48 protein-coding genes and 1 tRNA gene (1 of these 49 running past the window's edge) are annotated in these 57,671 nt (G+C 45.9%); 10 read left to right on the top strand and 39 right to left on the bottom strand.

The features are described 5' to 3' along the window. From MZO41_RS09080 to MZO41_RS09070, 3 genes are all read right to left on the bottom strand, one after another. Nucleotides 1-361: the 5' portion of a YihY/virulence factor BrkB family protein gene (locus tag MZO41_RS09080; protein ID WP_003643314.1), read on the bottom strand. It extends 569 nt beyond the left edge of the window; 361 of the gene's 930 nt are visible here — the first part of the coding sequence; its start codon is at nucleotides 359-361; its stop codon lies off the left edge, out of view. Between the two features lie 376 nt (nucleotides 362-737). Further along, a complete protein-coding gene (gene wecB / locus MZO41_RS09075) occupies nucleotides 738-1,856 on the bottom strand; it encodes a non-hydrolyzing UDP-N-acetylglucosamine 2-epimerase (RefSeq protein WP_003646267.1) in 1,119 nt (372 codons plus the stop codon). 188 nt (nucleotides 1,857-2,044) lie between these two features. Beyond that, the gene (locus MZO41_RS09070) at nucleotides 2,045-3,220 is read right to left on the bottom strand and encodes a serine hydrolase domain-containing protein (protein WP_011101277.1); all 1,176 of its coding nucleotides are present in this window, start codon (nucleotides 3,218-3,220) and stop codon (nucleotides 2,045-2,047) included. A gap of 258 nt (nucleotides 3,221-3,478) precedes the next feature. On the opposite strand from MZO41_RS09070, the gene gdhA reads away from it, so the two are divergent. Continuing rightward, the gene (gene gdhA / locus MZO41_RS09065; protein WP_171831422.1) at nucleotides 3,479-4,834 is read left to right on the top strand and encodes an NADP-specific glutamate dehydrogenase; all 1,356 of its coding nucleotides are present in this window, start codon (nucleotides 3,479-3,481) and stop codon (nucleotides 4,832-4,834) included. An 82-nt stretch (nucleotides 4,835-4,916) separates the two neighbouring features. Here gdhA and MZO41_RS09060 read toward each other — a convergent pair whose 3' ends face one another. Both MZO41_RS09060 and MZO41_RS09055 read right to left on the bottom strand, forming a co-directional pair. Next, nucleotides 4,917-5,480: a hypothetical protein gene (locus MZO41_RS09060; RefSeq protein ID WP_003646269.1), complete on the bottom strand. Its 564-nt coding sequence runs from the start codon at nucleotides 5,478-5,480 to the stop codon at nucleotides 4,917-4,919. Nucleotides 5,481-5,913: 433 nt separating this feature from the next. Continuing rightward, on the bottom strand, nucleotides 5,914-6,354 hold the full coding sequence (locus tag MZO41_RS09055; protein ID WP_003643305.1) for a hypothetical protein: 441 nt from the start codon (nucleotides 6,352-6,354) through the stop codon (nucleotides 5,914-5,916). A 199-nt stretch (nucleotides 6,355-6,553) separates the two neighbouring features. Here MZO41_RS09055 and MZO41_RS09050 point away from each other — a divergent pair, with 199 nt between their 5' ends. Continuing rightward, the gene (locus MZO41_RS09050) at nucleotides 6,554-6,754 is read left to right on the top strand and encodes a hypothetical protein (protein WP_003643304.1); all 201 of its coding nucleotides are present in this window, start codon (nucleotides 6,554-6,556) and stop codon (nucleotides 6,752-6,754) included. A 149-nt stretch (nucleotides 6,755-6,903) separates the two neighbouring features. On the opposite strand, the gene MZO41_RS09045 is transcribed toward MZO41_RS09050, so the two are convergent. Both MZO41_RS09045 and MZO41_RS09040 read right to left on the bottom strand, forming a co-directional pair. Further along, complete coding sequence (locus MZO41_RS09045; protein WP_058906905.1) at nucleotides 6,904-7,770, bottom strand: alpha/beta hydrolase; 867 nt, start codon at nucleotides 7,768-7,770, stop codon at nucleotides 6,904-6,906. Continuing rightward, complete coding sequence (locus MZO41_RS09040) at nucleotides 7,763-9,070, bottom strand: PTS sugar transporter subunit IIC (protein ID WP_013355368.1); 1,308 nt, start codon at nucleotides 9,068-9,070, stop codon at nucleotides 7,763-7,765. Before MZO41_RS09040 ends, MZO41_RS09045 begins: the two co-directional genes overlap by 8 nt. A 133-nt stretch (nucleotides 9,071-9,203) precedes the next feature. On the opposite strand from MZO41_RS09040, the gene MZO41_RS09035 reads away from it, so the two are divergent. After that, the gene (locus MZO41_RS09035; protein ID WP_003643301.1) at nucleotides 9,204-9,644 is read left to right on the top strand and encodes a universal stress protein; all 441 of its coding nucleotides are present in this window, start codon (nucleotides 9,204-9,206) and stop codon (nucleotides 9,642-9,644) included. A gap of 162 nt (nucleotides 9,645-9,806) precedes the next feature. Here the strand turns inward: MZO41_RS09035 and MZO41_RS09030 are convergent. The 4 genes from MZO41_RS09030 to MZO41_RS09015 all read right to left on the bottom strand — a co-directional run bounded on the left by MZO41_RS09030 (nucleotide 9,807) and on the right by MZO41_RS09015 (nucleotide 12,668). Beyond that, a tRNA-Arg gene (locus MZO41_RS09030) sits at nucleotides 9,807-9,879 on the bottom strand. 47 nt (nucleotides 9,880-9,926) lie between these two features. Next, nucleotides 9,927-11,261 carry a DEAD/DEAH box helicase gene (locus MZO41_RS09025; protein WP_003641354.1) on the bottom strand — a complete coding sequence of 445 codons (1,335 nt, stop codon included), beginning with the start codon at nucleotides 11,259-11,261 and terminating at the stop codon, nucleotides 9,927-9,929. Nucleotides 11,262-11,273: 12 nt separating this feature from the next. Next, nucleotides 11,274-12,281 carry a Gfo/Idh/MocA family protein gene (locus MZO41_RS09020; protein ID WP_252129675.1) on the bottom strand — a complete coding sequence of 336 codons (1,008 nt, stop codon included), beginning with the start codon at nucleotides 12,279-12,281 and terminating at the stop codon, nucleotides 11,274-11,276. 186 nt (nucleotides 12,282-12,467) lie between these two features. Then, nucleotides 12,468-12,668: a cold-shock protein gene (locus MZO41_RS09015; protein ID WP_003638174.1), complete on the bottom strand. Its 201-nt coding sequence runs from the start codon at nucleotides 12,666-12,668 to the stop codon at nucleotides 12,468-12,470. 343 nt (nucleotides 12,669-13,011) lie between these two features. Between MZO41_RS09015 and MZO41_RS09010 the strand changes: the two genes are divergently transcribed. Next, on the top strand, nucleotides 13,012-13,377 hold the full coding sequence (locus tag MZO41_RS09010; RefSeq protein WP_003641352.1) for a DUF4828 domain-containing protein: 366 nt from the start codon (nucleotides 13,012-13,014) through the stop codon (nucleotides 13,375-13,377). A 155-nt stretch (nucleotides 13,378-13,532) separates the two neighbouring features. On the opposite strand, the gene MZO41_RS09005 is transcribed toward MZO41_RS09010, so the two are convergent. From MZO41_RS09005 to MZO41_RS08920, 18 genes are all read right to left on the bottom strand, one after another. Further along, on the bottom strand, nucleotides 13,533-14,309 hold the full coding sequence (locus tag MZO41_RS09005; RefSeq protein WP_013355365.1) for a GH25 family lysozyme: 777 nt from the start codon (nucleotides 14,307-14,309) through the stop codon (nucleotides 13,533-13,535). Nucleotides 14,310-14,333: 24 nt separating this feature from the next. Next, complete coding sequence (locus tag MZO41_RS09000) at nucleotides 14,334-15,212, bottom strand: MurR/RpiR family transcriptional regulator (RefSeq protein ID WP_003644133.1); 879 nt, start codon at nucleotides 15,210-15,212, stop codon at nucleotides 14,334-14,336. A 124-nt stretch (nucleotides 15,213-15,336) separates the two neighbouring features. Next, complete coding sequence (locus tag MZO41_RS08995) at nucleotides 15,337-16,221, bottom strand: alpha/beta hydrolase (protein WP_003641349.1); 885 nt, start codon at nucleotides 16,219-16,221, stop codon at nucleotides 15,337-15,339. Next, entirely contained in the window at nucleotides 16,214-17,530 is a 1,317-nt protein-coding gene (locus MZO41_RS08990; protein ID WP_003644132.1) for a PTS transporter subunit EIIC, read from the bottom strand. The genes MZO41_RS08995 and MZO41_RS08990 overlap by 8 nt, the downstream gene beginning before the upstream one ends. 240 nt (nucleotides 17,531-17,770) lie before the next feature. Continuing rightward, entirely contained in the window at nucleotides 17,771-20,110 is a 2,340-nt protein-coding gene (locus tag MZO41_RS08985) for a cation-translocating P-type ATPase (protein WP_003646275.1), read from the bottom strand. 266 nt (nucleotides 20,111-20,376) lie between these two features. Next, nucleotides 20,377-20,955, bottom strand: coding sequence for a TetR/AcrR family transcriptional regulator (locus MZO41_RS08980; protein WP_003641346.1), 579 nt, complete (start codon nucleotides 20,953-20,955; stop codon nucleotides 20,377-20,379). Between the two features lie 453 nt (nucleotides 20,956-21,408). After that, entirely contained in the window at nucleotides 21,409-22,782 is a 1,374-nt protein-coding gene (gene rlmD, locus MZO41_RS08975) for a 23S rRNA (uracil(1939)-C(5))-methyltransferase RlmD (RefSeq protein WP_003644130.1), read from the bottom strand. 333 nt (nucleotides 22,783-23,115) lie between these two features. Next, on the bottom strand, nucleotides 23,116-24,138 hold the full coding sequence (locus MZO41_RS08970; protein WP_003641344.1) for a diacylglycerol kinase: 1,023 nt from the start codon (nucleotides 24,136-24,138) through the stop codon (nucleotides 23,116-23,118). Nucleotides 24,139-24,242: 104 nt separating this feature from the next. Beyond that, nucleotides 24,243-25,667, bottom strand: a complete 1,425-nt coding sequence (gatB, locus tag MZO41_RS08965) for an Asp-tRNA(Asn)/Glu-tRNA(Gln) amidotransferase subunit GatB (protein ID WP_003641343.1) — start codon at nucleotides 25,665-25,667, stop codon at nucleotides 24,243-24,245. Next, on the bottom strand, nucleotides 25,667-27,130 hold the full coding sequence (gene gatA, locus MZO41_RS08960; RefSeq protein WP_003644129.1) for an Asp-tRNA(Asn)/Glu-tRNA(Gln) amidotransferase subunit GatA: 1,464 nt from the start codon (nucleotides 27,128-27,130) through the stop codon (nucleotides 25,667-25,669). The genes gatB and gatA overlap by 1 nt, the downstream gene beginning before the upstream one ends. Beyond that, entirely contained in the window at nucleotides 27,130-27,450 is a 321-nt protein-coding gene (gene gatC / locus MZO41_RS08955) for an Asp-tRNA(Asn)/Glu-tRNA(Gln) amidotransferase subunit GatC (protein WP_003641341.1), read from the bottom strand. The genes gatA and gatC overlap by 1 nt, the downstream gene beginning before the upstream one ends. Nucleotides 27,451-27,490: 40 nt before the next feature. After that, nucleotides 27,491-28,666 carry a CamS family sex pheromone protein gene (locus tag MZO41_RS08950; RefSeq protein ID WP_003641340.1) on the bottom strand — a complete coding sequence of 392 codons (1,176 nt, stop codon included), beginning with the start codon at nucleotides 28,664-28,666 and terminating at the stop codon, nucleotides 27,491-27,493. Next, nucleotides 28,663-30,702 carry an NAD-dependent DNA ligase LigA gene (gene ligA / locus MZO41_RS08945; RefSeq protein ID WP_003641339.1) on the bottom strand — a complete coding sequence of 680 codons (2,040 nt, stop codon included), beginning with the start codon at nucleotides 30,700-30,702 and terminating at the stop codon, nucleotides 28,663-28,665. Before ligA ends, MZO41_RS08950 begins: the two co-directional genes overlap by 4 nt. 16 nt (nucleotides 30,703-30,718) lie before the next feature. Continuing rightward, a complete protein-coding gene (gene pcrA / locus MZO41_RS08940; protein ID WP_003644128.1) occupies nucleotides 30,719-32,986 on the bottom strand; it encodes a DNA helicase PcrA in 2,268 nt (755 codons plus the stop codon). Nucleotides 32,987-33,426: 440 nt separating this feature from the next. Then, nucleotides 33,427-34,596 carry a 5-(carboxyamino)imidazole ribonucleotide synthase gene (locus MZO41_RS08935; protein ID WP_003641337.1) on the bottom strand — a complete coding sequence of 390 codons (1,170 nt, stop codon included), beginning with the start codon at nucleotides 34,594-34,596 and terminating at the stop codon, nucleotides 33,427-33,429. A 112-nt stretch (nucleotides 34,597-34,708) separates the two neighbouring features. Next, nucleotides 34,709-35,257 carry a DUF2179 domain-containing protein gene (locus tag MZO41_RS08930; protein WP_003644127.1) on the bottom strand — a complete coding sequence of 183 codons (549 nt, stop codon included), beginning with the start codon at nucleotides 35,255-35,257 and terminating at the stop codon, nucleotides 34,709-34,711. Between the two features lie 22 nt (nucleotides 35,258-35,279). After that, nucleotides 35,280-35,867 (bottom strand): xanthine phosphoribosyltransferase, encoded by a 588-nt coding sequence (locus tag MZO41_RS08925; protein ID WP_003641335.1) that lies wholly within the window; start codon nucleotides 35,865-35,867, stop codon nucleotides 35,280-35,282. 50 nt (nucleotides 35,868-35,917) lie between these two features. Next, a complete protein-coding gene (locus MZO41_RS08920) occupies nucleotides 35,918-36,559 on the bottom strand; it encodes a glycoside hydrolase family 73 protein (protein ID WP_013355362.1) in 642 nt (213 codons plus the stop codon). A gap of 447 nt (nucleotides 36,560-37,006) precedes the next feature. On the opposite strand from MZO41_RS08920, the gene MZO41_RS08915 reads away from it, so the two are divergent. After that, a complete protein-coding gene (locus MZO41_RS08915) occupies nucleotides 37,007-37,981 on the top strand; it encodes a Gfo/Idh/MocA family protein (protein ID WP_003641333.1) in 975 nt (324 codons plus the stop codon). 212 nt (nucleotides 37,982-38,193) lie between these two features. Here MZO41_RS08915 and MZO41_RS08910 read toward each other — a convergent pair whose 3' ends face one another. Continuing rightward, nucleotides 38,194-39,108 (bottom strand): 1,4-dihydroxy-2-naphthoate polyprenyltransferase, encoded by a 915-nt coding sequence (locus tag MZO41_RS08910; protein WP_003641332.1) that lies wholly within the window; start codon nucleotides 39,106-39,108, stop codon nucleotides 38,194-38,196. Nucleotides 39,109-39,252: 144 nt separating this feature from the next. Here MZO41_RS08910 and MZO41_RS08905 point away from each other — a divergent pair, with 144 nt between their 5' ends. Both MZO41_RS08905 and MZO41_RS08900 read left to right on the top strand, forming a co-directional pair. Then, nucleotides 39,253-40,230 (top strand): polyprenyl synthetase family protein, encoded by a 978-nt coding sequence (locus tag MZO41_RS08905; protein WP_003644123.1) that lies wholly within the window; start codon nucleotides 39,253-39,255, stop codon nucleotides 40,228-40,230. Nucleotides 40,231-40,419: 189 nt separating this feature from the next. Then, nucleotides 40,420-41,397: a L,D-transpeptidase family protein gene (locus MZO41_RS08900; RefSeq protein WP_013355360.1), complete on the top strand. Its 978-nt coding sequence runs from the start codon at nucleotides 40,420-40,422 to the stop codon at nucleotides 41,395-41,397. A gap of 4 nt (nucleotides 41,398-41,401) precedes the next feature. Here MZO41_RS08900 and MZO41_RS08895 read toward each other — a convergent pair whose 3' ends face one another. The 5 genes from MZO41_RS08895 to MZO41_RS08875 form a co-directional block, all read right to left on the bottom strand. Beyond that, entirely contained in the window at nucleotides 41,402-41,506 is a 105-nt protein-coding gene (locus tag MZO41_RS08895) for a hypothetical protein (protein WP_003646280.1), read from the bottom strand. 96 nt (nucleotides 41,507-41,602) lie between these two features. Next, nucleotides 41,603-43,363 carry a thiol reductant ABC exporter subunit CydC gene (gene cydC, locus MZO41_RS08890; RefSeq protein WP_252129674.1) on the bottom strand — a complete coding sequence of 587 codons (1,761 nt, stop codon included), beginning with the start codon at nucleotides 43,361-43,363 and terminating at the stop codon, nucleotides 41,603-41,605. After that, complete coding sequence (gene cydD, locus MZO41_RS08885; RefSeq protein WP_003644120.1) at nucleotides 43,363-45,096, bottom strand: thiol reductant ABC exporter subunit CydD; 1,734 nt, start codon at nucleotides 45,094-45,096, stop codon at nucleotides 43,363-43,365. The genes cydC and cydD overlap by 1 nt, the downstream gene beginning before the upstream one ends. A 128-nt stretch (nucleotides 45,097-45,224) precedes the next feature. After that, nucleotides 45,225-46,220, bottom strand: coding sequence for a cytochrome d ubiquinol oxidase subunit II (cydB, locus tag MZO41_RS08880; RefSeq protein WP_003641325.1), 996 nt, complete (start codon nucleotides 46,218-46,220; stop codon nucleotides 45,225-45,227). Continuing rightward, the gene (locus MZO41_RS08875; protein ID WP_003641324.1) at nucleotides 46,213-47,652 is read right to left on the bottom strand and encodes a cytochrome ubiquinol oxidase subunit I; all 1,440 of its coding nucleotides are present in this window, start codon (nucleotides 47,650-47,652) and stop codon (nucleotides 46,213-46,215) included. Before MZO41_RS08875 ends, cydB begins: the two co-directional genes overlap by 8 nt. 424 nt (nucleotides 47,653-48,076) lie before the next feature. Here MZO41_RS08875 and MZO41_RS08870 point away from each other — a divergent pair, with 424 nt between their 5' ends. Together MZO41_RS08870 and MZO41_RS08865 are read left to right on the top strand one after the other, a co-directional pair. Next, entirely contained in the window at nucleotides 48,077-50,782 is a 2,706-nt protein-coding gene (locus tag MZO41_RS08870; protein WP_011101263.1) for a serine aminopeptidase domain-containing protein, read from the top strand. Nucleotides 50,783-50,853: 71 nt separating this feature from the next. After that, nucleotides 50,854-51,030, top strand: coding sequence for a hypothetical protein (locus MZO41_RS08865; RefSeq protein WP_003644118.1), 177 nt, complete (start codon nucleotides 50,854-50,856; stop codon nucleotides 51,028-51,030). A gap of 92 nt (nucleotides 51,031-51,122) precedes the next feature. Here the strand turns inward: MZO41_RS08865 and MZO41_RS08860 are convergent, their stop codons facing one another. The 4 genes from MZO41_RS08860 to MZO41_RS08845 all read right to left on the bottom strand — a co-directional run bounded on the left by MZO41_RS08860 (nucleotide 51,123) and on the right by MZO41_RS08845 (nucleotide 56,410). Then, nucleotides 51,123-51,704, bottom strand: coding sequence for an ECF transporter S component (locus MZO41_RS08860; protein WP_003644117.1), 582 nt, complete (start codon nucleotides 51,702-51,704; stop codon nucleotides 51,123-51,125). 120 nt (nucleotides 51,705-51,824) lie between these two features. Next, on the bottom strand, nucleotides 51,825-53,252 hold the full coding sequence (locus MZO41_RS08855; protein ID WP_003641320.1) for an amino acid permease: 1,428 nt from the start codon (nucleotides 53,250-53,252) through the stop codon (nucleotides 51,825-51,827). A 501-nt stretch (nucleotides 53,253-53,753) separates the two neighbouring features. Next, entirely contained in the window at nucleotides 53,754-54,725 is a 972-nt protein-coding gene (locus tag MZO41_RS08850; protein ID WP_003644116.1) for an AEC family transporter, read from the bottom strand. A 41-nt stretch (nucleotides 54,726-54,766) separates the two neighbouring features. Next, nucleotides 54,767-56,410: a malolactic enzyme gene (locus tag MZO41_RS08845; protein WP_003644115.1), complete on the bottom strand. Its 1,644-nt coding sequence runs from the start codon at nucleotides 56,408-56,410 to the stop codon at nucleotides 54,767-54,769. Nucleotides 56,411-56,584: 174 nt separating this feature from the next. Here MZO41_RS08845 and MZO41_RS08840 point away from each other — a divergent pair, with 174 nt between their 5' ends. Beyond that, nucleotides 56,585-57,487: a LysR family transcriptional regulator gene (locus MZO41_RS08840; RefSeq protein ID WP_003641317.1), complete on the top strand. Its 903-nt coding sequence runs from the start codon at nucleotides 56,585-56,587 to the stop codon at nucleotides 57,485-57,487. Nucleotides 57,488-57,671: the final 184 nt, after the last annotated feature.

Raw genomic sequence — 57,671 nt, 5'->3', positions numbered from 1 at the left:
CGTACGCCTCATTTAGACTCCTGCGAATTGCCGCAATGATTTTAGACGCCGACCAGACTGTCACCAAAATCCCAATTGACAAACTACTGCTGCTGCCACTAGACAGAAATGAAACTAAAATCGGCTTAAACGTCTGGTAGACATTACTAGGAATAACTTCCTGAGCGTACGCTAAAATCTGTCCAGACTTCAAATCAAACCGGGCTATGAGGTTTCCGGCAATCAAGATTATCGGGGCAATCGACATTAACGCGTAGTAGGCCAGCACAATCGCATTATTGCTGACATTGGCTTGTCCATACCGCCGAATAATAATTTCCAGGCTTTTCGTAATTTTAGGGTAACGGGCTTTTAAATTCATTCATTTATCCTCAACGCTCACTTATAGTATTTACAATTATACAATGGAATGCCGCGGGAAACACCTTTTATACTAGGATTAGTGCTTTCGGCGAATAGACTAGTCGGTCCAATCAGATCAATTGATGGCAATACCTGGCCGCTGACGAGTAAAATCCGCTTATCTCCCAGCCGTCAGCCACTTTGACAAAATCAAGTAGCTGCCTAGACGCTCAGTAGTACTGGGCCCATCCAAATTTTAACGCAAAAAAATAACCGGTATTGATACCCCCGCGGCATCCATATCCGGCTCTTTCACATCTTTACGGAAGAAATGAAAATTTTTATCACTATGTCAGTGCTTAATATTACACTGTTTATACAAAAATGTAAATAAATTAATGTGTACCAATTTTTTTCATAATCGCTTGTAAGATGTATTCCGCAGCATGACCATCGCCATAAGGATTTTTAGCGTCTGCCATCCGTTGGTACGCTGCGGAATCATCTAACAGGCTGGTCATTGCTGCCGCAACCTGCTGACCATCAGTGCCGACTAATCGTAACGTCCCCGCGGTGACCCCTTCCGGTCGTTCAGTAGTATCACGCAATACGAGCACCGGTTTATTCAGTGACGGGGCCTCTTCCTGCACCCCACCCGAATCCGTCATAATGAAGTAACTGCGCGCCGCCATGTTGTGAAAATCAAGCACGTCGAGCGGGTCAATGAGGTGAATGCGATCGGTATGGCCGAGGATACGTTTGGCGACTGTCTGCACTGCCGGACTCAAGTGTACTGGGTAGACCACTTCGACATCGGGATGCTGAGCAACCACTCGTTTGATGGCGACAAAGACCGCTTCCATCGGGGCGCCCTGATTCTCACGCCGATGCATCGTGAGTAAGATCATCCGGTGCCCAGGCTGAATCAAATCAAGCGCAGCGTGTTGATAGTCCATCGAAACCGTCTGTTTTAAGGCATCGATGGCCGTATTGCCCGTTACCGTGATGGCCGTATCCGGATGGTTTTCCTTTAATAGATTCTGCCGACTTAATTCGGTCGGTGCAAAGTACATGTCGGCCAGCACGTCGGTCAGCTGCCGATTCATCTCTTCAGGATATGGCGAGTACTTCTGCCATGTCCGCAACCCCGCTTCCACGTGTCCGACTGGGATTTGATGATAGAAAGCACTCACACTAGCTGCAAACGTCGTGGTTGTATCGCCATGCACCAGCACGATATCAGGCTTGACTGTATCCATAATTGCATCTAGCTTCGTCAGTACCCGGCTGGTGATACCAGCTAACGTCTGATTAGGCTTCATGATATTCAAATCATAGTCCGGCGTAATGTGAAAAATCGTGAGCACCTGGTCTAACATCTCGCGGTGTTGAGCCGTCACCACCGTTACCGGTTCAAATTGTGGCTGTTGCTGCAACTGCAACACGATGGGCGCCATCTTAATTGCTTCTGGCCGCGTGCCGAAAATCGTCATTACCTTAATTGGTTTTGTCATTAACTTTCACCTGCATCATTTAGTTTCTAATCTCATCATAGCGTTAGTTACGTCGTGGCGCCATCATTTCGAGTAAAAGTTTAGTTATTTTCAAGGATTCAGCCAAACGGACGGGTAAGCAAAAACACCACCTTGATTGCAGGCACACGTTCTCCCGCAATTAAGATGATGTTCAGCCCGTACCGTTTCTAAAAAGGTACCGTCTTCAATAAAATATCACGAATCTTATACGCTACCTGGTTGTCACCACCAAAAACACCCTGATTTTCAAATAAGACTAAGGCGACTTTGGCATTTCGCGACCCCATATAGTAGCTATGAAAATTATTGTCATTGCCACCCACTCGAATCAACTGGCCTGCCTGGTAATAAACGCCTGCCGAATATTTAATTTGAAAATTATCCGCAAGTGACTTTAAACCGGCTTCGCCAACTAGCTGGCCGCTTTGAAGCCCATACATAAATTTATAATAATCCCCCACACTCATATATAGACTACCACAGCCTAATTCACTAGATTGTAACGGCTTAGAAATGATGCCACTCTGACCAAACCCATTAGCCAAGCGATACGAAGTCGGGTTGATCACATTGCCCGGAATATCGTTATATTCATAGGTATGTTTTAATCCCAATGGCCGAATGATGTCATTAGTCAAAGCCGCCTGATAGGATTTATGCGTCACTTTGCGAATAACCCCTGCCAATAAGGTAAAGTTCGCGTTGGAATAGGCATAAGCATGATTATTCGTCGACCGTAAATGTTGCAGTGTAAAGTTCAGCCGCGCCGTCTCCGTTGGTAAAATCGTCTTTGGTGTTATCTCAGTCATCCGAATACCGGAACGATGGTCTAATAGTTCACGTATCGTAATCTGGTTGGCGTACGGAATTTCCGGGTAAAAGTGACTCAGCTTCGTTGTCAGACTCAGCTTACCTTGATTGATCAGTTTTTGAACCATCACGCCAGTCACAGCTTTTTGTAATGACGCTAATGGATAAGCCTCCGTCGCAGTATTGCGGACTTGATTGGCATCATCCGCATAACCATACGTTCGAACCCGGACCCCCGCCGGACCGTTCGTGGTCAGTAATAGTGTCCCCATAATATGATGACTTTTGATCAACTGATCGATTTGCTTGATTGCCTGGGCCTCAGTAAGCTGGCCGGGCTTCACTTTAGGCTTAGTCGTCGTTTGCTTTTTCGTCGCGGATTTGATTTTTGACGCTGCCTGCTGTACTTTAATTGTCTTTGGTGTCACTTGCTGTGCTCCTTGACCTAATTGCTGTGATCCCCACACACCCACGCCAATCAACCCCAGTAAGATTGGCAATAAACTTAATAACCAACGCCGTTTGTTCATCATGATCCCCCCTGTTCCTGATGAGTCGCCCGTCAAATCTGACTTGACTACTATTTAATTGCCCCAAGCATACGCCCTCACTTCTGACTTTGCATTAAAATGCGAATTATTGTTAGTCCGCCGAACCAAATCGCAAGCGCTATCAACAGCACGGTTTTACCACAATCACTAAAAATTCATCAAAATTTAGTTAATTTAACTCGTGCAATTTCCGAACGTGACCATTAAAATGAAGATTATAGTTAACTTATTCAAGGAAGGATGATCATATTGAGTCAAGCAACCGATTATGTCCAACATGTTTACCAAGTCATTGAACACCGTGATCCGAACCAAACCGAATTTTTAGAGGCCATCAACGACGTCTTCAAAACGATCACGCCAGTCCTCGAACAACATCCAGAATATATCGAAGCCAATGTTTTGGAACGTTTGACCGAACCAGAACGGATTATTCAATTCCGGGTTCCTTGGCTCGACGATGCTGGTCATGCACGAGTCAACCGTGGGTTCCGAGTACAATTTAACTCAGCAATCGGTCCTTACAAGGGCGGCTTACGGTTACACCCATCCGTTAATCTGAGTATCGTCAAATTCTTGGGCTTTGAACAGATCTTCAAAAATGCCCTGACCGGCCTACCAATTGGCGGTGGTAAAGGGGGCGCTGATTTCGACCCTAAGGGCAAATCAGACAACGAAATTATGCGCTTCTGTCAGAGTTTCATGACCGAACTGAGCAAGTACATTGGTCTCGATACTGACGTTCCTGCTGGTGATATCGGTGTTGGTGGCCGCGAAATCGGCTTTTTATACGGCCAATACAAGCGACTCCGGGGCGCTGACCGCGGCGTACTCACCGGTAAAGGATTGAACTATGGCGGTTCGTTAGCCCGGACTGAAGCTACCGGTTATGGTCTCGCCTACTATACCAACGAAATGCTCAAGGCCAACCAGCTTTCCTTCCCTGGTCAACGCGTTGCCATCTCTGGCGCTGGTAATGTCGCCATCTACGCGATTCAAAAAGTTGAAGAACTCGGCGGCAAGGTGATTACCTGCTCCGACTCAAACGGTTACGTTATTGACGAAAACGGTATCGACTTCAAGATCGTTAAGCAGATCAAAGAAGTTGAACGCGGTCGCATCAAGGACTACGCCGACCGTGTGGCCAGTGCCAGCTATTACGAAGGTTCCGTCTGGGATGCCCAAGTAGCCTATGATATCGCACTACCTTGCGCGACCCAAAACGAAATCAGCGGTGATCAAGCTAAAAACTTGATTGCCAATGGTGCCAAGGTCGTTGCCGAAGGAGCTAACATGCCAAGCAGTCCAGAAGCCATTGCGGCATACCAAGCTGCCAGCTTGCTATATGGTCCGGCCAAAGCTGCCAATGCTGGTGGCGTTGCCGTTTCCGCCCTTGAAATGAGCCAAAATAGTATGCGTTTGAGCTGGACTTTTGAAGAAGTCGATAATCGCCTCAAGCAAATCATGCAAGATATCTTTGCACACTCCGTTGCCGCTGCCGACGAATACCACGTTAGCGGTGATTACCTGAGTGGTGCTAACATTGCTGGCTTCACAAAAGTTGCTGACGCCATGTTAGCGCAAGGCTTAGTTTAAGCCAACTACATTTAATCGCATCAAAAAAACGGATTGTCATTATCGACGTCCGTTTTTCATTATTATTAATCATAAAATCAAGTTAAACCTTATCAGCCGGATAACCCGTGTGGGCAACCAGTTGCGCATAGGTTTCATGTAACGTCACGGCCGCGACCCGCCAGCCGACCTTCAAAAGCGGAATCAACCGCAGTGGGTCTTCTACCGGCACTTGATGTTCATGGGCGAACTTACAAATCGCCGGTAAAACTTCCATATCAGAATTAGCAAAATAATAATTACCGCTATCAGTCAGCACAAAGATCGTCGCCCGAAATGCGTGGCGTGGGTCGAGTCCTTCCGTTACGTGACACCGAATCGCACCGATCTGAATTCGCCGCACCGCACTCAGTGGCATTTCACCCAGATTGCGTCCTTCTGGTGACCACAAAACGACCTTTGTCGGGGTCAGTTCGACCATTGCGTACTTCTCGCTCGACGTCCCCGATAAGCGCCGTAACCAGTTACGTTCTGGTTTTGGCTTTGGATACTCCTGTCCCTGAATCTCAAAATGAAATGGAACCACGCACTTTTGCGCCCGCTCAATGGCCCGATAATGACCCGCAATTTGATGGTTCGTAAAAACAGATGCCATTGGTTTAAACATAACACTCACCCCTCTCACCGTCAGTATACGCTTTCATGTGACAATTTACAGTGATTTCATCACGACAGTTTTCATTTTTTGTCGCAGTGTTCGGCTGAAAATAAGATAAAAATAGCGGCCAAATTACAGCGTAACTTGGCCACCACGATACTTACCAGCTTGGCTCAAACTATGTGTCAATATTCACTGCCCCTATGTGTGCTGACCGACTTGCGGTCACCCCCGCTTTGAACCATTCCGATAAGCCTGGATCAAAGTAATAATTGCTGAAGTCACCAATCAGACCTTCTGACCTCGTCATTGCAACCGCAGTTGCCTAGTCAACTCTGACCATCATTATTATAGCACCTTTGTTAACGGTTACACAACGCTAGAACTCATTCCTTAAGTCATCAAAAAAAGCTTGCCAGTTTGACAAGCTCTTGGATTACGCTTATTCAGCATCATTGGGCTGGCTATCATCAAAGTCAGCTGGCATGATGGCAAAGTTGCTAGCTTCAGTTGACAATAATGCTGCATAGGCCCGGACTTTGGCAGACAACGCTGGAATGATGGCACCATTCAAATTGTTCAACATTTCTTGTTCGTCGTCTTCAATTGATTTGTTGTCAGATTGACGTTCAATAATTCCCACCATCTCACCACTTAGGCGTACAATCGCAAAAACGGTCGCGGATAAGTCGAACATTTCTTCTTTATAGGTCACTTGTAATTGAGCCTGCACAACGTCATCGCCAAACGTCTTCTTAACATCTGGATTGGCGGTCGTATAGCTGAATTGCCCCTGACCAGGATTGTCATCGTCTTCAGAACGATCATAAACGATTTGGAAATGTAAGTCTTGGATTGCTGAGTTTAAGATTTCAATATTCATTTAGCCAAACTCCCTTTTATATATTACTCCCACCATAAAGGAAAACTTGGCAAAATACAATCAAATTTGCCGGCTTTTTGTGAATAATCCGTTAATATGCCGTTAACGTTTTGTAAAGTCAGTAACGGACCTTAGGTTGACGCTGACTCGAATTACTTATACACTAAATAAGGATTTTAGTTAAGGGGGGCGTTCTATCATGTCGATCCACCGAGGATTACCAGTGCTCGTCATCCTGGCCGTCTGTGGCGGTTTACTGACCCTGCCGGCAACCAATGCACAAGCCTTGCGAGTTCGGGGAACCCGTGTCACAATGCGAGTCAAGCACCGGGCGAAGCCGTCGAAGCACCACTACTCGAAACGGTCAGCCCGCTCACACAACGCCAGGCATCATCATTAATTTATTGCAAATCTAACTAAAAAACGATTAGCGTCTCGTAACCGGGACGCTAATCGTTTTTGTCGTTCTATTCACTGCATGTATAACTTTCTTAACCAGATCGCTCACCAGTGTTGTCTTAACAGCAGTATCACTGCCACACAACGTAACTAATTTTGTACCCGTTGTGCGTTTTTTTGACGAACCTTGTCAGGCATCGTTTCAGCCAGTAAGTACTGTCGAATCAGGCTGACGATTTGCTTATTCTGTGGTAGATCAGAGTGCGCCGTATTCGCCCCCGTTACAGTAATCTCCGTAAAATGCTTGACCTGATCTTGAAAGATGTACTTACCGTAGTTAACGCTGTTATACGGCACCGTCCCATCACTGGTATAGTTTTCCGTCCCCGCAATCGAGTAAACGGTTAACGATTCCGGCAAACCAGTCCGATAACGGTAAAGTTCCTTGAACATGCTCGTCTTGGCGGTCGTACTTGTCGATTCCATATTGTACGGCGAGGCAATCGTCATTAACCGGTCAATATGAACCTTCGGACTTTCCTTTAGATAGCGCTCTAAAAAGAGGGTCCAAATGAGGCCACCATTGGAATGACCTAGCGCATAAAAGTGATTAAAGTGATACGTTTTGACCAACGCCTTGAATGCCGTATTCAACCAGACAGCTTGCTTATCAATATTAGCTTTACCATCACGATTATTCGCGAAGCCAATCACGATGAACGGCTCATTATCATTAGCAGCAATCGAACCACTATACTTAATTGTCCCATCCGTCTGAACTGTCAGCTTCAATACACTGTGTTTTTTCGGCGTTTCCTTCCCCAACTCGGTAATCAAACTATCAAACCGGTTCTGTGACGCACTCGATCCGGGGACCATAATAACTGGTGCCATCCGCGTCCGACCAGTGTTTTTCAGCGTCTTGATATTCGCTTTACTCCACGTGTAGGCCGGCCAACAGATCCCGACTAACAAACCGATTCCAAGAAGCCACCGCCACCAATATCGTTTAAGCATCCGCCTTCGCCTCCTCCTCAACCTGGTTTGCCAATAGGACAAATGGCAAGTAGATTGCTGTGGCTACCGCTATATTGATCAGACTAACGATGAAGGCCCGCCAGTCGCCACCAGTTCCCAGCCAACCGGTCAAGAAGCCCGGCATCGTTCTACCAACCGGATAAACGACCGGCGGCATCCATTGAAGCTTCAACGCGCACCACGTGATGACCATGCTAGCCAGTGGCGCTAATAGAAACGGAATCGCTAAAATCGGACTATAAGCAATCGGTAAGCCGACGAGCAACGGTTGGTTGATATTAAACAGTACTGGCAAGGCACTGGTCTTGGCCACCGTTCGATAATTACGGTTACGTGAACGCCACAAAATTGCAATCAATAACGCTAACGTCATTCCGGGACCACCTACGTTCGCAAACGCATCAAATAACGTATGGAGCGTTACTGGATTTGGCGCGCCCCACGCCGAACCGTGTTGCAACGCATATTCCAAATTTTGAACCGTACTCGTAGTACTGTTACCACTAAAGTCAACCGGACCGATAATCCCAATTAACCAGTATAAATTGCTGAGTGATGCCACGCCAATTATCGCTAGTAGCGACGCCCCCGGATTACTGAATGGTAAGGTGAAGACCGCGTAAAACAGGCCGTTTAATCCCCCTTTACTGACAAAACTAATACCATACCCGATGGCACTGAACACCAGCAAAGCAGCGACTATCGGTAACCAGTTCGCGTGTGCCCGCGCTAGCAAGTGCGTCTGGGTCTCGATCTCCTGGTGGATGTGTGGATACCGTGTCAAATGACTGAACAACCAACCAGTCAACAGGCCCACCAATAGTGCGAGGAAGATGCCCTGAGTTCCCAAATTATCTTCTAAAAACCGACTGCCAGCAGGCTGACCCTGGGTACTAAAAAAATTATAATTGATATTAAGCATGATAAAACTAATTGCCGCCGTCAATCCCGCTAACAAATTATCACGCTGAGCACTCCGCGCGACAAAATTAGCGGCTGAAAAAGCCGCAATCACGGCAAGAATGCCGTTGATACTCAGATTAAGCATCGTCGTGTAAGCTGCCAAATATTTAAAACCCGGCAGCCAATGACTGAGATAATAAATATGATTCAAAAAACCATTGCGCTGAAAGATTGCCTGGTTCATAAAACTAACGTACGCCCCAACTAATGCGAATGGAAAAAGCAGCGTTAACGTATCACGTAAGGCGCGCCAATAACGTTGCCGCTCAACGACCCGTTCAAAGGTCAATAGGCTGTTCTGTACATGCTTTAACATACCTAACCCCCAAAAGAAATTTACTGTCTATAATATACGCTAGTTCATCGACCCTGCCCACTAGGTGCGTTTAATTTTATTGCCCAACACTAATCCATTATAATTATCGTAAAGATAACTGGAGGTGGTTATAATGCCAAGCCGTTACACAAATATTTTAGTACCCGTTGACAGTTCCGATGCTGCACAAGCCGCTTTTACTGAAGCGGTCAACATTGCCCAGCGGCACCAAGCAAACCTGACTGCGCTCTACGTGGTGGATGACAGCGCCTACCACACCCCCGCACTCGACCCGGTTCTATCTGAATTACTAGACGCGGAAGCCGCTCACGCAAAGGATGCCATGCGGCAGCGACAACAATTCGTCGCCACCACGTCCGCACCGAATTTAAAAACTGAAATCAGCTACGGGATTCCAAAACACACCATTGAGGACTATGCCAAGCAACATCCCGAAATTGACTTGATCGTGCTCGGCGCCACTGGTACCAACTCGCCCCATCGCGTAGCCGTTGGTTCAACGACCAGCTACGTCGTGGATCACGCCCCTTGCAACGTCATCGTCATTCGTTAATCGCAACGCCCGCTACTAGTCATTTGGACTGGTAGCGGGCGTTTAGACTAATACAGTATTCATTTCGATTTCATATCATTTGTGGCTACTTAAACCCAAAGCACCGTTTCAAGGTAACGTCACTAAAACGCTGCCCTGAAACGGTGCTTTCTAATATTCAACTGACCCCACCCGGACTCGAACCGGGATCAACCGCTTAGGAGGCGGGTGCCCTATCCAGTTGTGCTATGAGGCCATTAACAATCCGTAAAATATCATCTCACGGATTGTGCATTTTGGCAATTACTGATTGCTAAAGCGATCACGATTTTTCTTGCGCATCCCTTTTTTCTTAGAATGCTTATTGTGACCTTTCTTCTTTTTAGGTGTTGCCGCAGCGGGCCGCTTCCGGCTCGTCTCCACTCGCTTAACCTCATCTGGGTGACCAGCACTCACGACCCGGTGCCGACCGTTAGCCGCGTTGCCAGCCGTTTCTGGATGGTCGAACGTTAACGGTGGAACAACTTTATCTGGTTTCGTATCAACAATATGATAATCGACCAAGTAACCCGGCTTGATTTCATAGTCAGTCGTCGCCATCAGCTTCTTAAAGTCGCGGACATCATGGTCGTCACCGAACGTCAAGACTAGTCCATCAGCACCCATGCGGCCTGTCCGACCACTCCGGTGAATATAAGTCGTGACATCTTTAGGTAGCTGATAGTTGATCACAGCTGGCAATTCAGGCACGTCTAGACCCCGAGCCGCCAAATCAGTGGTCAACAACAGCCCGACTTTGCCTTGCCGGAATAACCGCAACGCTTTTTCACGTTCAACCTGACGTTGATTACTGGTCAAGGCAACGTAACTCACGTGCTGGTGTCGTAATTCTAAGGCGACATGTTGGAGTTCCTGCATCTTATTGAAGAAAACGAGGGCCCGCATATGGTCAACACGACTAATCCGTTTCAGTAAGTCCACCCGGTGCCGATTACCCACTTGCATCGTCCGGTGCCGAACCACCCCCTGGGTCTGATCAATGGCCCGCACATCGATTTTTTCAACATGCTGACCAAACCAGCGTGGCAACTCATCTAAAATTTTAGTTTCGGTTGCTGAGAAGAAGCCTAATTGTAACGTTTCAGCAAATGTAGCGTCGAGAATTTCACGAATCTGATCCAAGGTTTCATCTGTCAGTAATTCATCGGCTTCGTCGACGATCATCATCTTCAAATGCCCAAGCTTGATCTTACCATCCGCAATCAGGTTAGTAATCCGCCCCGGCGTCCCAACAATTACTTCAGGATGCTTTTTGAGCTTTTCCATCTGCCGCTTAACGTTAGCCCCCCCCGTAATCGCGAGGACTTTGGCATCGATCAACTGGCCCCACTCGCGCACCACGTTGGTTGTTTGCATTGCGAGTTCTTGTGATGGCGCTAAGATCAGTGCCTGCGTACCTTCTCCGACCCGCAACGCTTCGAGCATTGGCCACGTAAACGCTAGGGTCTTACCAGACCCCGTTGGTGCGAGTCCTAACACCGATTGACCAGCTGCAAGTGGCTCGGCCACTGCCGTTTGAATCGGCGACAACTCGGTGAACCCCGCCGCCGCAAATTTAGTTTTAAATACGTCTAACATAGTGCCTCATTTCTATTTATCGGTATCAGGGGCTTCACCCGTAAAATATAGGTGCCCTGACTGCCGCAAATTAAATAATAGTTTATTAACATTTCGACTAAGTTGCCGCCAAGCTAAGTATTCCGTCTGGTGATTGCTTGGGTCATTGATAACGGTTGCGAAGTCGCGCGCCTCGGCCAGCATTGGATTGGTATCGGGTTGCGCCCCAATCGCATGATCCTGACCATCCTTATCTTGATAAGTGATTTGTCCAAGTTCAGCAGGATTATCCATCACAATAGCGTCGCGCAGACCGTTGATTTCAGATGGCAAGAACGAATTACTAGTCTTACCAACGTTCAAGGTCACCGTAAAGTCAGCGTAGCGTAAAATAGCCACACCCTTACCGTCAACGCCCGTTCGAATCAAGGTTGGGTAGTAAGCCACCTCTTCCGGCATGCCGAACCAGCCGACCGCATCGTAGGCCAGGTACACACCTAAATCCTGAAGCGCCCCACCGGCAAAGTTCAACGAGAAGATATTCGGTTCTTCACCAGCCAAGACGGCGTCATACCGTGACGAGTACTTCATGTAAGTCAACGTCGCACCCTGAACTAAGGATAACTTTTTAATCTGATCCTTGACGCGTTGGAAATTAACTTCGTGAATCTGGCGTGCTGCTTCAAATAATAGGACATCAGGGTGAGCCTTTAAAACGGCATCTAACTGTTCAAATTCTTGTTGGTTCGCCACGGCTGGCTTCTCGACGATGACGTGCTTACCATAGGCGATTGCTTGTTTAGCCTGGGCAAAATGCAGACTGTTTGGTGATGCAATGTAGACCGTATCAAAACTACCCCGACTGAAAAATGCATCTAAATCCGTAAAAGTCTCATCGGCATGATTCTTGGCGGCAAAAGCCTTCGCGGTCTCAGCATGGCGGGAATAAACACTCGTCAATTGCCATTCACCAGAGGCAGCGGGAGCATCAATAAATTGTTGTGTAATCCAATTCGTTCCGATAATTCCTAATTTTAACATCGATTTGACTCCTCTCAACGGCGCTAGTCAACCAGTCGTGATTGGTGGCGCTTACTCGTGCGTTTAGTTTATAATTCTATTTTACCAGTTTTCGCCGTTAAGTTGGGCCATAAGGATCAAAAGTCACCCGCTATTTTGCGCATAAAAAAAGAGCCGCCACACGGGCAGCCCTTTTAAAAGCTAAGCTTATTGAGGAACAACGTTAGCAGCTTGTGGGCCACGATCGCTTGATTCTTCATCAAAGGTAACTTTTTGGCCTTCTTCTAAGGTCTTGAAACCGTCAGTTTGGATAGCTGAGAAGTGAACGAATACATCGTTGCCATCTTCACCAGTAATAAAGCCATAACCCTTATCAGCATTGAACCATTTTACAGTACCATTTTTCATGAACTAAATCCTCCTAGGATATAAAAATAAAAAGTAACTAACACATGTTATTAACACCTATAAAGAATTTACGGTAACACAATTAAATGATACTTTAAAACTTCACATAAATGCCAATCACATTATATAGATTAACACACTCACCCAGTAATTTCCAATCAGAACACAAATTAATTCAAAAAAATTAGTTACCGCCCTTCCGAAATTGATAAAATATTACGTTCATTACCCGCAGGTAACAGTGACATAAAGGCTTTAATAAGAATCCACTTATTACGTGACGTTAACGCCGTTTTAGTGGTATATTTTAATTATAGATTTATTCAGAAAGAAGGTTGATCCAGTGAAGCGGCGTGGCGCAATATTATTTGGTTTATCATTACTTGCAGGACTTTCTAGTACACTACTCCACAAACGGCACCCTAGTACGATCGCTGACGGTGACTTAGCGGTTTTCTACGCGGGAACTTGGACCTATCGTGATGAGGCTCATCACCGGGACCACACGTTGGAGATTGATCCCAACATGATGATTCGCATCGACGGGCGCTCGGTACCAGCCACCGTCGAATCCATCTCATCGAGTGCGCTCGTCTTACTTGATCAATATGGATTTCACCTTGAGGTGCGGGCTAATGAGCAACGACCTGTAACCCTCTTTGACGAAGCCGATGATCGCAGTTATGTCATCTTATCGCCAAATACCTAATGACGCTAGTGACGTCCTAAGGATTTTAATAGGTCGCCATCAAAATAAGTCGCAAGTTCAAGAAGAGTCTTGAACTTGCGACTTATTTTTAGTCAGCCTAGCAGCTAATAAGCTGTTAATTTAATTTGTGAAATAAGTTATTCAAGGATTAGGCCTTAATTTAAGCCCTGCGCCACAACTTTATTGTACGCTGTCACACTACCGTTGAATAGAATTCCAGCGAACTCTTGACGAGTCCCGTTCTGGCGGTAAACGGCGCGATCGGAATAATGCATAAACATCACTCGTTGTCCCTGTTGGTGGGTCTTCGCCGTGTCCAGCCATAAGTCAGTGTCTTTTAGTGCGGGCTTAACGATCTGCTTGGCAACTGCGGGCGTTGACCATACGACGCAGGAGCGATTATAATCCTGGTTCAACGTGGTCACTAATGCCTTAAGCTTGGCACGACTTTTTCGAACCGCAATCGTCTGGTCCGTGTAGTCACCGTAGTATTGCACTTGAATCGCAATTGGTAAATTGCCGATGCTATCCCCGACCGTTTTCTCGAAATAGGCCGCTTGGGCCGCAGCAGTCGATGAAAAACTAAACGTATGGATTACGCCAACACCTAAACTTGTGCCAACGATTCGTTCATAATTGCTTGCAAAGTTATCATCCGTATAACTAGCTCCTTGAGTAGCGTGTAAATAGACAAACTTGAGCCCATCATTTTGCAAGGCCGCAAAATCTAAATAACCGTCATTTTGTGACACAGCAACCCCACGGACATCAAACCCACTCACGACAGCGTCACTACGCCAACGTAACCAAGCCAAGCCGCCCCAAACGCTGCCAATGATTATTAATAGAACTAATAACCAGCCCAGTCGATAACGCCACCGCGCCCACCGCGTTTTTGCGTATACTGGTCGATAATGTTGCCGCTTTGTCATCTCATCAATCCTTTGCCTACAGCATTAAAGCTCCGTTCGTGTTTGACTAATGGCCTCGCGAACCCGGCCAAGACTTTCTGCCATTTCGATATTGCCATGAACAGCAGTCATCAAGAAGAGACTATCGATAATACTCATCTGGGCAATCAACGAAGTCAGCCCTTCCGAACGATAGTTAATTTCTTCTGCAACTGAAATAAAGGCAACGGTACTGTCCTTAGCCAGGGGCGAGTTACCGAAGCTAGTTAACGCGATCACTGGCACACTTTGTGAAGTCAGGGTAGCCAGCACTTGTAGTGTTTGCTGATTACGCCCGGTATGTGAGATAACCACTGCCACGTCGCTGGCATTCATCTGAGCCGCTTGCATCAGTTGCATATCATAGTCACTATTATGGGCACACGGAATACCGGTGCGCACAAACTTATGATACCCATCTAAGGCAGCGACTGCGGAGCCCCCGAGACCATAAAAGCCAATCGAGCGAGCATTCAGCAATAATTCCACCGCCCGCTTGAGATCTGCTTCCGTCATTACCTGACTTGTCTGATCTAGCGAACTACGAATACTATTGAATGTTGATTCCGCAATTCCTTTGAAAGTCGTTTGTTTTTCGACATCTTGAAAAGCTTCCGCATTAGTTTGTTCAATCGGTTCGGCCGCCGTTAGTTCACGTGAGAAGTCACGGAAGCTACTAAAACTAATCCGTTTGACAAACCGTGAAACCGTGGCCGTTGAAACGCCAACCGCGGCAGCCAAGTCTGAAATCGACTGAGCCGCCGTTTTAATTGGGTCGGCAATAATATAGTCAGCAATCTTGCGGTCCGTCACACTTAAATTCGGATAATAAGACCGAATTAAAGTCAGGACCCGATTGCGATGTACTGGTGATTGTGTGGACATTTCGGCCACCTCCATGACCAAATTTTACCACAATTCTTAATAACACCCTAAACTTCCTCACAGGTGCCACCGTCACAAACTCTTGAACACTGTCCAGTCCACAACGACTGAACCTCGTTGCCGCTCATTCGACAGTCCCCGTCGATACTAAGCCCTTACGAGTCTGTTTCGGCTTATCCAACATGTAAGTTCTAATCAACGTGACAATTTGCGCATTTTGAGGTAAATCGGAGTGCTGGGCATTCGTACCAGTAACCGTAATCTCTGTAAAATGCTTGACTTGCCCTTGATAGATATACTTGCCAGCCTCGACACTCCGCGCTGGAACAAGACCGTCTGAATCATAGTTTTCGGTACCTGCGACCGAATACATTGTCGCTGACTTAGGCAATCGATCGCGGTACTTAATAAAGTCAGCTAACATTTGTGTCTTATGATTCAAATTAGCTTCTGAGAAATTGTAAGGTGAGCCAATGGTCATAATTCGTTTGACCTTAATATCGTCGCGATTAAAATAGTGTTCAAAGTAGTACGTATAAATCAGACCACCATTCGAGTGACCAATTGCTTTGAAATTATTGAATTGATACTTGGCAGCCAACTTCTTAAAGGCCAGTGAGAACCAACGGGCCTGATGCTTAATATTATCATAGCCGTCACGATTATTTTGAAAGCCAACGACGATGATTGGCTCGTTATCACGGGCACGCAACGACCCCGTCATTTTAATCGTATCATCCGTCATCACGGTCAGCTTAATTAAACTATGCCGACGATGATCAGCCTTATTAAGTTGCTTGACTAAGGTGTCAAACCGATTCTGAGTCGCACTACTGCCGGGAATCATAATAATTGGTGACATCTGCGAATCATGGCGTCCTGCCATCGCAGCCACGTTGGTTTTCGTCCACTGGTATGAGGGCTGAATCAAAAAGCCCAGAAATAGTAAGCCTAATACAAGCACTAACAGACTTCGCCGCCGTCGCTGCCAATTAGGTCGATTATACATGCTTAGCACCCCCCACTTGTGCTTGCGCCGCCTGCACAATGGTTTCCGCCAACCGCATGAACGGCAAATAGATCACCACTGATAGTGCCAAATCAACGATACCAAGTAAAAGTGCCACCACGTTACCGTTAGTGCCGATAAAGGCAATCAACGGTCCCGGCGTACCCACGGGAACCGGATAAACCACGGGTGGAATCCAATGAAACCCAATTGCCAGCGCCGCCAGTCCCATATTTACGACAGGCGCAAGCACAAATGGTATTAGATAGATTGGATTATATAGAACTGGTAAGCCTGTCAGTAGCGGTCCATTACTATTAAAGAGCGCAGGTAATAGACTCCACCGCGCGACTACGTGGTAGTTATGATTGTTGCTACCGATATAAATGGCAATCACTAAGGCCAGCAACATCCCCGTTCCGCCAAACGTCCCAAATGCGTGATACAACGTGTTGGCCGTATACGGATACGGCACGTGATACGCCGAGTGATGTGTGAGTGCATAATTCAAATTGGCCGTCATTGTCGCACTGTTAGTCACCAAGCGTTCTTGGTACGGACCAGCTAGTCCAAGAATTTCTAACAACAGCGTCACAACTGCCATGCCAAAGGTCAGCCACAGACTGTGACTAGTCGTTGCGTACTTTTGAAATGCCGACCAACTTTCAGCAGAGTACGTAATAATCATCAGCCAGTTCAAAGCGAGGCTCACTAGCACGGCCAATACTAGTATTAAGGCCATTGGAAGTAGTGAACTGAAAGTCCGTGTCAAGATATCGGCCGTATGCGGACTACTTTGTGCCGGAACCGGCTTGCTGAACCATTTGAAGAGCAGGCCGGTCAAACCACCCACAATCAATGCGCCCGTTAGACCGTTAGTCCCGATCAATAAAGTGTTAAAAACACCAATTTGATTTTGATTCGTATACTGATAAGCCACGATCAATAGCGCAATCGCGGCGGTCAATCCCGCTAGTTGGTCATCGCGCTGATTGAGTTTGGCATGGTATTTTGCCGCACCAAATGCTGCTACTACGGCCACACCGTTGAGCGTCAAGGTTGTTAAACTATCAAACGGATAGTGTAAGTAACGATAGTATGGGACCCATTTTGACAGGTGAAAGATACTGGCAATAAACCCCGTTTTCGTCAACACGGTCAGTTGAATGATTTGACTGAACGTCCCAATCAAAATGAATGGGAACGTCAACATCAAGGTCCGTTGAATAATCCGATAGAAGTTAGTTTGCCGAAAACGCAACAAGCGCGGCACTAACCGTTGAATTAACCGTTGTTCATCAAGCCACACAATACCGCCCCCATTCCGGTAATCTACTGAACTTCATTATAAGCCGTTTTAGACGCTGCTGCCTATTAAAATCTGTTATAAATTTACATGCTATGCTGGTATCAACCATACTTATATCGGATTGTTAATTTAATCTGACTGGTCAACAACGGTGTGGCTTACGCTGAGACAGCAATCTGATTACACCAAAAAAGGCCACGCCGTAATTGCAGCGTGGCCCCGTCACCTAAATTTGATCGATTATCGCCAATTGATCTTGCTGAGAACGCGTTTTCCTAAGCCATTTTGCAGAACAATGAACACCGGATACGCACTGATCATCAGTGGTAGGTAAATCACAGCTAACGACCAATCTAATAGGTTAACCAATGAGAAAATTCGGCCGGCAAACAAAAAGACTAGGACGAACAGTGTTGCCATTAACACGACTAACCCAATTTTGAACCGGTTCAACGGCCGGGCTGCAATCAATAACGCATTTAAACTAAAGATCCCGGTCATCAACACACTCAACGTCGCGGTCGTTTCGAAATTCAGCTGGAACTTATTACCTAACACCATGATGACCATGATATAGCCGACCACGCAGATCGCCGCGGGAACGGCAATCTCCATCACCTGTTTCATAAAGCGCCCGGTAATTCGCGTATAATCAGGCTGTAACGCCAAGAAAAAGGTTGGAATACCAACCATCAACGATGAAATCGGTGTTAATTGGATGGGCTCAAACGGGTAGCTGTGGCTCATGAAGATAAAAATCAACGTCAGAGCGACCGAATACATCGTCTTAATCAAGTAGAGTGCGGCGACCCGTTCAATATTATTGATAACGCGGCGACCCTCGTTCAGCACTTGCACCATCGCATCAAAGTTCGAATCGATTAAGACAAAATCAGCCAAACTCTTCGTGGCTTCACTCCCACTCGCCATCGCGATACTACAATCCGCCTGTTTCAGCGCCAACAAATCATTAACGCCGTCACCAGTCATCGCTACGGTATGGCCGTTGCGCTGATAGGCTTTAATTAGTTGCTCTTTTTGTTGCGGCGTCACTCGACCGAACACCGTATAATTTGTCACTAGCTGATCATAGTCGGGGGTAGTCCCCACTTGACTCATATCAACCAGCCGATCAGCGTCCTTGATCTCAGCCCGTTGTGCAATACTGGCGACCGTCACCGGATTATCACCAGAAATAACTTTTAGGGCGACGTCTTGATTAGCAAAAAAACCAAACGTCGTCTTAGCGTGTGGCCGCAACTCATCCGTAATCAGAATTAATCCCAAAGTCATCGGTCGAGTCGGTTTGGGCGTCGTTAAGGCGGCCACTTCGGCTAACACTAATACCCGGTAACCTTGTTGCGCGAGCGTTTTGATGCGAGACTGTAACTCGCCGGGTACCGTGGTAAAAATAAATTCCGGTGCGCCCATAACGTAAGCGTGACCATCAAACGCAGCCCCACTCCACTTACGACTTGAAGAAAAGGGAAGAACTTCTGTCGCTTGCACTGGTGGCTGACCAAAAGCAGTCTTGATGGCCCGGGCCGTTTCATTATCATCATCAATAGCAGTGACTAACGCAGCTAACCGGTGCTCCACTGCTGTCAAATCATGCTGGTTCCACGGCTCAACGCGTTCAAAAACTAACTTGCCACTAGTAATCGTTCCAGTCTTGTCGAGGCACAACGTATCGACCCGGGCCAGTGCTTCAATGGCGGGTAGCTCCCGCACCAATACCTGGTGCCGGCCTAAAGTGAACGCCCCAGCAGCTAAAGCGACTGACGTTAACAGCACCAGTCCTTCCGGAATCATCCCGACCATCGCGGCCACCGTCCCGAGGATTGCCCGGTTCTGACTTTCACCCCGCATCATAGTGGAAATGAACAGTCCAGCACCTAGTGGAATAATCGTAAAAGTCAAAATTTTGATAATTCGATTGATAATCGTTAACAATTGACTTGGCGTCCGCCGTTTTTGCTTAGCTGCTCGCGCCATCTGCTTGATAAAACTGCCGTGACCAACCTGCGTTGCCTGCACGATTCCGTGACCACCAAGGATGACACTCCCAGAAACCAGCTCATCACCCGGCCCCTTAATAACCGGATCAGCCTCACCAGTAATCTGGGACTCATCGACCTCTAATCCAGCGGTCGCCCGCACGAGCCCATCCACAGGAATCTGCTCGCCACGGGTCACTAATAGTAAATCATCCTGAACGATTTCGTCCTGACCAATCGCCACCGTTTGACCGTCACGGCGGACTTGAACCTTAGTGGCCGATAATAATGCCAGCTTATCGACCTGACGCTTGGCACGAATCTCCTGAAAAATACCGATGGCCGTGTTGACGATGACCACGAATAAGAACAGCATGTTCTTATAGCTTCCCGTCAAAAAGACTAATCCGGCTAACAAAACATTGATACAGTTAAAAAGTGTTAGCAAATTATCACGAAAAATCTGTTTAACAGACCGCGTTAAGGGCGGTAACGGCTCATTCTTTAGACCCGCTGTCAGGCGCTGGTCAACTTGCTTAGTCGTTAACCCGTGTTCAATTGCTGATAAATAACGTTCCGACATGGTGGGCCCCCTTAAAATTAACTTTAACCTTATTGTAAACGATTTTTTAAGCCTGGGGCCAAAATAACGCCCTAATTTAGCGTTTACCATGCAGAATTAAGATTTTCATTACGATTGATCATAAAACTACTTCAATAAATCATTATTGATTTTGATTTCAGCCTTAACAAAGATTATTGTATTACGCCCCATTTACTGCTAAATATTGGCGAATTTAACCTATAAAAAAACGGCTATCTGCTAAGATAGCCGCACTGAATCTTAAATTATTTTTTCGTCTTATCAGCAGGTAAGTGTGTCTGGTCAATCGCTAACTGCATAACCTTCGTGAACCGTTCATCAAGTTCAGTCCCCTGCATCTTAAAGAAGCCGCCAATCTCTTGGATAATGAATCCGAACAACGTGGAACGGTACAAGGTATTCTCCACCCGCGCCGAATCATCCAGTTGTAATGGTTTAAACATATCCTGGTATAACTGCACAATTGCTTTACGAGACCGTGGGATTCTTAGGTTATCATTTAAGTCAAGTAATAACGGTGCCAACCCCCGATGCTGGTTGCAGGCCGCCCGGAATTCTTGAGCAAATGCCATCAAAGCCTCATCACCGTCAACGTCTGAGATTGTTTCAGTTAAACGATCCGCAACATTTTGAACAAATTGGAGGCCAACCTGATCTAATAAATCACTCAAGCTATCAACATAATTATAAATCGATTGCGGCCGCACATCCAAAACTAACGCTAAATCCCGAATTGTTAATCCGTTAATTCCCTTGCTTTCAATTAACTGATTAGCTGTTGCTAATACTTTTGCCTGTGTCAGTGTTCTTCTCTTTACCATCATGCTCCCCCATTTATCGGTTTATTTCGTTTATCATTATAACCCAAACTGGTCAAAAACCGAGATGAAATACATACTTTTATCAAAAGTAATACAATTGATGGTTTTTGTGGGTGTTTTTTGACCAATAAATACAATTATTTAATTTAATACGCTAAATTTGACTCAAACAGCTCCAGTGAACTAGTTTACAGCAATTACAGCGCATTATTTATTAAATTATTTAAAGCAATAATTATAATTATCAATAAACTGTTTTATTAGCCGATTCTAAATGATCTGTCTATTAAAATCGGACGAATTCAAATCAATATCAGCGCTTAAAAACGGTTATTTTGTGCTTCTAATTCAAAGTTAGCCCTCAAGCTGAGTAAAAAAGTGTGTTGGTTACCCGACAAATAATCAGGCACCCAACACACTTTTCATAATTTCATTAATAATCCAGTTTTAAAATGCTTATTGTTCGCGTTCTAACACCGTTACCGATTCAATATGTGGTGTTTGTGGGAACTGGTCCACGGGTTGGACCGGGGCACTAATATGGTAGCCGTATTCTGCAAACCGTTGGGCGTCTCGAACTAAGGTTGATGGGTTACAACTAATGTAAACCACCCGTTTAGGCGCCATTTCACCGGCACTCTTGATAAAGTCGGCGTCCAAGCCCTTACGTGGCGGATCAACGACGATCACGTCCGGCTTAACGCCATCTGCTTGCCATTTAGCCATGGCTTTTTCAGCGCTATCCAAAACAAAGGTCGCGTTCGTAATACCATTCTTATCCGCATTCTGCCGTGCGTTATCGATGGCTGCTGGCACGATTTCAACACCATACACTTGCTTGGCATGTTGGGCCATCGTTAACGAAATCGTTCCGATACCGGAATAAGCATCGATCACCGTCTCATTACCCGTCAAACCAGCTTGATCAATGGCTAACTGATAAAGCTTTTCGGTCTGTTGTGGGTTCACTTGATAGAAGGACTGGGCTGAAATGGCGAATGTCAGGCCCAGTAACTGATCATCGATAGTGGCCTTACCAGCTAACACGTTGTTAACTGGCCCTAAGATCACGTTAGTCTTCTTAGAATTAACGTTTTGAATCACACTGACAACTTCAGGTAACGCTGCTTGAATCTCTTGTGTGACCACGTCAGCCATTGGTAAGTGTTTCGTTCGCGTCACAATAACAACCATCATCTCATGACTGTAATACCCACGCCGTACCATGATCGTCCGAATCGTCCCACTATGATGGAATTCATCGTAGGCTGCCTCGTGATATTTCCGTAAAATATCGCGAACTACCACGATAGCCTTATCAATTGCAGGATCTTGAATATAATAATCTTCAATTGGCATCAATTGATGACTGTTCTTCTTGTAAAAACCAGTCGTTAGTTGTCCTTGGACTTGTCGTACGGGTACTTGGGCCTTGTTCCGATACTGCGTCGGGTTGGCCATACCAATCGTTGGTAAAACTTCGACATCATCCATGTGGACCTTTGCAAATAATTCGGCCACCTGGTGCTGTTTAAACTTCAATTGTTCACTGTATTCCAAGTGTTGTAGTGGTGCAATCCCGGTTTGACGATAAACGCGCCCTTTAGGATTAACCCGATGAGGACTCACTTGGTTAATCTTTTCCACATCACCAAACGCAAAGTTCTTCGTCGTCTTCGTGACCTTGACCGTAATTTTTTCTTCTGGCAATGCATTTTCGATAAAGATTGGGTAATTATCGACTTTAGCAACACCCATACCCTGATAGGTTAAATCCATGATAGTGACGTCTAAAACTTCACCCTTGTGCACTGGTAAATTAACTTTCATTTGTTTCCTCTTGCTTTCTTTGTTAGTGACTTATTAATTTTTAGTTACTGCCTGGTAGCCACTGCTCCGGGCAGCGAGTGATATGGTCATTAATACTGCCACACTTGGCAGTGTCGTTAACATTTACTGATTAAACATGCTATTCAAATTGCTTACCATGAGTGTCAAAACGCGCGAATTTGAGCTGTCTCATGCTTTGCACCACTGACAAATCATTGCTAAACCGACAAACGATTAAATCGTCAGGCAATGCTCAATCATGTCCCTGTGACGGTAACACTTTTAAAAAAATTACCGTCCACCATTGTATCGGTAAACGGTAATTTAAGCAAGTTATTCTGTTTTTTCGTCGTCCTCAGTTGCAGCTGGCAACTGATCAACGGCTGAGACAAAGTGTCGCTCAGCGTCTTCCAACTCTGGATCCGTATCCGTGATTGCCTCATCGGGGATCCGATCCGTATCGGCAAACATTTCGATATGTTGCTTTAAATTCCGGAACGTCATCGGTGCATCACCACCGTACTCCCCATCCAAATTGATCATTAAGCGATCCTTGTCAGCCGGTTTGGCGACGACCTTGCTCGTCTTCACATAAATAATGCTTGGATCATTGATATGCTTGCCACCATTGAGCACTAATGTCATTAAGTGAAGCATTTTGGCAAGGTTGCTCGTCTTCACAATAATCATGGTAAATTTACCATCATCTAATGACGCGTCCGGCACTAACTGCTCAAAGCCACCAACTGAATTAGTCAGCGCTAAGAAAAACATCGAAGCCTTGCCCTGATAATGACCACCATCATATTTCAAATCCATCTCAACTGGTTTTACTCGTGGTAATAACTCAGCACCCTTGGCTAAGTATGCCGCGTACCCAAAAATCGACTTCAATTGTGATGGTACGTCATAGGTCAGCTCCGTTAACATGCCCCCAGCCGCAATGTTAATGAAATACTGTTCACCAGCCTGACCGATATCCATCTTAACCGTCTGGTTCTTTAGGACTACCTTGGCCGCCGCAACCGGATCATTGCGCGGAATCCGCAGTGCCCGGGCATAATCGTTGGTCGTACCCGCCGGAATAATAGCCATCTTAGGTCGCCGCTTTAACCCGGCTAACCCGTTTACTACTTGATTGATGGTCCCATCACCACCAGCTGCTACAATCAGTTCAAACCCGTCCTTGGCACAACGTCGCGCTTCATCAGCCGCCGAATTAGGGGCGGGCGTCGTTGCGAACGCACTGGTCTCATAACCAGCTTGTTCAAAGATACCAAGAATTTCAACTAAATCGTGGGCCAATGCCTCACGTCCAGAAGTCGGGTTATAAATAAGTCGTGCCCGTTTACGCATGTTTCCTATTCCTCCGCTCACACGGTCAAGCGTTCAGCGTCTCATCTCTACCCCAACGCTGGACATGCATCAATCGAGGCTCAACACCTTATCGACCAACGCTTCTACCGTGCTTTTAATGATGTCATTAATAGTTGGTTGACGACTTTCGGGTTAGCTTGACCACGTGTCTTCTTCATGATTTGACCCACGAGGAACCCAACGGCCCGGTCTTTCCCGTTCTTAAAGTCATCAATTGATTGTTGATTATTATCCAATACGTCGTCAACGATTGGTTGTAACTTCGCCGGATCAGACAATTGGACTAAGCCCTTGTCGTTGACCCATTGGACAGGTTCTGAGCCCGCCATAATGGCCTTAAAGACCTTCTTAGCAATCTTACTTGAGATGGTTTCATCTGAAATCATCTTGATCATCCCAGCTAAGTTAGTTGGCGTTAAGTCAGTCGCTAACAAATCAACTTTATGCTCGTTCAAGTACGCGTTAACGTCCCCTTGCAAGTAGTTTGAAGCTAATTTAGGATCCGCACCTTCAGCAACGGTTGCATCAAAGAAGTCAGACATTTCCTTAGTTTGGGTCAACACACCCGCATCATAAGCAGTTAAACCAAATTCATTGATGTAACGTTCACGCCGCGAACCAGGCATTTCTGGAATGGTCTTCTTAACGGATGCAATCCAGTCATCATCGATATCGACTGCTGGAATATCAGGTTCTGGGAAGTAACGGTAATCATCGCTACCTTCCTTGACCCGCATCAAGATCGTTTGGCCCGTTGTTTCATCAAAACGCCGCGTTTCTTGTTGGATCTTGCCACCCGCCATGAGAACTTGTTGTTGGCGTTGTTCTTCATATTCTAACGACTTGCGCACGTAGTTGAAGGAGTTCAAGTTCTTCATTTCGGTCTTCACACCATACTTGTCGGAACCGGCCGGCCGAATTGAAATGTTAACATCGACCCGCATTGAACCTTCTTCCATCTTAACGTCCGAAACGCCCGTAAATTGGATCCGTTGCCGCAACGCTTCACAGTAAGCATAAGCTTCTTCTGGGGAGGCAATGTCAGGCTTAGAAACAATTTCAATTAGCGGCGTCCCTTGCCGGTTCAAATCGACATAGGAATAGTCGTTTTCATGGGTGTTTTTCCCGGCATCTTCTTCAATATGCATCTCTTCGATACCGATTTTTTTCTTTTTACCATCAACTTCGATTTCAATCCAACCATCATGCGCAATTGGTTTTTCATGTTGCGTAATTTGGTAGGCCTTCGGGTTATCCGGGTAAAAATAGTTCTTCCGGTCAAAGTACGTGTGATGTTCGATTTCAGCATGTAAAGCCGTTGCTGCTTTAATCCCAGCTTCGACCACGCCCTTGTTAGGCGTTGGCAATACCCCCGGATACCCCCAGTCGATCACGTTCGTGTTGGCATTTGGTTCGGAACCAAATTGCACGGGTGAAGGACTAAAGATTTTTGAGTTCGTTTTTAATTCAACGTGGACTTCCAAACCAATCGTGGTTACAAAATTCATTAGTTAGCACCTCCGACTTTCGGGGTTTGCTTGTAAACTTGCGTTGCTTGTTCAAAGGCATAGCCCGCTCGATACATTGTGCTTTCATCAAACGCCTTACCAATTAATTGCAAGCCAACTGGTAACCCGTCTGCAAACCCAGCTGGTACTGACATTCCTGGTAACCCAGCCAAGTTGACTGGAATCGTCAAGACATCGTTCATATACATCGTAATTGGATCAGATAATTCGTCACCCAACTTAAAGGCTGGCGTTGGTGCAACTGGTCCCATAATCAAATCGTAGTCTTCAAAGACCTTATTAAAGTCATTGATAATCATCGTCCGAACTTGACCAGCTTTGTGGAAGTACGCATCGTAATAACCAGCTGACAAGGAGAAGGTCCCTAACATAATCCGGCGCTTAACTTCATCACCAAAGCCCTCGGAACGACTACGGACATAGACATCTTCCAAATTCTTAACATCGTCAGCCCGGAAACCGTAACGAATCCCGTCAAACCGTTGTAAGTTTGAAGAAGCTTCTGAAGATGCAATGATGTAGTAAGCAGCCACACCATAGCGACTGTTTGGTAAGGAGACTTCTTCAACCGTAGCACCTAAGTCTTCAAACTGCTTGACTGCTTGTTGAATGACTTCACGAACTTTAGGGTCGATCCCCTCGCCCATGTATTCTTTTGGTAACCCGATCTTCATACCCTTGATATCACCCGTCAAACCGGCCGTAAAGTCTGGTACAGTTTGTTTGGATGACGTAGTATCATGCACATCGTTACCTGCAATCATATTCAAAGCGGCCGCGTTATCCTTGACCGTCCGTGTCATTGGGCCAATTTGATCTAATGAAGATCCAAAGGCAATCAGCCCCCAGCGCGAGACCCGACCGTACGTTGGTTTCATGCCGACAATTCCGTTAAATGATGATGGTTGCCGAATCGAACCACCCGTATCAGAACCGAGTGCCACTGGCACTTGTCCAGAAGCCACTGCGACAGCTGAGCCACCTGAAGACCCACCGGGCACTCGACTGATGTCCCAAGGATTACGAGTGACATGGAACGCCGACGTTTCAGTTGACCCTCCCATGGCAAATTCATCCATGTTGGTCTTACCAACGATCAAAGCGTTGCTTGCTAATAGTTTGTCAACCACCGTGGCATTATAGACCGGCACGAAGTTTTCCAACATTTTGGAAGCCGCCGTCGTCGTTAGGCCCTTCGTCACAATATTATCCTTGACTGCCATCGGAATCCCAGCAAAAACGTTGTTCGCGTCGATGCCATCCTGATCCAAAGCAGCCGCCTGTTGTAAGGCCTGTTCTTCATTTAAATTCAAGAACGCCCCTAGCTTAGGGTCAACCTGATTCATATTCGCAAAAGTGGCCTTCGCTAGTTCCGTAGCACTGATCTTCTTGGCTACCAAGTCAGCGTGCAGACTAGTTAGATCTTGGTCGAAATAAGTCATTATTCACCGTCCCCACTTTCATCAATAATTGCTGGCACTTTGATCAAGCCATTGGCCGTTTCTGGAGCATTCTTCAGCAATGCTTCCCGGAGTGCTTCATCACTCTTAACTGCCACGTCTTCACGTAGCGTATTCGTATGATCACTCATCCGTGACGTAACGGGTACACCCGTGGTATCAACTGTGCTTAATTCTTCGAACATGCCGATAATTTTTTCTAGTTGCGGTGTGAACATCGCTAATTGGTCTGGTGTAAACTCCAATTTGGCTAAGCTCGCCACGTGTTGCACTTGTTCGGCATTAATTCGTTCTTCAGCCATCAGATTTCCTTCTTTCTCAAATCTTACTCAATATTATTGTTTAATCGTCGCCCTGGTCACTAAAGACATGGGTGTAATACGAACTACCCTTCGCCGTTCTGGCTAAGAAGCTTTGAATGTCACCATTGGCACTCTTAACCGTAATTTCAACCGGTACACCAGATGGCAAGTACCGTTTAGCAGCCGTTGCTAAGTACTGCGTGAAACTGATAATTTCCGTTTCGCTGTAGAACTTAGTCGTGATGTTGACACTTAATTTACTCAACGATTTGTCCTTGTAATGAGCATTCGCCGTTACGCCAGACAAGTTCGGGAAGAAATTCTGCACGTGGGACTTAAACTGACTAAAGTCCGACTCATCATTACTATTCGCACCTGAGTTCTTTGACTCAGAGGTCGCTGGGAAGACATAATTCTTCCAATTCAACGACGTCCAGTTTGAGATCGAAGTGGAGCCGTTCTTAGAAACCGCGTAGGCAATCATGTCGCCCCCAACTAAACTATCATTCGAAGACTGCTTATAGAGTGCCAAGACAATCGGCACATTCTTCAAAGCTGAGCGTTGCCGCAACCGCTGTAAGACAGTATTCGCCATCTTCTTACCTTGCGCCGTTAACTCAGTCGTTGAGATGTCCGTTTCGTATGTTGCCCCATATTCGACCTTAGTATAATAATCGACCGAGTTCATTCCCAAGCCAATCGTGACCCCGCCAAGCGATAACTTACTACCATTTTGAACCATATAATCTTGTTCTTCAAGCTGTTGTAAGTAAATCGGATTCCGAGTATTCGGATCCTTCTTACCGTTATTCTCTGGGTTCAAGCCCTCCGAATTGCTGCTTGATTTCCGTCCGAGCCAATTTTCAACTGTCGATGAGCTCAAATACTGCCCTTCTTGAAAGACATACTTACTCGTTGGAAAGACCTTTTTAGACACGTCCAATAAGCCACTTTCGAAGCTCTTCAAATTCATGACGTTATCATTTTGCGAAACGACCACGCCTCGCGACTTACTCGTCCGATAACGGCCATTTTTGATGACGCCTTGATAGAACTCACTATCAGCAGTTCCAGTGGTGGTCGTTGTTTTCGTTCCGGTCGTTGTGGTGCTACTACTAGTCGACCCAAAGGACGAATTCTTTAAATTACCGCAGGCGGCTAGAACAATGGCAGCTACTGCCACTAAGCCAATCGTGCGTATGCGTTTAACATTCACGCTTGTGCATCCTCCCTCATTGTTTCGCTGAACCGGGCTTCATCCCATACAGTAATGTCCAGCTGCTGTGCTTTTTGCAACTTGCTTCCGGCATCGCTACCTGCAATCACGAGATCCGTCTTTTTAGAGACGCTTCCCGTAACCGTGGCGCCGTGAGCTTGTAGCCATTGAGTCGCATCTGGCCTTGTAAAGCTTTCCAGCTTACCAGTTAACACGACCCGCTTGCCTGCAAACCAACTGTTACTATCTTCTGCCACGGTGGCACTAGGGCCTTGATAAGTGGTATTCACGTTGACTGCTTGCAATTCGCGGATGAGTGTATGAACTTCGTCGCTCTCAAAATATTGAACCACTGCGTTCGCAATCACATCGCCCATCGAATCGATCGCCGCAATCTCTTCTTGGCTAGCTGCCATCAACGCCTCAATCGTCCCAAAATGCTGCGCGATTAACCGCGCCACTTTAGCACCAACGTGCCGAATACCAAGACCGAACAATAACCGTTCAAGTGAATTATCACGGCTACGGTCAATTGCTGTCAAGAGCTTTTCAGCAGATTTATCTTTTATTTTATCTAATGTTAACAGTTGTGCCTTAGTTAATCGGTACAAACCAGCAACGTCACTAACCAGCCGATTTGCATAGAGTTGCGCAATGATTCGTGGTCCCAAGCCATCGATATTCATGGCATTGCGAGAGGCAAAATGAACCAGCCCTTCTTGGACTTGTGCTGGACATTTCGGGTTAATACACCGTAAAGCCACTTCGTCTTCCAAATGAACCAGCGGCGCCCCACAAGACGGACACGTGGTTGGAATAACTAATGGTTGCGCATCCTTGGGTCGTTTGGCTAAATCAACCGATGAAATTTCCGGAATAATATCGCCAGCCTTGTGTAGCAAGACCGTATCACCGATGCGGACATCTTTGGCCGCCACGTAATCGGGATTGTGTAACGAAGCCCGCGCAACCGTCGTCCCAGCTAGTTGAACGGGTTCCATAACCGCAGTTGGCGTAACGACTCCTGTACGGCCAACGGTCCATTCAACATCCTTTAAAAGGGTCGGCTGCTCATCAGGTGGAAACTTAAAGGCAATCGCCCATCGTGGCACCTTGACTGTCGCTCCTAGTGAGCGTTGCAGCGGTAACGGGTTAGCTTTGATCACGATGCCATCAATGCCATATGCTAATTCTGGCCGTTCATTTTGATAATGGTCAATGTAACTAAAGACATCGGCCATCGAATGGGCCACCTTAAAGTCAGGATTGATGGCAAAACCAAGATCTGCGAACTCCGTTAACATGTCACTCTGCGTACGGGCGGTTAACGGTTCATAGTCGGCAATGTTATACATAAACGTGCTGAGCTGTCGTTCCGCCACGACTCGTGAATCTAGCTGCCGTAACGTACCGGCCGCAGCATTGCGTGGATTCGCAAAGACTGGTTCTCCCGCTGCTTCTCGGCGTTCATTCAAGGCAGCAAACGCTGCCTTAGGCATATAACATTCCCCACGTACATCGATCGTCAGTGGTCGGGTCAACCGTTGTGGAATCGACTTGATTGTCTTAATATTAGCCGTAATATCTTCGCCAACCGTACCGTTACCCCGCGTGGACCCTTGAACGAGCACCCCATCTTCGTAACGTAACGACAGCGCTAAACCATCAATTTTCAACTCACAATTATAATCGACTGGATGACCAACGTTTTGTTCCAAGCGATCAACAAACTCTTGTAACTCAGCTTGTGAAAAGACGTCGCCCAATGACAACATCGGAATCTCATGGGTCACTTTATCAAAGCCTGCTTTAACCGTTCCACCAACTAATTGCGTCGGTGAATCCGGTGTAACGAGCTGTGGAAAAGTTTGTTCGAGTTCGACCAACCGTTCATACTTTTGATCATACACACTATCTTCAACGTTCGGCGCATCTTCGTCATAGTACTGCCGACGCCATTCATTTAACGTTTGCCGTAAAGCAGCCGCTTCATCAGCCGCCTGCTCAACCGTCATTGTGTTGGGTTTGTCCGCCATCAGCCAGTCCTCCTAACTAGTCCTGTACTTTTTGGATCGGTGCAAATGCGGCTAATAACCGCTTGATTCCTTCAGATTTGAAAGCAATGTCTAGTTCAGCATCTTCACCAGCACCGGAGACCTTCACGACCGTTCCGGTTCCCCACTTACGATGCTTGACTTTATCACCGATCGACCAACTATTCTTGTCAGCACCCGTGCCACTAGCCTTCTTGACCGTGGCCCGCGTCCCCACTGGATTCTTTTTATATGAAGGTGTAAAAGCACGCCGTTCACGATCCGCACCAAATGGGACTTTAGGACCAGTGCTACTTGCACCATCCAACGTATTTTCATTTTTGAGTAATTCTGGTTCGATTTCTTCAACGAAACGGGAAGCCGGATTATTCTGCCGCCGACCGTAAAGCATCCGTGAGTATGCATTGGTCAAGTACAGCTTCTTCTCAGCCCGCGTAATCCCAACGTATGCTAACCGCCGTTCTTCTTCCAGCTCGTCTTCATCCATCATTGCCCGGGACAGTGGGAAGATACCTTCTTCCATCCCAATCAAGAAAACAACCGGAAATTCTAGCCCCTTCGCTGCATGTAACGTCATCAGCGTCACGGCTTGGGGTTCTTCCTCAACGTTATCCACATCCGAAACCAGTGCTAAATCCGCTAAGAAGTCCACGAATTTGTCACTATCTTCATCTTCAGGTTGATAACTATCATCGAATTGTTTGGTGACAGACAAGAATTCTTCAATGTTTTCGATACGGGCTTGTGCCTCTAACGATTTCGTTGCCTTAGCATCTTTCAACGCCTTCATGTAACCCGTTCGGTCAAGAATCTCTTGTGTTAAATCCGTCACGGATAAGTATTCCCGCATAGCGCGCAATTCATTCATCGTCGCTGCAAACTTCGCTAAAGCACCCTTCGCTCGTGCTGAAATGCCATTAGCCATGTCAACATTGCTAGCTGCTTCCAACATGGAATAACCCGCTTCATCCGCGAACAACCGCAATTTTTCAACACTCGTTTGACCAATGCCGCGCTTAGGTTCATTAACGACCCGTTCAAAGTTCATTGAATCTTGATCGTTCACTGCCAAAGTCAAGTAGGATAAGACGTCCCGAATTTCTTTACGGTCATAGAACTTATTACCACCGACCATTGTATAAGGGATGTTCGCCTTAACGAGTGACTCTTCCATTACCCGGGATTGTGCGTTCGTCCGATAAAGGATCGCAAAATCGCCGTAGTCCATTTTGTCCTGCTGCATGCTTTCTTGAATCTTGGCAATGACAAAGTGAGTTTCATCACTTTCACTCTGACCACGATAATAAGAAATCTTGTCACCCGGTTCATTCTCAGTCCATAATTTCTTCGGCCGCCGCGTTGAATTATTGTTAATAACTGCATTAGCCGCCGACAAAATTGTCTTGGTCGAACGATAGTTTTGCTCCAACATCACCGTGTCAGCTTGCGGATAATCCTTTTCGAAATCGAGAATATTTTCCATGTTGGCCCCCCGCCAACCATAGATAGATTGATCCGCATCCCCAACTACACATAAATTTTTATATTTGTCAGCTAACAAGTTGACTAACGTATACTGTGCATTATTAGTATCTTGATATTCATCCACGTGAATATAATGGAATTTGTTTTGGTACCACGCCAGCGTTTCAGGATTCTGCTTGAATAATTGAATCGTCAGCATAATCAGATCATCAAAGTCAACGGCTTGATCAGCCGCTAATTCACGTTGGTATTGCAAATAAACGTCTGCCACGACACTCTCAAAGGGACTGGCAGCCGATTCTTTATACATCTCCGGCGTTTGTAAGTCATTTTTCGCATTTGAAATTGCGGATAAGATTGACCGCGGATCAAATTTTTTCGAATCGATATTTTGTTCCGTCAAGATTCGTTTGACTAAGGTCCGTTGCTCGCTAGTGCCGGCGATTGTGAACGCTCGGTTATACCCGATTTGTTCAATGTCACGTCGTAAAATTCGGACACACAGGGCATGGAACGTTGAGACCCAGACCTCCTGCGCCGATTCACCTAACAGCTTACCAACCCGTTCACGCATTTCGCGTGCGGCCTTGTTCGTAAACGTAATCGCTAAAACATTCCAGGGGTTGACCCCTTGCTCTTCAATTAAATAAGCTACCCGGTGCGTCAATACACGGGTCTTCCCCGAGCCCGCACCGGCCATAATTAGTAGCGGTCCTTCTGTGTCTAAAACGGCTTCTTGCTGCTTGTCATTCATTCCTGCCAATAGGCTTTCTTTCGACACGCTGTTCGCCACCCTTTCTAAAAATCAGTCACCAAACATTATAGCAAATTTTGGCCGTGATTGCTGTACTTTAAGGTCAGCATCTCATACAAAAATCGCGGTTTTTCCATTGTCAGTGACACCTATGTTAATTTTACAACTTCTACTATTCACGGGAAACGAATTGACGGCAATATTGCGTAACTTTAAGTAATTTTGAGACTCCCTCAATTTCTAACCAAAATACCCGCCACGCCAATCTCAACGATTCCCCCTCAGATAACCGTATCTCGCCATTTGGCTGGCTTCTCCCCAACCGCTAAAAAAATCCAATTCACAAAATGAATTGGATTTCGAACTTTATTTATTCACGACGGTTACCCATAATAGCTGGTCACCCGGTGCGAACAGTACGATTAGTTTAACCGTAATAATCCGTAAAACTAGGTTCTGATCATACACTACTCAGCTTCAGGTTCATTATCAGCCGGCGTCGTTTGCCCAAACTGCCAAATACTTGTGTCTTCGATCTGTTCGAGTGCTTCTTTAACACTTGGTGCTTCGACTAGCACGTGGCCAGCGACTGGTGCCCGGTGCGCTTGTAACAACGTTCGGTGATAGAAATTAAAGAACCAGTTCGTCTTAATCTGCCACTGCGTGCGAATGCCACTCTCCTGAGCCGGTGTAAAGTAAGCAGCAACCACGGGCATCAACTGCTTGACTGGCATTAACGGCAGTCCCGCAATTGCTCGCAAGTGTTGTTCTGCCATACTAATATTCGTAGCACGTTCGAAGACATAACCCGCCTGATGCATCGCAGGGACAATCCGCTTCACGTATAAATTACCACTCTTCGTTAAGAAGAAGGCAACTTCAAAGACACCCGTATAACTCAAGTTATCACTAATTTCCTTTGTGATCCGCAGCATTTCGTCATTCACAGCTGAATCAATTTGAGCTGGCACAATCGAGGCAACTAGCTCATGATTACGATACCGGTTTTCAACGGTTGGGAAGAAAGCTGTCGTATCACCACTCTTAGCGCCAAAAACGGAGAGTTCCTTATCATATGGAATCAATGACTCTAACAAGTATGTGCCCCAATCCAACAGATCAGCCGCCTTGACAATATCCGTCTGCGTCTTAATGACCAGTTGCCGATTTTGACCCAAGCCCTTTTGAATCGGCTTCAAAATACTAGGATATCCAATTGACCCGATCGATTGATAGACATCATCCAAACTGACAATTGTCGCTGACGGTGCTACATTCAAGTTAAGTTGGCTGAAAAACGCCCGTTCCAAAGAGCGGTCCTGTGTAATCTCAAGCGCATCGGCGCCTTGTGGAACCCGGGTATGGGCCGCCAAAAAATTAATGACCGACGCATCAATGGTTTCCGACTCGTAAGTCACCATATCACAACGTTCTGCGAAGTTCTGTAACTGTTGTTGATCATTGAGGGCCCCGACAACGCGAAAATCTGCCAGTTCCATGGTCTCAGTATTTTCGTTATCGCCGTATACCCCGACATTGATGCCAGCATTACGCGCGGCAATTACTAATCCAACACCATTAGTACTACTTCCAATAATGCCAAGCGTACCACCTGGGTTTAAAATCGAGTTGTCCACTTCAGTCCCTACTTTCCTATGCTTTAAATAATTATAATCTGATTATTGAATTATTTTAACGCTCATTATCCTGTAACAATCATACTTGCTGACACGCACAGTTGCAAGTTTATCACTGCTTTTTTCGGCGAGCATTGCGTCGCTTAACTCGCTTGAGCCAAAAGCCACCGGAGATGTAGCGTGGTTCATACGCGATCACAAACGCATTGGGCGCCGCGTCTTTAATCAGGCCATACAGCCGCCGTTCGTTCTTCCGTGGGGCCAAAATTTCTAGTTCTAGCCGCTCACCTTCTAGACCATAAGCAGCGTGTTGTGTGACCCCAAAGCCATTTTCACGGAGCACTCCCGGTAACGACGACTTGGGATCAGGTAAAATGACTGAAATCATTGTATACCCTAACGCTAATCGATCTTCAATTACCATCCCAACATACACCCCGACACCGTAACCTAACGCGTATACGACTAAATTGATCGGATTATTGAGACGATTTAAGACCAATGATAATCCTAGCACATAAATCGTAATCTCAATGACACTTGCAAAAGCTGCAAAATACCGATAACCCCGCATTACAAGCAAAAAACGTACGGTGTTTAACGTAATGTAAGCAAAGTTGATGATGAAAATAAGGACTAGCATCCCCATGTCAATGTGCATCACAATCCCCCGCTTTCTTAACTTAAGCCTGGGTGTCCTCCGATGCAAAGTGCACCCGGTCACCATCAAATGACGTAATCTGTGCTAGTGATTCTAAACGGACACCCCGATCAGCAATCAGTTGATGACCCGTTTGGAAGACTTTTTCAATCACAATACCGACACCCGCAATTTTTACGTGCGCTTTATCACAGATTTCAAACATCCCTTGAACCGCCTGACCATTGGCCAAAAAGTCGTCAATTAACAAGACTTGGTCATCCGCCTGTAAGAACTTCTTGGCAATCGAGATGTGGTTAGACGTCTTCTTCGTGTAAGAATAAACTTCGGCTGTATATAAATCATCAATTAACGTGACTGATTTGTGCTTACGTGCGAACACAACGGGCACGTGCATTGCTAACCCCGCCATGACTGCCGGCGCAATTCCTGATGATTCAACCGTCAAGATTTTCGTTACACCCGCATCTTGAAACAAGTGGGCAAATTCCGTTCCCATGGCAAACATCAGGTCGGGATCAACTTGGTGATTCAAAAAGCCGTCCACTTTCAATACTTCACCGGGAAGTACCCGGCCATCTTTCAAAATGCGTTCTTCAAGTTCTCGCATAGTACCCTCCTAGAATTATAAGCGACATTGAAATACTGCTATTAATTTCATTACTTTCTATCATACCGTTGTAAGTCATATTTTTGAATAATATTAATTAATTTTTGTGCATAACTTGGATCAGTCGCATATCCAGCCGTCTGCAATGCTTGCGCAGCTGTCTGATAATCAGTTGCCTTAATCACCGCAGCGTAGTGCTGAGAATCCCAAGTCGTTCCGTACGCCAATTTCTTGGCATGATCGACCAGCGAAGCGTGCCAGCTATCATAAACGGCGAAGCGCCGTTTGACCGTATGATAGGCCCCGTCATAATATTCCTGCGTCGTCATGAGCCGTCCCGACGTGGACTTAACCCCAAACAAATTATTATTCTCCGTCGCATTGGTACTTTGTCCCCAATCCGATTCCAAAATCGCCTGACTTAGCGTGATACTAGCCAGCACGTGGTATTGCTGATCAAGCTGTTGCGCAGCTGGTACTAGCTTTTTAATAAATGCCGCATGCGTTGTTGTAGGTGCTGTCGCCGTAACCCGCGACTTAACCGCCCAATTATGCTGAATATACCAAACCATCCCCACCATCGCCGCCAACACTAATAAGATATTGACCCACTGAAGGCGGCCCTTCTTCACAAATAATTGTGACTTTGCCCGTTGCTTCCGGCGCGATTTTCGCCGCTTACCCGCCATCATAGCCGCCTCCTTTCTGGTAATTACCTTACAGATTACACCTGTTCATTTATCATGAATTAGGATTAAAACATGCTGGTTTCTTAGTTCAAAAGCTGCCAGCTTAGGCCAACTGTAAAAAGTGCGAGTTAGTGTAAACGTGTTTAGATTAAGACTCGTATTTGAGATGACGCGGGTTGGGCGTTAGCTCAAATCGACATCGGCTGCGTTCCAGTAATTGTCACCCGGCCCCGAAAGTCGGCATAAGACGCGCACGTGCTGACGAATAAGAATCCAACTAACCAACATGTTTTAATTCTAAGTAAGCCTAAATCGCAATGAGCATCGGTCATATTACACTCTATTTTACCGACTTTTGAATTAATTTTACATGATTATTGGGCGCCAATTCCTTATTTTTTTGCTAAAATGTAAGTGGTCACATTCGATTAATCCTAGGAGGAACCTATAATGTCGAAAACTTATCGCTGGGCCATTGTTGGCCTTGGTAACATCGCGCACAGTTTCGTTAAATATTTTGATCAACCTGACGGAGAAATCTACGCCGTTTGCTCACGTTCGCAGGATAAAGCTAACGCCTTTGCTGCTGAACACAATATTCCCAAAGCTTATGGTAATTTAGACGAGCTACTGGCTGATGAACAAGTCGACATCGTTTACGTGGCAACGCCCCATAATTATCACATTGACACGATTTTACCCGCCTTACGTGCTGGCAAACACGTCCTCAGTGAAAAGGCCATCACAATGTCTAGCACCCAACTCGCAATCGCCAAGGAAGTGGCTGCTAGCAACCACCTTATCTTAGCGGAAGCGATGACCCTCTATCACATGCCATTATACGAGAAGCTCCATGATTTTGCGGCAGAACGTCATCTTGGTGATCTGAAAATGATCCAAGCTAGCTTTGGTAGTTTTAAAGAACCGGACCCAACTAATCGCTTCTTTAATCCCGACCTTGCCGGCGGTGCTTTACTGGACATTGGTGTCTATGCCCTAGCCTTCGTGGAAGAATTCTTGACTGCTAAACCATACATTACAGGAACAACCATGCACCGATTCAGCAGTGGCGTCGATGAATCTTCGACAATCACGTTACGAAACGCCAATGATGAACTGGCCACCGTTGCCTTAACGTTCCGAGCTAAAATGCCTAAACGCGGTATCGTCGCGTATGAGAATGGTTACTTTACCGTTGATACCTATCCACGTGCCGACAGTGCCACTTTCACCGACAGCGAAGGCCATACTGAAACCATCACAGCCGGCGATAGCACTAACGCCATGAATTACGAAATTGCTGACATGCAAAAAATGGTTGCTGGCGAATTACACAACACGAGTCTTGCTAAAACGACTGACGTTATGGATATCATGACTGCCGCTCGTGCACAATGGGACTTCCGCTATCCATTTGAAAACTAGTTATAAATAACATCTTTATGTAAATTAAAAAAGCTTAGATACCGTGTGTTTTTTCACACGATATCTAAGCTTTTTTTACCCCCGTGAAATACCATTGAAAAACCCCAAGCCATAAAATCAGAAAGCCAGCTTGGACTCGCTGGGAAAAATACTGCTTAGTATCAACTTGGTTAGTTGGCGCTTTCTCAAAGCCATACTCGTTTATTGAAGGACTAGTTAAAAATCAGTCCTAAGCCCATGAAAACGATAAATGAAAGACAAATCAACGTTGCGTTTTTAATTGAAATCGTGAAAGTTTCTCGTTTGACCTGTTTGTGCAAGAAGACCCGCGTATTTTTCCAAACTGGAATAATACTGAGCAACGTTAGTAAACTAAACTTTGGTAGCACACCCATCAAGACCGCAATCACCAGACAAGCATAACCAGCAACGTAACTCCATGCAAATACCTGAAGCATCACCGGTTTGCCAAGGTAATACAAAATCGTGTGTCGGCCTAACGCAATGTCCTCGTCCATATCACAAATATTATTAGCTAACATAATGTTAGAAATTGCAAAAATGGCCAGACCTGACGCAATTAAAACAGCCAGCGTTGACTGCCAAGTAATGGCTGCCGTGTCATACGTATTAATAAAGACGGCAATCCAGAAGATCATAAAGCCCATCGTAAAGCCCGAGAAAAATTCGCCAAACGGGCCTTGTGAAATTGGCTTCGGTCCGCCAGCGTAAAAGTAACCGACCGCATATGAATATAGCCCCATCCACAACAACGGCAACCCGGTTTGTGTTACTAACCATAGTCCGATAATCAATGAGATTCCGGCTAAACCAAACGTAATCGTCCGGGCCTGACCAATGGAAATCTGGTTAACACCGACCACATTAGTCTCTTGCAAAAATTCTTGATTGTCGTCATTACGTGGCGCGTGTAGGAAGTCTTGGTAATTATCATTCGCATTAGTCGCCATGTGAAAAAGTGAAGATGCAATGAAAAATAGCAATAAATAACCAAGATGTAACTGATGATAATTATAATAGGCGTACATACTCCCCAAAACGAACGGTAACACGCTCGCAATTAATGATTTAATTTCAACAAATTCAAGAAACACTTTTGGTTTCAATGATTTACACCATCCTTTTGTTTGACAACGAAACAAGTTATTTGTACCTTTAATATAGATTGTATTTTAGAATGTGACTGGCTGCAAGTGTTGGCGTCAAAACGTCCCGGAGCCATCTCTCAAATAAAGCGGGGTATTTTGATTATGATGCAAACCATTTGGCAACCGGAAAGTCTTGTCGCAAAGGAGCTAGCAGCGCTGAAGCCGTATCTAGCTACTAACGTAAAAATTGATAACGCCGCCATTAATGACCGCGTACACGACTTACTCGCTGCGGGTGGTAAGTTTTTACGCCCGGGCTTCTTTTACTTGTTTAGTCAATTTGGACCGGATCATAACACGGCCCGGTTACGTGCTGGCGCAGCGGCTATGGAACTACTACACGTGGCGACACTGATTCACGATGATGTAATTGATGAATCGCCAGAACGCCGCCATGTGACAACGATCCACCAAGACTACGGTCAACGTAATGCTATTTACGCCGGTGATCTGCTGTTTACCTGCTATTTCGATCAAGTCCTGATTGCTGCCAAGACAGCTGACGACGTTAAAATCAATACTGCGGCGATGCGAGCCATCCTCCAAGGCGAACTGGATCAAATGGCACATAACTTCGATCCGACGACCACGGTCGATGACTACTTAGCAATTGCTCGTGGCAAAACGGCCCGTCTGTTCAGCCTCAGTTGTGAACAAGGTGCCCACTTCGCGGGTGCCGACGCAAGCGTCGTTAAACTAGCGCAACAGATTGGTGAAAGGATGGGGTTAGCCTACCAGATGTTAGATGACGTCCTTGACTACGCCGGTGATGAGGCCTTAACTCAAAAGCCGGTGCTTAATGACTTACGGGACGGCGTTTATTCACTGCCACTTATCTACGCCCTGACCGCTGAACCACAATTGGCCGAACAATTACCCCAACCCGGCGACCACATCAGTAATGAACAGCTACTGACAATTCGCGATCAGGTCATTGCTTTGGGGGGCGTTACCCAGGCACAACAATTGGCTACTCACTATACCAAAACCGCACTGAACCTAATCGATCAGCTACCAACTGGTGAAACACAACAAACTTTACGCCGGCTAGTGACTGAATTACTGGTTCGCAACCATTAATACACAAATTAAATCAGCGCGTCAAAGTAACCTATTACTCTGACGCGCTGATTTTTCAGCTACAACCATTACTCACCCTACACCGCCGCGATTTAGTCAAAATTGTTATCCATTCCGCCGAAATAAATAGTATTATAGTGTTTGTATAAAAATTGTAATAACGGGGCTATTTTTACTAGGAGGGGTTTCATGAAAAAGATTGTTAATTGGTTGCTGGGGAGCGTACTAATGATCGCAGCGGTCACAATGCTAAGTTCAGTATCTGCGAATGCCAGCACTTACTATCATCGCACGCCAACGCGGGCAACGGCTAGAAAGGCCTATTATACGACCGATACCAAATCACATACCTTTAGGGCTAATGGTAATTATAATCGTTGGACATTCAGGGCCAATCATGATTTGAAGAACTATCGCAACACCGTCTGGACAACGACTCAGCAAACTGATATTATCATGCACGGCAAAAAGGTTCGTTACTACTGGGTTCACAATAGCAAGAATGGGGCCACTGGCTGGATTTGGAGTGGCTACTTAAAGCCAGTTAAAGCCAAAGCTGCCACCCCATCCGAAGCAACACTCGTCTCCAGAATGCGCGTGTCCAAAAAGGCTCAGCAAATCGTGACGGTCATTCAAAATGGCTCATCCACGGCCACTCTTAAACTTTGGCAAAAAACCAATCGCGGCTGGAAGAATACACTAACTTCCGCAAGTCGCATCGGGGCCGCTGGCATCGGCAATTCTCACGAAGGCAGCAGTACCACACCCAAAGGCGTTTATCACTTAAGCTTCGCATTTGGTAAAGCTGCCAGTGCAAGAACTAGTGGTATGGCCTATCGACAGATCAACCGGAAATCTTACTGGATTGAAGATCCACATGACCGGAAATATAACACTTGGCAGAACCGAAACTGGGCCAATAATAAGAACGAGCATCTGATCGATTACACGAAGGCCGCGCCCCACAATCAGTATCAATTAGCGATTGTGATGGACAATCACGGTCAGCATAATGGCTCGGGCTTCTTTATTCACGTCAAGAATCAATGGGCAACGGCTGGTTGCGTCTCAATCAATTACAATGATGTACGGACCTTACTCAGCCGCTTAGGCACGAAAGCCTACGTGGTCGACGTTCAGAATCGGGCACAATTACAAAATTACTAACAGGTTAAATCATAACCTGGCGATTAATTGCATATAAAAAGGACTTGGTCACAGCGACCAAGTCCTTTTTACGCTCTAAATCGGCGGTGTAATCAGTAATGGTCATCATGACCACTACATTCGTAGGCTGAATACCCATTCAGCGCAGTAATTAAAAGTCTGTTTCACAAGCCCAAGGTGCACGTGAGGACTGCTATCAACCGGATTACCGATCATTGTTCGCATCATCACGCCCTTGATCCAAATCATAAAGGCGTTTAAACCGCGGTGCGTTCGCATACAATTCGCTCGGCGTACCGGCCATATCGAATTGACCATCTTCCAAGAAGCAAACTTGGTCGACATGGTTGACCCCGGCCAAATGGTGCGTGACCCACAGAATCGTCTTATCATGCAAGACCCGGAACACCGTGGTCAGCAAATGGGCCTCGGTAATCGGATCAAGACTAACTGTCGGTTCATCTAAAATGATGATGGGCGCATCTTGTAATAAGATGCGGGCTAGCGCGAGCCGTTGTCGTTCGCCACCAGAAAAGCGCGCACCGCCCTCTTCTACAACTGTCTCGTAACCATCGGGGAGCGTGTCGATCAAGGGCGCTAACTCGACTGCTGCTAGTGCGGCTTTAACTTGTTCGTCAGTCGCTTGCAAGTTACCCATCCGCACATTGTTCATAATCGTGGTATTGAACAAGTACGGCTGCTGATCCAAGACGCCGAATAACTGGGCGCGCTCATTTTGTAACCGTGTGATGGGCACATCATTCAATTGAACCGTCCCACTATCCGGTGTCAGGTCACCTAAAATCAGCTTGAGCAAGGTACTCTTTCCCGTTCCGGAAGGTCCTAGCAGGGCTAACTTTTCACCGGCTTTTAAAGTCAGATTCAAACCGTCAAAAATCGCGTGACCACCTTCCGCATATTTAAAGTCAAGGTACGCAATACGCAATACTTGAAATGGCTCCGTTAAGACTGTCTGATCGTGTTCATCTTCAGGCGTGGTGTCTAAGGCGTTGACTCGTTTGATTGACCGTTGATAACTTGGCCACTCACTAACACCCTGACTAACAGACTGCATGGCATCGACCAACGGGAATACGGAGAGGACAAACGCCGCAATCCAATTGGAACTAGCCGCATTCGTTGTCCAGTAAAAACTACTCCAGATCAAGAGCGCCAAACAAATCACCCCGAAAATGATCTGAATCGTAAAATCTCGCCACCACTGAAAGCGATGGTCCTGTTTACGAAGTGCCGCAATTGCTTCGATAGGCTGGGTTTGCCGCTCATAGAAATCCGTTTGACGTCCGGCAATCAACCAATCACCGAGTCCCATTACCGAATCAGTCAGCTGCGTATAAAAGCCCTGTTGAATCTGACGACTGCGTGATTCACGAGCACCATTCAGTAAGACCGACCATAGCGGCATTACCACAACGACCAATCCTAACATCAACAACATCAATAGCCCGAACCACCAGCTAAAGTAGCCCAGACCAATCACAATCACTAGCGTCATCAACCAGGCAATCACCGTTGGAAAAACGGTCCGTAAATATAAATTTTCAATATGGTCAATATCGTCAGCTAAAATGCTCAGGACATCACCAGTCTGGAAATTTTGGCGAATCGCTACGGCGTGCTTGGCGACGGATTGGTACAGTTTCTTACGAAAATCTGACACGATCCGTAGCACCCAGTTATGACTCGTAATTCGCTCCGCATAGCGAAAGGCAGGCCGACCAATCCCAAACGCTCTCGTTAGAACGATTGGCACATAAATCATCAGAATATTATACGGGTGTCGTGCGGCTTTACTGATCAAGTAGCCCGAGTTGAACATCAGCGCTGAACCGCAGAAAAATGTCATTAGACCCAAAAACAGTGTCAGGGCTAGTAACTTTTTATACTTGCGCAAATACGGCATGACCCAAGTATCATTTTTAAAAGTTGCCAAAAAATCTTTCATTAGATCGCACCTACCATTTCATCACGTAACCGAACGTACGCCCCGTCATGCGCGGCCAATTCCGTCGGTGTCCCTTGTTCAACGATTTCCCCATGATCCATCACTAACACGTAATCCATCTGATTAATCCAGTGTAACCGGTGAGTCGCAAAGAAAACTAAGTGATTATCAAGTACGGGTAAAATCGTCGTTTTCAGTTCCGCTTCAGTTTCAATATCCAAGTGGGCAGTTGGTTCATCAAATAACAGAACTCGCCGCGAGTCGTCAAGAAAGGCCCGCGCCAAAGCAATCCGTTGCGCCTGACCACCACTGACACCACGGGAGCCTTCACCAATCGCCGTATCCAACCCCGCTGGTAACGTTGCAATCCAGGCCGTTAATCCAGCGTTTTCAGCAGCTCGTTCAATCGCTTGACGTGAAGCGTCTGGCTGATAAAAAGCGATGTTCTCTGCTAACGTTGCATGGAACAGATATGGGTTTTGCGGAATGTAGAAAAAGCTCTGCTGCCAGGCGTCCTGGCTCAAATGCGAGACTGTTTGCCCGTTGACTTGAATTTTACCCTGATCAGCGACCGGGGTTAGAAAGCCACCTAACAAATTGATCAAAGTTGATTTGCCGGAGCCGGATGCCCCAATAATCCCGATCCGTTGGTAACCATGCACATCAATATTAATGTGTTTTAAGGCCAGCTGATCATCATCATACTTAAAATCAACGTCATGTAAGCTTAACGTACTATCACTTTGCCATTGCACAGGCTGAGTACCGAGCTGTTGACGTTCAGTTGGCACCGGCAAAGCTAGCATCTTCTGGACATCCGCAAACGCATTCTTGCCATTTAAAGTGGCATGATAATCATTAGCAAATGTTCGTAATGGCAAGAAATAGTCTGGCGATAAGACCAAAATAACCAACGCTGGTAGCAACGTAATCGTGCCGTTAATCAAACCAAAACCAAGGAAGACCGCGACAACCGCAATCGATAAGGTCGTGAAGAAATCCAAGGCGAAAGTCGATAACATCGCAATCTTGATGACCGCCATCGTTTGCTTACGATAACCTTCACTAACCTGATAAACGTTGTCAGCGTACCGTTTGCTCAGTCCTAACTGCTTCAAGGTCGGTAAACCGCGCAGCGTATCAACGAAGTGATTAGACATCCGTTGATAGCCCACGTACTGCTTATCCGCTTTAGCTTGAGCGGCATAGCCCAAAATAATCATAAATAGAATAATTAATGGAAAAATTGCCAGTAGAAAAAGGGCCTCACGCCAGCGCAACCACGCGATGTAAATTAAAATGATCCACGGGATAACCATCATGTCGATTACTTTAATCACAACCAACATTAAGTATGTCTGAACTTTATCGATACCTTCAAGCGCTGTCGTCACCACGTTACCAGTCCCAGTCTTAGCTACATAACTTGGGCCGAGTTGGTATAACTTCTGCATCACTTTACGCCGCAAGTCACCCGTCGTCTGTTCGACTAACGGGTACATCACACGATTTTTAATGACGACCAGTAACTGCCGTCCGACCCAAGCTAATGCGAACCATAGCATGGGCTGACTGATCGACGCTAATGAATGCAAGTGCCACAGTCCAACAATCGCCACTGATAGATAGTAGGCCTGAAAGACAATACAAATACCCTCGACGATGGCCAATAACCCTAAAATCGTGGCTGCTCGGCGCATCCCTGGTAGTTTAAATAATGCCGGATCAAACACATTCGATCACTCCCTACTTAAAATGAACGGGGTCGCACCCTGGCACTTGGCCAAGGTCGCGACCCCGTTGGTGCTGTTAAATTAATTGTACCACCGCACCAGTGATACTGTCGTCATCTGCATTTGAATTACGATGCCAACCGTTTATAGAAGACCCAGTAACTCCAAATAAAGTAGATCAACATAATCGGTAATACCGATAATGAGATTACAGTCATCAGATGCAACGTATATGGTGAATTAGACGCATCTTTAATCAGAATGCTGTATGCAGAATTGTTCGCCACCATGACACGTGGGAATAGTCCATTGAACAGGAGCACGACCACGTCGATCAGTGAGAGACCACTGCTAATAAATGAGAGCCATTCATGATTTCCATAAACACCCCAAGTTGCCAAGACCGTCAAAGCCACTAAGGCGACCACTAAAATCGTGGTTGAGATTGGTTTCTTGGTAAAGAAATCGGTGTTAAAGAACAGCAGAATTGCGAAGACAACTTCACCGGCAAACAGGACCCAGTATAACGGTTTGGCCCACTGAAGCGCCCGTTCACGCAACGTCCCGGTCGTCTTCAGACGAATAAAGTTTAACCCGTGCAAATAGCAGAGTAACGTTACGGCAACCCCACCAACGATTGAGAACAAGTTCACGTAATCGGTGAAGTGGGCAGTCATATCGCCATTGGCATTGATTGGCATCCCTTTGACCAAAGCAGTAAACATCATCCCAAATAGGAAGGCAGCAAAGAAACTACCTAGGGCTGCGGCCCATTCCCAGAAATTCCGGCCGGCGTCACTTTCCATCCGGCTTCTAAATTCAAATGAGACCCCTCGCATAATGAGGGCCACTAGAATCAACAATAAGATAAGATAGAATCCGGAGAATAAGGAAGCATACCACATTGGGAACGACGCAAACATCGCCCCACCAGCAGTGATCAACCACACTTCATTGGCATCCCAATGTGGGCCAATCGTATGAATCACAACATCGCGCTCAGCGCGTGTTTGGGCTAAGCTCTTAATCGTCATCCCAACCCCGAAGTCAAAACCTTCAAGGAAGAAGAAACCACTAAATAGAACGCCCACCAGAATAAACCATAAGAATTGTAGATTACTCATGACTGAACGCCTCCTTACCATAAGGATCGTACGGTGCGTCATCGCTAGCTTGTAACAAATCATCAGGGCCTTGGTGTAAGGCACGCCGTGATAAGACGATCATGACAATGCCTAAGCCACTGAACAAGCAGAAGTACACGATGTTAGAGATCAGCAACGAAGCGACACTAACATTTGGTGAAACGGCATCTGCAATCGTCAGTAAACCATAAACAACCCATGGATAACGACCTAATTCAGTAATCAGCCACCCGGCCGTGTTTGCGGCGAATGGTAAGAACGTACAGATTCCTAGTACCCACAGGAACCAGCGCTGCCGCTCAATCAGCGTTGACTTTGCACGGTTGAAGTATAGACCGATAATGGCAATCAGTGCGAAGAGCCCACCAGCTACCGTCATGACCCGGAAGCTCCAGAAAAGCGTCTTTGTTGGCACGTAGTAGTTCATGTCCTTACCAAATTTCTTGTCATACTTGGCATGAAGTTCCTTGTTAAGGGTATTTTGTCCCTTCACATTACCGGACAACTTATGATAGCTTAAAATATCCAACACATACGGGATTTCAATCGACCAGTTGGCCTTATGGTTCTTAGTATCCATCCCTTCAATAACTGCCCATGAAGCTGGCGAGCCGGAATCCTTATATAAGCCTTCCGTTGCGGCAAACTTCATCGGTTGTTCTTTAATGATGTAACGCGTCTGTAAATCTCCCATTCCAATCACACCGATGGAAGCAACCAGGCCAACGATTAAACTGACCTTGATCGATTTGCGGAAGAACGTGACGTTTTTCTTTTTGAGTAACGCAAACGCCGCCATCCCAGCAACCACAAATGAGCCGGTAACAAACGCCCCAAACAACACATGTGGTAATTCATACCAGAGCTGTTCGTTCTTGACGACTGCTGCAAAGCTCGTCATCTGTGCACGACCAGTCTTGGTATTGATCATGAAACCAACTGGATTTTGCATGAAACTGTTCGCTGCTAAAATCCACATCGCGGAAATCATCGTCCCAATCGACGTTAGCCAGATAAACGCACAGTGGAGCTTGGCATTAAACCGATCCCAACCAAACATCCATAACCCAATAAACGTGGATTCCATAAAGAAGGCAACTAACGCTTCAATCGCTAGTGGCGCCCCAAAAATGTCACCCATAAACCGTGAATAATCAGACCAGTTCATCCCAAATTGGAATTCTTGTATAATCCCTGTCACGACACCAACGGCAAAGCTAAGTAAGAAAATGCGGCCCCAAAATTGTGCCATGTGCTTGTACATGATGTCTTTTTTGACAACATACACCGTTTCCATGATGGCAACAACCAAGGCTAAGCCGATTGATAATGGCACAAAGAAGAAATGAAACACCGTGGTCATCGCGAACTGAAAGCGCGCCAAGGATAAAATACTTAATCCGAGATTCATAATGGTCCCCCCTTTATTAATTTATTCCCTACGAAAGCGGAAACACTTTATTCACCTTTCATAATAGCAAGTGATAAGTGAAATTTCAATCAATCTCAACTTTTATTCCCAAAATAGTCAAAGCCGCTAATTTTCAAGGCCACTATTAGTACGCTTATTCGTTTGTAAGTTCACATTTTGCAATCTGGCATCTGCTGGTAAAATCACGCGTGACTCCCGCGAATAACTGAGCTTGTCGCATCATAAAAATCAATCATCGTACTCAATCAGTTAACAAATTAGTTCATACAATAAACAACTGATGCCGTTATTAAAAAAGCACCTCATTTAACAAGTTTAGCCCGCGAAAACGCAAACAAGCCTGGGTTGTCGTGCTATATTTTAAAACGTGCAATAGAATAAAACGTTACGAGGAGTAAATATAATGAAAAGGAATTCACAACAATCAACCACCGTTGATCATTATAAAATGTTCAAAGATGGCAAACATTGGGTTTACGCGGGGATTACCATTGCGGGGCTCGGTAGTACGTTAATGCTGACGACTAACGCCTTAGCAGCAACGGCTACCCCCGTTAGTGCCACGACCACTTCTGCGGCCAACGCCCCAGCTAGCGTTGCCAGTCAACTCAGCCAAGCCGCCGGGGCAACGGCAACCGAGTCAACCACGACAAGTAGCATGACTACTGGTGAAGACAGTAATACCACGTCAAATACCGACAGCAGCGCTACCACTGACACCAATCAAATTACGACTAGTACTAACGCTACTGAGACTAGCGCGACTGAACAAGCCACAAGTGCAGCGTCAGCTACCGACCAAGCTAGTGAGGTTGCTAACAGTGCGAGTGGCACAGTAACTAGTCAGACGACCAGCGCTACTAATTCGACGGCAGCCAATACCATAAGTGGTAACGAACAGGCCGCTAGCTCAGCGACGAGTGACGCTACTCAAGTCACGGATATGGTGACAGCCACGACTAAATCAACGACCGATTCAGCTATTGATTCAACTGATGATACGAGTACCAACACCAATTCGACCGCTGCGGCAACGCCAACTAGTGTGGCGACGACCAGCGCGGCTAGTGCCGCGACAAGTGACAGCGGTCATGGCTTAATCTACGAAACCAACGACACGACTGGCAATCAAAAGAGTACGGTCACCATTACACAAAGTGGCCCTTACAGTGTGACCTGGAAAAAAGTTACTACCTCTGATAAGACGGACACCACCACGGTCACGTTAGATGCCAGTGATATTGTGGCCGTCGTTAATACGATCAAGGACTTAGCAAATCAAGCAGCGACCCCGTCTGGAAAAGAACAATTAGCAGCAGCCAAAGCCAAACTGACGACAATTCTTGACGAGTTGAAAGAGCTCCCCACAGATATCGCCAGCACGATCGTGGGTAATGTACTCTACCCAATCGTCTTCACGGGAACTGGCTCAGAAGCCCTATCTAATTTACGTACTGAAATGAACCAGCACCGCTATGACATCTCCAATACGTGGACCGGCCTCGATCCAGTCGCTTATGCTGCTGACCGGGCTGCGGCCGAAGAATATTACCCGACAACGGTTACTTGGTGGGATAACGTTACCAAAGAAACCTGGACCCTGCCTGAATACAATGACCCGACGCAGTCTGTCCGTGCTTACTATATTCAAAATGGTGATTCCACCAAGACCGTCATCATCGGCCAAGGTTGGACGGAACATGTTGATTGGATCGGCTACGTTTCAAAAATTTGGTATGACATGGGTTATAACGTCCTCATGCCGAGTCAACGTGGGCAGTTCCTAAGTGACGGTGATAACTTAACGTTTGGTTATCAGGACAAGTATGACTGGCTGAATTGGGTTAAGATGGTCGACGAACGCAATGGCGCCGACAGTCAAGTCGTCTTTTATGGTCAATCATTAGGTGCCGACACCGTGTTAGAAGCAGCCTCAGTTCCTGGACTTTCAAAATCCGTTAAAGCAGTTGTGTCGGACGCCGGGTACGCAACCTTACCAGAACTAGGTAGTTCGCTATACAACAAAGCCATCACCGCCGTTTCAAACGCACTTCAATCCATTGGTCTGCCAGCCATCACGAGCCTGCCCTTCTTATCCTATGATAAAATCGTGGCCGCGATGAACGCTCGTTTGATCAAGGAACAAGGTTTCAGTGTCGATGACTTATCAGCAACCGATGCAGCTAGCAAAATCACTATCCCGTTACTCTTGATCCACACGCAAGACGACGCCTTCATTCCATATACTCAATCATTGGAATTAGCGGCCGCCAATCATTCTGCCAACCAAGAAGTTTGGATCTTACCAGGGACTGTCGGTGGTCACGCTGCGGCTAATAACGCGATCCTACAATACCGCCAACACTTGTTAGCTTTCTTAACACCATTGCTATCCGTAGCGGATGCTGAAGATGAAGCAGTTGATGTTGATCAAGTAACGGATAATCGTAATCAGGGAGCGGCTGACAACGGTACAACGACCGATTCCACAGCACAGGACAATGTTACCGATGAAACGACGGCTGACGAGGCCATCAGCGACCATCAAACTATCGTGGATAACACGACCACTGACACTACCAACATAACTAGTGATACAACACCAGACACGACCAATCATGCGAAACCTAATGATGATTCAACGACTAGTTACGTTGACTTGAACGACACGGATAACGCAGTGGATAATGATTCCGACACGGCGGTTGACGCAACACGTGCGACGACCACTGTGAACCAGACAAGCACTATCGATCAGAGCAGCGTGATTAAGGGCCAAGTCAGTGATTCAATTATGGTCAGTTCAAACGCCACGACTAACACTGACTGGTTAGTTAATCACGATGACAGCGGTTCGGCCGTCACGGCTAGTCTGCTTCAAGATTATAGTGACCAGGAAGCAAGTGTGACGACGCCAGCCACGGTATCTGCCACAACAACTAATACTGACAGTGCCGACTTAGTTGCCGTCTCCTCACCAGCATCCAAAGCCACAACTGAGCTCCCGCAGACCGACGAAACAACTCAGTCATGGCTCGCAACGCTGGGTACCAGTCTCTTAGCCCTAGCAACGGGGATTTGGGCCCAAGTTCGGCGACGTTTTAATTAGTGAACTTTTACCTGTTACGTCCACTGGTGTGTTATCCTTAATAAAACTATCGTGCGAAAAGAGGCATCATCATGGATATTGGAACACAAGTGACGTTCATTTTGGAAGGCCAGAATTATACCGGGACCATTGCGAAAAGTTACACTAATTCGTATTTAATCACCTTTACAAGTCCTGATCCAGCCATCGTTGATAAGTATCACAACAAAGTAATTATTAGTCAGAAACAAGTTCAAGCCGTTAAATAGCGATTTAAAACAGCCACCCTTGAAATTCAGGAGATTTCAAGGGTGGCTGTTTTAAATTTGAATTGATTCAAGCTAGCTGTCACTTTAGCGACTTATTTTTTAAAACGTAGTAATGGTGTCCCGATCAGTGGTGTGAGAATTCCAGCTAAAATCGCTTCCGGAATCCCATTCGAGGCCACGATCGTTAACAAGTACGGCATTAGTTTGCTCAAATTAACTTGATAAAAGCCGGCTGCTTGATGACTATAGAGTAGCCCAATCAAACCTAAGACTAGAATCGTGTTCGTTAATGCCCCGGCCACGCCCGCCAGCGTCATCCCCAACACTTTTTGATGCCGCTTCTGAAACCAAATAAAGACCCAACCGGCTATCAAACCGACGAGAATCCGGGGTATCACCGAAATCAATGGATTGGTAAATACGATTGGTGCTAAGGGACTCGTCGGTGCGACGAACGCCCGTATCCACGCAATAATTCCCCATGCGCCCCCAATAATTGCCCCATCACGCGGTCCCAAGACCACGGCGGCCAGGATAACCGTCACGTGAATTGTCGTAATACTCAATCCTGGTAATGGAATGTACCCAAAAAACGGAACAATATTCTGAATGATCACGATTGCCATTAGTACCGCTAATACACTGATATGATAGGCGTTTGAACGTCTCTGCATCATCAGCCACCTCAACTCTCTTTACCTTATGAATTATGCGCTTAATTATAGCATATCCCAAAGCTTAGTAGCCGCGAAAAGAATGGGTGCTTACCCGCCCCGGTAAGCACCCACTATTAATTACGATTTTGATTCTTTGGCACGTAACCCTGCTCGAATACGGGAGTGCCGATAACTATAGGCAAAGTAAATCACGATGCCAATAACCAGCCAAATACCAAACATATGCCACGTAAATGCCTGCAAATTAAGCATCAGGTAGACACATGCGAGGAACGAGACAACTGGTAACACTGGATAAAATGGTACTTTAAATGAACTATTGATTTGTTGTAGCGTTTCGTGTCGACGCAGGAAGACAACACCGATAGACACCATAGCGAATGCAAATAGCGTTCCAATATTGACTAACTCCGCAATTTTATCTAATGGAATCACAGCCGCAAATACACTGGCAATAATGCCAAAAATCCAAGTACTCTTAACTGGCACTTTGGTATGGGGACTGACCGTCCGAAAGACTTTCGGTAACAACCCATCCCGGCTAATCGCAAACAGTAACCGGGTCCCACCATATAACATGACAATCAAAACGGTCGTCATACCGACAACGGCACCCAGTGACACAATCCCCGCCGCCCAGTTTTGATGAATGACGGCTAAGGCATACGCCACGGGATCACCCACGTTAAGCTTACTGTAATGCACGACCCCGACCAGAACGGCGGCCATTGCCACGTATAAAATCGATGCTACGACTAACGAACCGACAATTCCGATTGGCATATTACGCTTAGGATTTTTCACTTCTTCTGAAGCAGTCGACACCGCATCAAACCCAATATACGCGTAGAATGCTAACGACGCGCCTTTGACCAGTCCGCTAACACCATGGGGCATGAACGGATGATAATTGGCAGGTTTCACAAAGAAAATTGCCACGCCAATGAAAAGAACAATCACTAGAATCTTAACGATTACCATAATTGAATTGACCCGTGTTGACTCTTGTAACCCACCGACCAATAACAGTGAGACGGCCAAAACCACGACAAAAGCAATTAAGTTGAATCCAGCACCACTGACACCGGCAGTACCAGCTGCGGCGGTCAGAAATGTTGGTAGTTTTAGGCCAAAGCCGCTCATTAAATTCTGAAAGTACGATGACCAACTTACCGCCACCGAAGATACCGCGAATAAATATTCTGAGATCAGAGACCAACCAAGAATCCACGCTAAGAATTCCCCAAAAACGGTATAAACGTAAGTATAGGCACTCCCCGCCAAGGGAATGGTTGAAGAAAATTCAGCGTAACATAATGCGGCCAACGAACACACGACCGCAGCAATCACAAATGAGAGCATGGCAGCCGGACCGGCATACTTAGCGGCGATAATTCCGGGTGTGATAAAAATCCCAGAACCCACGATTGCGCCAACACCCATCATGGTTAAACTAAATGCGCTCAACGTCTTTTCGAGGCCACCCTTATTAAAATTAGCTGGATTGACTGATTTTTTAACCAGCAATCGTTGTGATGCTTTCATCCGGTACGCCTCCTAATCAAAATCTTAATAATGCAACGTTGTTAATTCTATTAATTTTTGTGCAATTAGTCAAGTAAATCTAACAATTTCAATCAATTCCTAATTGAATCCTTTCAAGGCAGCACTTTACAGCATTGGTTATTTTAAACAAATTTATTAATAATCCATAAGATTCACTAATTTTAATTTAACCGCATTATTATGGGTTACGACTTAACCAACTTTTGTTAATCGCCGCTGAAAACCGAGCTGACCAGTCCCACAGTCATACGTCCCGACTTAAATTTGTTTCTATCATATTCATCTGTTTAAATGCAATCGCCACAAGCTTGTATCTTCAAGCACTCCTTTCGCAAAAAATTAAGGTCGGTCAGCTGAAAGAATTCGACTGATCGACCTTAATTTTGACCTTTAACATATTTTAATCGGGTTCAACTCAAGCAGTTTTGATCAAAAAAGAAGCATCCCGTCTCTTTCAACCGGAATACTTCTAAATAAACTTTAAATATATTGGATCAAGGTCATCAAGACTGGCACAACCACGATGAACAACACGGTACTCGTTGTCACGATGTTAGTGGCGTATTCCACGTCACCATGTGCTTCGTTAGCCAAGATTGGTAACACGGCTAGCATTGGCGTTGCTGATTGAACAATCAAGGTTTGCGATGCTAAGGTTGGGAAACTTGCACCGAGATTGCCAGCAACCATCAAGACAAGAATCATGATGATTGGTGACAAGATGAAGCGACCAATCAACGCAACAATCGTATCACGGTCAAAGCGAATACTCTTCAGACCAGCGTCGGCTAACACGATCCCGATATAAATCAAGGAAAGTGGTGTTACTAAGTTTCCAACGTAAGTCAACGTTGAACTGACAAATGATACCTTCATGATTGGAATATTTAGCAGTAAGAAAATTAATGCAACTAAGAAACCAACCAATGGCATTGGAATGACTTTCTTCCAATCAATCTTGTTATGCGTCTTTTCCTTGGATTTCGTCGGGTCGTCGTTTGAAATCAAGAAGACCCCAAATGCCCATGTCGAAACGGTATTAACAATATAGTAAACAAGGAAATACGTCATACTCTTGTCACCGAACAACGCAATGTTCAAAGGTAACCCAATGAAAATCGTGTTGGCGTTGACGATCGCATTGATGAAAATCCCCTTACGACCTGGACGGACCCGCATAATTTTAACTAGCGCAAAGGCAATCAAGTAGCCAATAATCACGGCTAGAAATGCATATGCCAAGTAACCTGCAAATGATCCTAATTGCCCACGAGTTAGTCGGCTCAGCACAGATACGAAAATCGATGCTGGCAAAGCGATATTTTTGATAAATTTGGAAATTGTTCCAGCAAACTTATCATCAAACCAACCTGCTCGTCGTAGGACGAAACCTAATATCATGATCAAAACGACAACTAAGACGCTTTGAATTGAATTCCATAAAACTCCCATGTGCTCTTATACCCTCTTACAATTCTCTTATTTTACCGACACTATTTGCTGATGGCCCGGTATTCTGGGACCCACTTCATATCAGCAACCGCTTGTTTAGCATCTGCAATTGGTTCTTTGTTGAGCTTCTGATCGATAACACTTTGTGCCACGACTTCAGCTAATTTTTGTGAAAATTCAGTAATTTTCGCAACTGGTGGCAATACTGCGGCACCCGGCTTCGACGTATCAACGATTCCACCTAATGCGTGGCAGGCTGCTGACAAGGTTTCAGCGTTCAGCACCTTGGCTGTTGAAGCAATCAAACCAAATCCTAAACCAGGGTACATCAAGGCGTTGTTTCCTTGACCGATTTGGTAAGTGACACCTTTGTATTCAACATCATCAGCTGGAATCCCAGTCGCAACTAAGGCCCGGCCGTCAGTCCATTTGATTAAGTCTTCCGCTTTAGCTTCCGCTAACTTGGTTGGGTTAGAAAGTGGGAAGATGATTGGCCGTTCCGTGTGCGCCGCCATTTCCTTAATGATGCTTTCAGTAAAGGTACCAGGCTGAGTCGATGTCCCAATCATAACGGTTGGGTGAACGGCTTTAACAACGGCTTCCAAGTTGGTTAATTCGTCGGCGTTGCTAAATTCACTCCGTTTGCGCGTGAAGGCTTTTTGGGCTGGGGTTAAACCTTCCGTGTCGTCAAATAGTAAACCTTGCTTATCAACAGCGTAGAAGTGTTGTTTAGCTTCTTCTTCTGTTAAACCAGCTTGCATCAATTCATCCAAGATTTGGTTGGCAATTCCCATACCGGCCGTTCCGGCACCAAATGATAAGATTTTTTGGTCCTTGATGCTTTCCTTTGAAATGTTCAATGCGCCTAAGATACCAGCTAAAACAACCATCCCGGTTCCTTGGATATCATCGTTAAAGGTTGCGATTTGATCCTTGTACTTGTCCAAGATTACTTGCGCATTGTCGCGACCGAAATCTTCAAAGTGTAACAATGAATCTGGGAATAATTGTTGTTCAGCAGCAACGAACTTGTCGATCACATCATAGTATTGTTCGCCGGAAACACGCTTGTGCCGGTTACCAAGATACAATGGATCATCTAATAATTTCTGGTTGTTTGTTCCAGCATCGATGCTAACTGGCAGTACTTGTGATGGGTCAATGCCGGCAGCGGCGGTGTAAACCATTAATTTACCAATGGCAATATCAACACCGTTAACACCCCAGTCACCCATACCAAGAATACCTTCAGCATCCGTAACAACGACTAACCGAATATCACGGCCGTCCGCTGCATTCTTCAAAGTTGCTTCAATATCTTCAGGTGCATCTACGGAAACAAAGGCCGCATTTTGTGGGTCCAAGAACAATTCATTATATTGTTCAATGGAATCGGCAACGACGGGATCATAAACGATTGGCATAAATTCAACCACGTGTTCATCCATCAAATGGAAGAATAGTGTCCGGTTTTCGTTAAAGAGATTCATTAAGAAAATCCGTTGTTCCAAACGACTGGGCTTGCTCTTGAATTGGGCATAAGCTTGTGTCGCCTGTTCATCAATTGTTTGAACCTTGCTTGGTAACGTCCCCGTCAAACCAAGTGCTTGACGTTCCTCTTTGGTAAAGGCAGTGCCTTTATTTAAGAATGGGTTATTTAAAATTTCACTTGCAGTTTTTGTCATTACTGCGGCCTCCTAATTAATTTACATTTTCATCAATTTTCATTGCTAGGAAAAACGTCCTATCAATTTACAAGTAATACTGTAACGCCAGTAAAATGTTATAGTCAAAACTATGATATGATATAAATATATTAAATAAGGTCGCTACAAAAGCTGATTTAGAAAGGAATAAAAATGAACACAAAAGACTTAGCTTATTTCGATGAATTAATTTCTCAAAAAAATTTTTCAAAAGTTGCGAAAACATTCGGTGTGAGCCAACCAACTGTGACCACCGCAATCAAACGCCTGGAGTCTGAATTCGGGGCACCACTCGTGATTCGTGACCGTGTTAAAAATACGTTACACGTCACTGCTAGTGGGGCGCAACTTGCTGAACACGCTAAAATCGTTTTACATGAGTTACGCCTCGCCCACCAAGAAATCGACAATCTATCCCAAAATCGACTGATTTTAGGATTACCGCCAATTATTGAAAACCATTATTTTCCAAAAATCGGTGCCCGATTGGCCGCGGAAGGGCTATTAGCCGGTCTCGAAACCATTGAGGGGGGCTCGATTTGGCTACGTAACGCTGTGCGGGACGGTCGCGTTGACATGACCCTACTTGGTTCGGTGGAGCCGCTCGCTTACCAAACGTTGATTGCCGAAGAATTTGACCGTCAGCCCTTCTGTATCTACGTGTCCAAACAACATCCGTTAGCACAACGTAAACGGGTCTACTTTAACGAACTACGACGTGAAAAATTTGTTTTCTTTAATAGTAATTTCATCCATAATACGGCCTTCAACAAACTCACGCGCCGGAATCACTTTCGCCCCAACATCGTCTTTCGTTCCAACGATACCCACGTTTTAATGAAATTGATTGGTGAAAATGTCGGCATCGGTTTCTTTACCAAAATCGTCGATCACTACCGTACTGACGTCGTACGACTGGACTTGATGGACATTGAACCCCCTGAATTCATCACAAGCATCGTCTACCGAACAACCCATATTCTGACCCCCGTGCAGCAACAGCTACTGACCATTTTGCACGAAACATTAGCGGTTGACACTGATCAGACCGATTAAGCAAAACTGCACCACCCTTACAGAATAGTCTGTGAGGGTGGTGCAGTTTTCGTAATCAAGACAAATTGGGTCTCTGTCAACCGGTGTTGATGAAGTTATATTTAGAATCCAATTCATTTACGAATTGGGTTCTTTTTTTCGATTTTGATTTTGAACTCAATTTGAATTCGATAAATAAAGTTTT

Origin of the sequence: Lactiplantibacillus sp. C232 (assembly GCF_023806725.1) — a bacterium.
GTDB lineage: Bacteria > Bacillota > Bacilli > Lactobacillales > Lactobacillaceae > Lactiplantibacillus > Lactiplantibacillus plantarum.
The sequence above is the reverse complement of the archived record's forward strand: the minus strand, read 5'-3'. Positions and strand labels throughout refer to the sequence as shown.

Coding starts and splice junctions, on each gene's coding strand:
- MZO41_RS08840 (WP_003641317.1), top strand. CDS start 56,585: ATGAACACAAAAGACTTAGCTTATTTCGATGAATTAATTTCTCAAAAA.
- MZO41_RS08900 (WP_013355360.1), top strand. CDS start 40,420: ATGAAAAAGATTGTTAATTGGTTGCTGGGGAGCGTACTAATGATCGCA.
- wecB (WP_003646267.1), bottom strand. CDS start 1,856: ATGACAAAACCAATTAAGGTAATGACGATTTTCGGCACGCGGCCAGAA.
- MZO41_RS09045 (WP_058906905.1), bottom strand. CDS start 7,770: ATGCTTAAACGATATTGGTGGCGGTGGCTTCTTGGAATCGGTTTGTTA.
- MZO41_RS08925 (WP_003641335.1), bottom strand. CDS start 35,867: ATGCGAGAACTTGAAGAACGCATTTTGAAAGATGGCCGGGTACTTCCC.
- MZO41_RS09020 (WP_252129675.1), bottom strand. CDS start 12,281: ATGTTAAAATTAGGAATTATCGGAACGAATTGGATTACACAACAATTT.
- MZO41_RS08995 (WP_003641349.1), bottom strand. CDS start 16,221: ATGTATAATCGACCTAATTGGCAGCGACGGCGGCGAAGTCTGTTAGTG.
- MZO41_RS08895 (WP_003646280.1), bottom strand. CDS start 41,506: ATGATGACCATTACTGATTACACCGCCGATTTAGAGCGTAAAAAGGAC.
- MZO41_RS09070 (WP_011101277.1), bottom strand. CDS start 3,220: ATGATGAACAAACGGCGTTGGTTATTAAGTTTATTGCCAATCTTACTG.
- cydB (WP_003641325.1), bottom strand. CDS start 46,220: ATGAGTAATCTACAATTCTTATGGTTTATTCTGGTGGGCGTTCTATTT.
- MZO41_RS09050 (WP_003643304.1), top strand. CDS start 6,554: ATGTCGATCCACCGAGGATTACCAGTGCTCGTCATCCTGGCCGTCTGT.
- cydC (WP_252129674.1), bottom strand. CDS start 43,363: ATGAAAGATTTTTTGGCAACTTTTAAAAATGATACTTGGGTCATGCCG.
- rlmD (WP_003644130.1), bottom strand. CDS start 22,782: ATGAAAGTTAATTTACCAGTGCACAAGGGTGAAGTTTTAGACGTCACT.
- ligA (WP_003641339.1), bottom strand. CDS start 30,702: ATGGCGGACAAACCCAACACAATGACGGTTGAGCAGGCGGCTGATGAA.
- MZO41_RS08915 (WP_003641333.1), top strand. CDS start 37,007: ATGTCGAAAACTTATCGCTGGGCCATTGTTGGCCTTGGTAACATCGCG.
- gdhA (WP_171831422.1), top strand. CDS start 3,479: ATGATCATATTGAGTCAAGCAACCGATTATGTCCAACATGTTTACCAA.
- MZO41_RS08985 (WP_003646275.1), bottom strand. CDS start 20,110: ATGTCGGAACGTTATTTATCAGCAATTGAACACGGGTTAACGACTAAG.
- MZO41_RS09055 (WP_003643305.1), bottom strand. CDS start 6,354: ATGAATATTGAAATCTTAAACTCAGCAATCCAAGACTTACATTTCCAA.
- MZO41_RS08855 (WP_003641320.1), bottom strand. CDS start 53,252: ATGAAAGCATCACAACGATTGCTGGTTAAAAAATCAGTCAATCCAGCT.
- MZO41_RS09000 (WP_003644133.1), bottom strand. CDS start 15,212: ATGTCCACACAATCACCAGTACATCGCAATCGGGTCCTGACTTTAATT.
- MZO41_RS09025 (WP_003641354.1), bottom strand. CDS start 11,261: ATGTTAGACGTATTTAAAACTAAATTTGCGGCGGCGGGGTTCACCGAG.
- gatC (WP_003641341.1), bottom strand. CDS start 27,450: ATGGCTGAAGAACGAATTAATGCCGAACAAGTGCAACACGTGGCGAGC.
- MZO41_RS08905 (WP_003644123.1), top strand. CDS start 39,253: ATGATGCAAACCATTTGGCAACCGGAAAGTCTTGTCGCAAAGGAGCTA.
- gatA (WP_003644129.1), bottom strand. CDS start 27,130: ATGACTTATTTCGACCAAGATCTAACTAGTCTGCACGCTGACTTGGTA.
- MZO41_RS09005 (WP_013355365.1), bottom strand. CDS start 14,309: ATGACAAAGCGGCAACATTATCGACCAGTATACGCAAAAACGCGGTGG.
- gatB (WP_003641343.1), bottom strand. CDS start 25,667: ATGAATTTTGTAACCACGATTGGTTTGGAAGTCCACGTTGAATTAAAA.
- MZO41_RS08860 (WP_003644117.1), bottom strand. CDS start 51,704: ATGCAGAGACGTTCAAACGCCTATCATATCAGTGTATTAGCGGTACTA.
- MZO41_RS08930 (WP_003644127.1), bottom strand. CDS start 35,257: ATGCACATTGACATGGGGATGCTAGTCCTTATTTTCATCATCAACTTT.
- MZO41_RS08920 (WP_013355362.1), bottom strand. CDS start 36,559: ATGATGGCGGGTAAGCGGCGAAAATCGCGCCGGAAGCAACGGGCAAAG.
- MZO41_RS09015 (WP_003638174.1), bottom strand. CDS start 12,668: ATGAAAAATGGTACTGTAAAATGGTTCAATGCTGATAAGGGTTATGGC.
- MZO41_RS08850 (WP_003644116.1), bottom strand. CDS start 54,725: ATGGGAGTTTTATGGAATTCAATTCAAAGCGTCTTAGTTGTCGTTTTG.
- MZO41_RS08845 (WP_003644115.1), bottom strand. CDS start 56,410: ATGACAAAAACTGCAAGTGAAATTTTAAATAACCCATTCTTAAATAAA.
- MZO41_RS09060 (WP_003646269.1), bottom strand. CDS start 5,480: ATGTTTAAACCAATGGCATCTGTTTTTACGAACCATCAAATTGCGGGT.
- MZO41_RS08875 (WP_003641324.1), bottom strand. CDS start 47,652: ATGAATCTCGGATTAAGTATTTTATCCTTGGCGCGCTTTCAGTTCGCG.
- MZO41_RS08980 (WP_003641346.1), bottom strand. CDS start 20,955: ATGATGGTAAAGAGAAGAACACTGACACAGGCAAAAGTATTAGCAACA.
- MZO41_RS09035 (WP_003643301.1), top strand. CDS start 9,204: ATGCCAAGCCGTTACACAAATATTTTAGTACCCGTTGACAGTTCCGAT.
- MZO41_RS09040 (WP_013355368.1), bottom strand. CDS start 9,070: ATGTTAAAGCATGTACAGAACAGCCTATTGACCTTTGAACGGGTCGTT.
- MZO41_RS08970 (WP_003641344.1), bottom strand. CDS start 24,138: ATGCGTAAACGGGCACGACTTATTTATAACCCGACTTCTGGACGTGAG.
- MZO41_RS08870 (WP_011101263.1), top strand. CDS start 48,077: ATGAAAAGGAATTCACAACAATCAACCACCGTTGATCATTATAAAATG.
- MZO41_RS08865 (WP_003644118.1), top strand. CDS start 50,854: ATGGATATTGGAACACAAGTGACGTTCATTTTGGAAGGCCAGAATTAT.